We start from the raw sequence: 57,671 nt of genomic DNA on the forward strand, positions 1-57,671 counted from the left end.
ACTCTTCATACTTCTTCTGAAGCTCATCCTCGGACAAAGCAAGCTTCTCCTTCTTCGCAATAAGCTCAATCACCTGCTCCTGCTGAATCTGGGATTTAGCGGCTTTGGAGAGCTGGGTATTATAAGTATCCTCATCCATGTTCAGATAAGTTTCCAAGAAATCCGTGAACTCAACACCATACATCTCAGCGTACTGCTTATACTGTGAGTCTATCATATCTATCATTTCCTGAAGTTCTTCTGTCGGATACTTTTTCACCTCAACATTTTCCATCAATGCGCTCCAAGCATTGGAAACCAATGTCTCCTCTGCGCTTGCTTGGTTATTATCCGCCAAGAGTTTCTTCACTTCTTTTTTGTAATCTTCCACTGTCTTTGATTCTTTAGACACTTTGGCAACAAAATCGTCATTCAATTCAGGAACATTACTCTTGGAGATAGATTTCACAGTTATGGTAAATACTGCCGCTTTTCCAGCCATCTCCGCATTACCGTAATCTTCCGGGAATGTTACGTCAATGTCAAAGGTCTCCCCTGCATTGTGTCCGATAATTCCGTCTTCAAATCCGGGAATGAAAGTACCGCTTCCTATCTCTAAATCGGAATCCGTTGCACTTCCGCCGTCGAACGCCACACCGTCGACTTTGCCCTCATAATCAATTTTCACCGTGTCCCCGCTTTCCACCGGGCGGTCTGTAACCTCCACAACATCCGCATTCTGCTCGAGCTGGGCTTGGATGTAACTTTCCACTTCTTCGTCCGTTACCTTTGCTGTATCGGCTTTTTCTACTTCTATACCCTTATACTGCTTCACCTTCACATAGTCGTTGGATATTTCTTTGGAACAGCCCGTAACAAGAACTGCTAACGCGCAGACACCTGCCGCGAGCACTGCCATCTTCTTTTTCATTACTACACCTCTTAATACTTAAATTTAACGCTATTACGTTTATAACACATTCAAGGCAAAATGAAAAGGGATTTTCTTGAGTTCACAGTTATTTCAGAATTACAAAAGCGGGGAGAACAATCTTGAGAACTGCTCCTTTATGCGAATCCACAGTGTTCTTTCCTCATACATTTTCCTTGTGACCAGCGTACTTTTTCTGATATCGTTCAAAAATGCCTCTTCCATGATTCTGGTAGTCCGTTCGCTGTAAATAGTGGCGTTTACTTCAAAATTGAGCTGGAAGCTCCGGATATCCATGTTGGCTGTCCCCATGCAGGTAACCTGTCCGTCCACCGTCAATGTTTTGGCATGGAGGAATCCATTATCATAAGTGTAACATCTGGCCCCCTCCGCGATCATCTCCCCGATATGGGAGTAAGTGGCCCAATAGACAAGGGGATGATCCGGCTTACAGGGTACCATGATCCGCACATCAATCCCCGAACGGGCCGCCACCTTGAGAGCCGCAAGAATCGGGTCATCCGGTATGAAGTACGGTGTCTGCAGATAAATGTGATGCCTTGCCTTGTGGATAAGTTTAAGATAGTTGTCCCGAATCGCAGGATTCTGAGAGTCCGGGCCGCTTGAAATAATCTGTACAGGATCTCTGCCGTTCCTTACATAGACCGGTATCTCAAACAAATGGTCCTCCAGAAACAGATTTTCCTTTGCCGCATAGTTCCAGTCCAGCACGAAGCGGACAGCAAGCGATGTCACCGCCGAACCTTCTATACATATGTGCGTATCTCTCCAGTACCCGAACTTTTTCGAGAGACCGATATATTCTCTGCCGATATTGAATCCTCCCACAAAACCGATTCTTCCGTCAATCACGGCAATCTTCCTGTGGTTGCGGTAATTCAGGCGAAGCTGTAGATTCCCGAATAATGCGGGGAAAAATTCTGCCACCTGAATCCCGGCATTCTCCAGCCTGACCCAAGTCTTATTGCGGGTGCTCCGGCATCCCATGGCATCGAAAAGCACACGTATCTCCACGCCCTGACGGGCCTTACGCACCAGAACGTCCTCCAATTCCTGCCAGAGTTCATCATCACGGATAATGTAATACTGCAAATGTATATAACGCTGGGCCTGCTCCATCTCCGCAAGCAGCGCCTCGAATTTTTCCTTCCCGTCTGTATAGACTCTCACATCATTGTTGTCGGTAAGTACCGCCTCCGCACTGTTGAGATTATACAATATCAGGCTCTGGAACCGCTCCATTTCCGGGTTTCTGAGCCTTAGCTTTTTCCGGTAAATGGATTCCTCCTGCCTTCTGATCGCATATTTTACCTCTCCCTCTATCTCCTTCACCCGGAACATTTTACTCTTTCTATAGTCCTGCCCCAGAAGAAGATAAAGAAAAAAGCCGGCTATCGGCACAAAATACAAGACCAGCAGCCAGGTCCAGACCGTCTGCGGACTCCTGCGCTGAAAAAATATAATCACGATAGATAACAAAATATTAATAAACACGAGATTGTCCATGCACCACCAAAATGCATTCCCGGCAACGCTCCAGATAGTATCACCCATTCTCTCACCCGTCCTCCCATACAAAGAGTATTACCCTTTGCTGATATTATACCCGTTTCCTTCTGGAAAAGTAACCCCAAACCATGTAAAACCACTGAGAAAAACGGACAGAATACGCCAGAATCTCTTGCACTTGCCTGCAAACAATGTTACAATGTCAAATGTGAATATACGAAACGTATGAGGAGGAATACCCGTGAGTACAGTAACAATTGTTTTACTGGTTATATTAGCTGTTCTGGTCATTGCACTGATTGTTTTATATTTCCTCGGGAAAAAAGCAGAAAAGAAACAGGCTGAACAAGAAAAGATGCTGGAGTCCGCAGCCCAGCAGGTAACGATGCTGATTATCGACAAAGGAAAGATGCGTTTGAAAGACGCCGGCTTTCCGGCCATCGTAATGGAAAGCACGCCAAAGTATCTGCGCCGCTCTAAAGTACCTGTGGTAAAAGCCAAGGTCGGGCCGAAGATTATGACTCTGATGTGTGACGCGAAAGTATTTCCGCTGATTCCTATCAAGAAGGAAGTAAAGGCTACTATAAGCGGTATCTACATCACCAATGTCAAAGGACTCAGAGGACCGCTGGAAGCGCCGAAGAAGAAGAAAAAAGGTCTTATGGCGAAGCTTCGCGGTGAAGCATAAAGAATTTTATTCCATGCAATTATAGAAAAACGATGCTGATAACAGCATCGTTTTTTTGTCTATTTATACATCGGCCCATAAGCCGCACACGCCCGGTAGTCCTGCGCCTCCTTGTCCATCCCGAAGGCATTCCAACTGGCCGGACGGAAGATGGACTCCTCCGGTACATTGTGCATGCACACCGGTATCCGCAGCATCGAGCACAGCGTGATCATATCCGCGCCCACATGACCGTAGCTGATGGCCCCATGGTTCGCCCCCCAGTTGTTCATCACATCGTAGGCGCTCTTGAACGCCCCCTCGCCCGTGACTCTTGGCGCGAACCACGTGCACGGCCATGTATAATCCGTACGCTTCCACAGGCTGTCCGACACCTCCTCCGGAAGCTCCACGCTCCAACCTTCCGCCAGCTGCACCACAGGGCCCACTCCCTTCACCAGATTCACGCGCACCATGGTCATGGGCATTCTGGCCCGCGTCTCGAACCGGGAGGAATACCCGCCTCCCCGGAAGTAGCCCAGATCCGCCTCGCACCATGTGGTGGCCTTCAGGCAGGCGTCGATGTCCGTTTCCGTCATCTCCCAGAAGGGCTTCATGCTCCCCCTGCCCCCGGCGTCCCTGGCCGCACCGCTGGCATCCAGGCAGCAGGCCCCGGAGTTGATCAGATGCAGGAAACCGCCCGCTTCTTTCGCCTCCCCTTCCAGTTCATACCCAGTCACTCTCTTCACCGCCTCCCCGGACCAGCAGGTGCGCACATCCGCGAACATCTGGGCCCGGTTCGTCAACAGCTTCAAGAGCAGCATGCCCACCCCGTTCAGGGTGTCGTTCTCCGTGGCAAGGATGTAGGGCTCCCTCGCCCCGTTCCAGTCGAAGGAGCTGTTCAGGATGGCCTCCGGGAAATCCGTGTTGGGCAGGTGGTCCGTCCACTGCCGCTGGCCTTGGAAGCCCGCCGCTATGGCGTTATGCCCCAGCTTCTCCTCCCCCCATTCTTCCGGGAGCCTCGGGTTCCCGTTCATCAGGTCCTTGATGATGAGGGCACATTTGATGGTGAATTCCCAGTTGTAGTCCTTGGCTTCTCGGTCGTGCTGTACTTCCAGAGGATTCTTGTCCCATCCCTCCGGGCAGCGCTCCTTCACCCACGCCCGCGCCTTCTCATATTCCTTCTCGTCGTAGATGCCCCGCTCTATCCTCCGCAGCACTTCCACCTCGTCCACGGACTCCACCCGCATGCCCAGATATTCCTCGAAGAAATCCGGATCGATGCCGGAGCCGGAGATGCCCATGCAGGCAGCGCCTATCTGCAGATAGGACTTCCCGCGCATGGAGGCTGCGGCCACCGCGGCCCTCGCGAACCGGAGCAGCTTTTCCTGCACATCCGCGGGGATCTCTTCATCATCCGCCTCCTGCACATGCCTTCCATAGATGCCGAAGGCGGGGAGCCCCTTCCTTGCGTGGGCGGCCAGCACTGAGGCCAGATAGACCGCGCCGGGGCGTTCCGTAGCGTTGAGCCCCCAGACCCCCTTGATGGTCATGGGGTCCATGTCCATGGTCTCCGAGCCGTAGCACCAGCAGGGCGTCACGGAGAGGGTAATGTCTACGCCCGCGGTCCTGAACTTCTGGGCACAGGCGGCGGCCTCCGCCACACGGCCGATGGTGGTGTCCGCCACGACGACTTCCACCGTTTCTCCGTCTGTATAGCGGATATGCTCCTCAAAGAGCCTCTTCGCCGCCTTTGCCATGGACATGGTCTGTTCTTCCAGTCCGCCCCGCACGTCCAGCAGTCCCTGTCTGGCGTCAATGACCGGGCGGATTCCAATTACGGGATGCCTTCCTATCACTCTCTTCTCTGCCATTTTTCTTCCTCCTTACCGCAGCTTTACTGCTATCCATCCACAATCCTATACTTCTGTGAAGTGCCGTTCATCAAGCTTCTTAATCAAGGCCGCCTCTCGCTTCTCATCCAGCGGTATAAGCGGCGCCCGCATCCCGCTGCCCGCTATAATTCCCCTGTGTTTCAGCGCAGTCTTATAACAGGCAATATTCTGTTTTTCACTTAAGATATTATTTAAAATATTTGTTTTTTTCTGCAGCCTCATTGCCTGCTCCGTATCTCCTGCCTGAACAGCGGCCCATACCGCCTCATAATGCTCAGGAATTACATTGGCGTTTCCCGATACCGTCCCGTCCCCGCCCGCAAAACACGTAACGGCAAATAACTCATCTGGCCCGCATAATACGGAAAACTCTCCATTTTTTAAGGTCATGAATTCTTGGATTCTGGACATATTATTTACACTATACTTAATTCCCACCACATTAGGACATCTGTCGGCCAGCTTCCCCGCTAACTCGGGTGTGATATCGTTGACTGCACACTGCGGTATTCCGTACAAGTATATCGGGAAATCCACCCCCACGCTTTTGGATACCGACTCATAAAATCCTGTGAGTTCTTCGTCGGTGAGTTTAAAAAACGCCGGTGTCACAACTCCGATTCCGTCGGCCCCCGTCCGCTCTGCATGCCGGGCCAGTTCTTTGGTATCTTCAAGATTCCATGCCCCCGCCTGTACATAGACAACCGCTCTCCCAGCGGCCTGCTGGATAACAGTCTCCGCCACCACCTTCCTTTCCTCCACGCTTAAATACATCATTTCCCCCGTCGTTCCCGCCGGATAGAGACATTGAATCCCCTTATCGATCAAATATTCCGTCAGTTTTTCCAGACTCTTAACATCAACTCTGCCCTCTTCATCAAATGGTGTCACCATCGGCACCGTCACCCCATATAATTTCCTCATGGCGAATCCCTCCTCATACTAATTTATTCTTCGGCTCTTTTCCCGCAAACACATCCAGCAATGCCTGAGCGGTCGCCATACCTGTTTGGGCATAGTTCTCATAAGATTCTGCCGCCGTATGAGGCGTACACACATAATTGTCAAACTCAAACAGCGGATACTTTGCCGTCACAGGCTCTGTCTCAAAAACATCCGAGCCATAACCCGCAATTTTTCCGGCACGCATCCCTTCATACACAACCCTCTCGTCCACAATAGTGCCTCTGGATGTGTTAACGATATAGACACCGTCCCTGCAGTGCTCCAGAGCCTTCTCATCCAGCAGGTGATAAGTATCCGGCAGCGCAGGAACATGAAGCGACAGCACATCGCTCTCCTCCAAGACCTTATCTAGTCCACACATCTCTACTCCAAGACGTTTTGCCGCCATCTCATCGGGGTATTTATCATAGGCAGTAATCCTGCACCCAAATGGCTGCAGCTTCTCCGCCAGATTCCGGGCCACTGCGCCGAACCCGATAAGCCCCACTATCTTTCCTCTTAGTTCTCTCACCATCACCCGGGGCCACCGTCCTTCTCTTGCCGCTTGATTAAGCACCGGGAAGTACCTCATAATGCTAAGTATCAGCATCAGTGCGTGCTCCGCCACCGATTCTGTATTGATTCCCGGGCAGTTGCACACCTGAATTCCCCTTTTTTTTGCCGCCTCAAGGTCAATATTGTCCACCCCTACCCCGAATCTGGCAATCCCTTTGAGCTTCGGCGCTAATTCCATCAACCGCTCATCCCACACATCCACTCCGGCTATCACACCGTCCACATCTCCCACGAGCCCACTTAACTGCCCGAATGTGAGCGGCCCTTTTGTTTCATTTTCTATTACCTCACACCCCTGCTCCTGCAGATAGCGTTTCGCCTCGGCACAATACAGCGAATAATTTGGCAATGCCGCTAATATTTTCATATTTTAGTCCTTTCTTCGTTGGACAGCTTCAGCTTGAAAACAGTCTCAGCCGTCTTATACATAATCTGCTCCATTCCTTCCTCATCCAATATCCCCCTGCGGTGTAAGTCCCGGTATTTTGAAAGCTCTGTCTGCATCTGCAGAGTCACATCGGAAGAAAACATCACCCGTGCTGGCCCGAGGCTCTCAATAATCTCACAGGTAGCCTCAATCCCCGCACCGCTTGGCTCAATAAATACATTCTCATAAGTCTTTGCCACATAGATTGCCTGTTGTGTATAGAAATTTGCCCCCGCATGAGCCATGACAATCGGAACATCCGGAAATGCCTCCGCACAGGGCTGTATCTTAATCGGATCGGCAAACGGAATTCCCATTCCCGTATGTATCATGACCGGTACCTTGAGCTCCCGGGCTACCTGAAAGACATGCATCCCATCCTTGGAACAGGGAGATATTGCATGTCCGGCCGGTGTTATCTTAATTCCCACAAATCCAAGCTCCTGCACACAGCGCTTTGTCTCCCGCTCATAATCCTCGGCTCTAAAATGTGGGTTCACAGATGCCATTCCAAAAATCCTCCCCGGACTTTTCTTGGTCATTCTATAGATTCTATCATGTATATTTTGAAACTCTTCAATATATGGACGCGGTATATATGGCTGGACAATCCCCCCGTCCACACCGTAACTGCGGAAGTTGTCAAGAAGCTCTTCCTCTGTAGTCTGCTGGTCGAACGTGACATCCGTCCCTATGTGGCAATGTGCATCGATAATCATAATTTCCCGCCTTTCTTTCTGCCTAACTGAAGTTTATTTGCCTCCAATACAAGCGCCAAAAGTAGTACCACTCCATACAGAAGCTGCTGAACTCCGGGCGATGCCTTGAGCACCGTCAGAACACTCAACACGATCGTAATAATCAAAGCCCCGCTTGTACTGCCTACTGTGTGTCCCTTTCCTCCGTTCATGGAAATCCCCCCGATGGCAACCGCCGCCAGTGTGATGAACATATAAGAATCCCCCATGCCCAGATAAGATTGTCCCACTCTGCCGCTCATGATCAGGCCTCCCACCGCGGCGCACAGCGCACTTATCATGTAAGTAATCATCACCGTCTGTCTCACATTTACCCCCGAAAAGTACGCAGCTCTTCTGCAGTTCCCTACCGCGTAGAGACGTTTACCGTACGCACTTCTCTTCAGTACCAGCATCAGCACCACCATAATGGCACCAAAGAAAATGGTGACCACCGGGATAAACCCTATCTTTGCTTTGGCAAATCCCACAAGTCCCTGCGGTGTAAAACCTCCTGCAGTCCCCTTTGTCCAGAAGAGCAGCGCTCCCATCAAAATAGAATTCATGCCATAGGTCATTATCATCGGATGCACCTTTAGATAGGCAATTCCAAATCCACTGACGGCCCCAGCCAGCAGCGCCCCCGCAAGAACCGCCACAAATGCCGTACCTGACCCCCAGCCTTTTGTATTAATGCCATAATTCAAAATGACTGCCGCCGAATTCATCATATAAGGAACAGACATATCAATACCGCCTGTCAGTACGGGGAATGTCTGCCCCAGTACTAAAAAACCAAGTATCGCCAAATCGGAAAGCAGCACACTGATATGGCTCAGGCTCCCGAATCCGCTGTAGAATAAGCTGATTACAACGACCAAAGCCACAGCAATTAGATAATTTCCTAGAATTTCCGTATTGTTCCTCACTGCACCTTTTATTTTCTCCATCACATATCCACCTCCATCTTTTTACGGTTATGGAAGATTGCCGTAAAGGAACTGATGCAGACAGAGACGATAAGAATCACGCCCTGAAGCAGCGATGTCATGTAGGAAGATACGCCGACCGCAACCATAAGACTTGTCAACAGCCGCATGATAACCGCCCCCATAACAGCCCCGGCAAAACTATAATATCCGGTCACGATACTGCAGCCCCCGATGACTGCAGCGGCACAGGATAGCAAAATAAAGCTGTCCCCCGCGGTAGGCGACCCGGAAGATACCTGTGCTGTTCTAAAAAGCCCGGAACACGCCGCCAAAAAACCGGATATGGTATATACCAAAATTTTCGTTCTCGTCACATTTATCCCGCCGAAATAAGCCCCCTTTTCGTTGCTTCCAACTGCCAGCACCGCAATCCCCAGTCTGGACACTTTAAAAAAGACGCCAATGATAATCAATGCGGCTAAAATAAGAAGGGACACTTTTACACTTCCAAATTTGTACAGAAGCGCTTTTGTAAATGCCCTTGGCACCTTCCCTCCGTCTACCGACAGAATGCAGAGCGCGGCGCCGCTCCATATAGCCCATGTCGTCAGGGTGGCAATAAACGGCTGAAGGCGGAACTTCACAATGATAAACCCGTTGAACATGCCTGCCGCCGCCCCCGCCAGCAGAATCCCAAAGGAAAACAATACGATTCCGCCCACAGAGTCCGGCATATACGCGGCCGCAAGGCAATTTGTAAAAGATATCAGGCCGCCCACAGATAAATCTGTACCGCCAATCATAAACACCAGTGTCTGCCCGATTCCAACCAGCGCCAGTGTCACCCACGCGTCAGCCTGACGGTTGAGCCAGTTAAAATTGATGACCCCCGGCTGGTAGATTCCCATAATGACTAGAATCACGGCTAGAATAATGTATGGAATAAACACATTTAGCTTTTTTTGAATCTCCATTTTCCTCTCCTTCTAAGCAACTCCGTCTCCTATAGACGCCCGCAGAATGTTCTCCTCCGTCAGCTTTTCCCCCGATAGGTCCGCCTTCACTGCCCCGTGATCCATTACAAGTACGCGGTCACAGACATTTACCAGCTCCTCCATATCTGTAGAGTAGAATAAAATACAGTTTCCTTCCGCAGCAAGCTTTCTCAGTAAAGCAAACATTGTATTTTTTGTCCCCACATCTACTCCCCGGGTAAAATCATAGAGAAGCAGTACCTTTGGATGAGTCATCATGAGTTTAGCCAGAACTACCTTCTGCTGATTGCCACCGCTCAGGCTGTTGACCGGATTCTCTATATCACCGGCTTTTATGGCAAGGCTCTCGACCGCCTGTGTGAGAAGCTGCTTTTCTTTCTTCCTGCTGATAAGTCCGAGTCTGGTAATCTTAGAGACGACAGGCAAGAGCAGATTGTCCGCAATGGACAAATCCAGAATAAGTCCTTCTGTCGCCCGCTCCTCCGGCACAAGGGAAATCCCTTCTGCCATCGCCTTTCCCGGAGTCTTCAGCCGAGTTTCCTTGCCTCCCAGGACAATCTTTCCCTTCTGGGCCTGCACGGCCCCTGAAAGCGCCAGTAAAAGCGCGTTTTGTCCTTGCCCTGCCAGCCCTCCGATTCCTACCACTTCTCCCATCCGCAGTGTAAGATCCACATGCTCCAGATAATGCTCAAAATGCAGTCCCTTTGTCTCCAGCACCACCACATCCCTGACGGTACTGATTTTTTCCGGATAATATCCGCTCATCTTCCTGCCCAGCATCATATGGACTAACCGATCATTGTCTACCTCATCAAGCCTGTGAGTCCCTACATTTTCTCCATTGCGGAATACAGTAACTATATTACAGAATCTACGGATTTCCCCCATTCTGTGGGAGATAAAAATAATAATTTTTTTCTTCTCCTGCAAACGTTTCACCAGATGATACAGCCACTCTACCCGGTCCGACGAAAGCGCTGATGTTGCCTCATCAAAAACAACCACCTGTGTGTCCCGGCTGAGTACCTTGACGATTTCGAGTGTCTGTTTTTCCGACAGGGACAACGCCTCTACTTTTGTCTCAGGCTCAATCCCCTCTACCTCAAATTCCTTAAATATCTGCCGCGCTTTGCTGCAGGCTGTTTTCCTTCTTGTCACCGATAATTTGTTGCCCAGATTCATGCCCAAAAACAAGTTATCTGCCACACTTAGATTGGGAATCAGGCTCAGCTCTTGAAAAACAATGCCGATTCCAGCTTCGATTGCCTGTTTGGGATGCACCGCAGTCATTTTCTTCTTCTCCAGATATATCGCTCCGCTGTCATAGCTCTGACAAGCGCCAAGACATTTAATCAATGTACTTTTTCCGGCCCCGTTTTCTCCCAGAAGTGCATGGACTTCTCCCTTCGCGGCCTGAAAGTCTACTCCCTTTAATGCCTGAACGCCTCCGAACGCTTTTGACAATCCTTTGATTTCCAAATCCGCCATCGCTCTTTTTCCTTTCCTGTGTTTCGGTCTATGCCCCTGCCAACCCGGCAGGGGTCTGTTATTCTGTCTCCTATTTGAAAATATCCGAAATCTCAGGCTGCAGCGCGAAATCTGTGGGAACTACCGGCCATCCAAACGACGCATCCTGATTCTTCCAGCAGTTTTCCCCCTCCTGAAGCTTATTGACCGTAACCCCCTCAAGCTCATGGATGGTATCTGCATTGTTGCTTGCCAGATAGAGGTCGTTGATGGTATTATCTTTTACCACATCTTCCTCTCCCGAGAGTACCTTGTATGCTGTCTCAATAGCAAGAGCGGACATTCCCGGCATTCCTGAAAGCCATACAAGCCCGTCATATCCGCCGTCCAGCATGGTCAGCGCATCGCCATTGTACACACCATATCCGCCGCCTACAATTACCGGAGGCTCCTTGCCCGCATCCTGAAAAGCTTGGACAACACCGGTCATAGGGCCCTGCGTCCACACTGCATGAATAGTGTCCGCAGCGGTGAGCGCCGAGGAAACACCCGTATATGTGGAGCCTTGCTCATAACTGCTCTCATACGTCCCTACAATCTTGATTCCTGCCTCAGCTTCCAGAACCTCCTTCGCCGCGTTATATTCCTGCTCCGCCATAGATGCGCCGGACAGTCCTAAATCCATGATGACATTCCCGCTGGCCTTACCTTTTCCGCCAAGCATCTCCACGATATATCCCGCGCCAATCTGTGCACGTTTTACACAGTCTGTCTGAATTTTATAAGGCGCGTCGGTCTCCACGCTCTGGTCGAACACGACTACGACGATTCCTGCGTCGATGGCCTCTTCAATCACAGAGTCCAGCGCTGTTGTAGATGATGGATCAATAAGAATCGCGTCATATCCACCGTCAATCATCGTCTGTATAGACGCAAGCTGTGCCTCCGGACTGTTGTCAGACTGTACGATGTCAAAATCAATTTTAGATGCATAAGGCTCCTGCTTGGCCGTCCACTCTGCCACAGAGCACATAATCTGCCGCCAGTCGTTCCCCATATAAGCGTTGCTCAATCCAATCTTAAATTTTTCGGAACTCTCTTTTTTCTCAGATTTCCCTTCCCCATCGTTAGAGCTGCCACAGGCAGCCAGTGAAAATGCCAATATCCCGGCTAAAACAATTGCTGTAACTCTTTTTAAATACCTTTTAAACATATTCTCTTTTCCTCCTTTGAAATGTATATACATAACACATCAGAATACAGGCCTTTGCGCGCCATTCAACCCTTTCCCGACATGTTTGCGTCCTTCGTTCTATAATAAAGAACATTGTTCTAATACTGTAGGTAAAAAAAATGAAGATTTATTCCATTCTTATATGTCACCGTGCCCGTGGAGTGGATACCTTCTATCTTCAGCTCCACGGGCCACACAGCGTATATAAGTAATATCTATAATCTCTTCTCAATTTCAAGAATATCCTCTTTTAAAATCAAAGCATATTCTTCTATCTTCTCTTCTGTAAAATATCTTGAGGAACCACTGATACTCAAGGCCGCCGACACCTTGCCGTCTGTCCCTCTGATTGGCAGGGATACGCATTTGATGCCGAACTCATGCTCCATGTTATCTACGGCATAGCCCCTCTGCCTTGTAATGTCCAGCTCTTTTTTTAGCTCCTCTGTACTCGTTATCGTATTGTCCGTATATTTGTGCAGCCTCCCACTCAGTATGCCAGAGATAAAGTCCGGAGGCATATATGCCAGCATCGCTTTCCCAAGACCCGTACAATGATAATCTGCCTTCATCCCGAACACGGACCGCATCAATGTCACCGTCTCTATGGGATAGGTCGCCTCCAAATAATATATCTCCCGCTCGTAAGGTATGGCTAGATACACCCGCTGCTTAGAGCGGTTCGCCATATCCTGCATGAACGGAAGGCAGATTTTTATAATCGAAAAGGTATCTTTCAGCGCATATCCGAGATTAAAAGCCTGTACTCCAAGCTTATATTTTCCGGATGCTTCGTCTTGCTCCAGATATCCCATCGCCTTAAATGTTGACAAGATATTGTGTACGTTGCTTTTATATAGTCCAAATTTATCGCTGATTTCTGTCACGCCCAGCATTGGCTCCTCTATAAAGCAATTTAAAATCTCCAAAGCCTTCTGCAGGCTTTTCACTTTTGCTTCAGCCATATAGTCACTCTCCGTCATTCTCCAATAGAGAACTCTATTATTTATTACAGAATACCATAATTCTATTTTTAAAACAATGTGCTATTCTTATAATTCCATTCTCGTTTTTTTGTGCATTATGTCTAATCGTGTCGAATATGCTAGAAATTTTCCAGCTTGACACACTTTTCAAATAAAATAAAGGCTCCATACCATAACATTTGCCACAGTACAGAACCTTTTATATTGTTAAAAATTTATAATTACAATCATCTACGGCATCCCTGACAGCACGCTCTCCGCCGCCTGCTTCGGCCGTATATTCATAGATATCCGGCAGTCGGCCATCGCCTCATGGTTGATATCCAGCCCATACTCAACCTCTACATTGATGGCGTCCTCCGCCACATCCACCTCAATATCCCGCGTATGAATCCCAACGTGTATCTGACCGTACGGCGTATCATAATAGGTGATATTCATCTTATTCTTTTCAAATACCATATGGGCATTGGTGACTCCGCTCTTCATAATCTCCATGGACTCATCGCCGATAATCTTAATCTTATTCTTCGTCACCCCCGGAATCCCCTCTACCAGTTCATCAAAGAGAATGTAGTGCTTCCCATTCTTCCAATAGTAGCTGGCAGGTGTGATGACTTCAATCGGCTCATTTTCGTCTGTGCTCTCCAGCTCATCAATACTGTGAAGTCCCGAGATGGTCAATAATACGTCCTGTGTCATACTCGTTTTCCAATCATTTTTTATAAGGCAAGCTCTTTTGCAATATCATACTGATACTGCGGGATACCTTTCTGCATTGCCAAAGCCTCGTTGATATCGAAGTCGATATATTCCCCGTGTTTGTATCCGACTACACGGTTCGTCTTTCCTTCTAACAACAGTTCCACTGCCTTCGCGCCCATTATGGAAGCATATACTCTGTCCTTGCATGTAGGACTTCCGCCACGCTGCATGTGTCCCAGAATAGTCGCTCTTGTCTCCATACCGGTCTCTTCCTCGATTCTTTTTGCCATATTGATAGAATCTCCGATTCCTTCTGCGTTGATAATAATATAATGCTTCTTGCCGCGCAGTCTGTTCGCTTTAATATCTTCTACAATCTTAGTCTCATCGTAATCATGCTCTTCAGGAAGGAGAATTCTCTCCGCACCGTTCGCGATCCCGCACCAGAGCGCCAGATATCCCGCGTCACGTCCCATAACTTCTATAATACTGCAGCGCTCGTGGGAAGTCGAGGTATCCCTCACCTTATCGATGGCTTCCATAGCGGTATTGACCGCTGTGTCAAAGCCGATAGTGTACTCTGTGCACGCGATATCCAAATCAATTGTGCCCGGAAGCCCGATTGTATTGACCCCTAAATCGGATAACTTCTGTGCCCCTTTAAAAGAACCGTCACCGCCGATAACTACCAGACCGTCAATGCCATATTTTTTACAGATCGCCGCCGCCATCTGCTGTCCTTCCTCTGTACGCATCTCATCACAGCGAGCTGTCTGCAGGATTGTTCCGCCCCGCTGGATAGTATCAGATACATCCCTCGCACTTAAGTCTATAATTTCTTCATTGAGAAGACCAGAATATCCTCTGCGGATTCCCCGTACTTTCAGTCCCTTGCCCAAAGCTGTCCTCACAACTGCACGGATTGCGGCATTCATCCCAGGTGCATCTCCACCACTGGTTAGTACCCCGATAGTTCTGATAATTTTTTCTGCCATGATTGATTCCTCCGTCTGCTCATTTTTGTCGAATCTCTAGTTTGCCTAATTTTTCACATATTCAGCTACATTTTATACTATTTGCTAGTGCTTTTCAATGGGTTTTTCAACAACTTTTGCACAATCTTCTCCGAGATAATTCGTCAACCTGCTCAATAAGCCCGGCTCGATTTTAATGTTACGGTTTCTGGGCAGACGCTTCATTGCCCGCTCCGCCTTGCAGAATACTACCACCGCGTCGTCTCCCTCACTGTCCTCCAGCATCTGGTACAGAGTGGACTCATCCCGGAGAAAGGCCGCCTTATCCTCATACTGTATCCACAGCTCACGCTTCGTTTTCTCAAAAGGTATGACTTCCTCACAGATAAGCTTGCTGGGGCTTTCGTCCTCCTCCGATACACGTCCTCTCACAAAGACTTTATTGTCTTCCTGCAGATACTGCTGGTTTTTCTCATAGTCGCGTGGGAAAATCACAACCTCTACCGTGCCCATCAAGTCCTCCAAAGTAATAAACGCCATCGTCTTATTATTTTTCGTATACTTAATGGTCTTGGAGGTAATCATGCCGCCCACAATTTCTTTGCTGCCGTCCCGTACCTTTGTGCGTCCGGTCTCTTCCTCAATCTGGAAATCCCGGGTGGTGGCGGAGATACTCTTCCTCCATTTTTCCTCGTACTCCTGCAGCGGATGCCCACTGATATAGATACCCAGCACCTCTTTTTCAAACGCAAGGAGCGTCTCCTTCTGATACTCCCCTACATTAGGCAGAGTAATCTCAAACTCCTTCTTCTGCTCGTCATCCACAATATCAAAAAGCGACATCTGTCCCGTCATGGCATATTTACGCTCTTGATTGACTTGATCCATAATCTGCACGTAAATCATCATATGCTGTTTCCGTGTCCCCTTCAGACTGTCGAAGGCCCCGGATTTGATAAAGTTCTCCACCGTCCTTTTATTGACTTCCTTCCCGCTCAAGCGCTCCATAAAGTCCTTCAGATTCTTGAATTCGCCACGCTCTTTGCGCTCCTCTATGATTGTTTCGATTACATTCTTCCCAATACTCTTTATAGCCGCAAGCCCATAACGGATATTCCCTCCGTCCACGGAGAAGCTTGCCACCCCCTTGTTGATATCCGGCGGCAGAATATCAATCCCCATCTGCCGGCAGGTATAAATATATTCTGCCACCTTCCCCGGATTTTCAATCACGGAAGTCATAAGCGCCGCCATAAATTCCACCGGATAATAATACTTTAAGTATGCCGTCTGGTAAGCGACCACCGCGTAGGCCGCCGCATGAGATTTATTGAAGGCGTATTTTGCAAAATCCGTCATCTCATTATATATTTTGTTCGCTATATTTTCAGGAATTCCGTTGGCCACACAGCCGGGTACCCCTTCCTCCGGATTTCCGTGGATAAAGTACTCCCGCTCCTTCTCCATCACGTCCGCTTTTTTCTTACTCATGGCGCGGCGCAGCAAATCGCTCCGCCCCAGCGTATATCCCGCCAAATCACGCACGATCTGCATAACCTGTTCCTGATAGACAATGCAGCCGTAAGTAGGCTCCAAGATAGGTTCCAGCTGGGGGCAGTCGTAGGTGATGACTCCCTGACTGTTCTTCCCCTTGATATACTGGGGGATGAAATCCATGGGTCCCGGCCGGTACAGGGAGATTCCCGCGATGATATCCTCCAGACTCTGCGGTTTCAGCTCCTTCATAAAGCTCTTCATCCCCGCACTTTCCACCTGAAATATACCGTCCGTCTTTCCGGTTCCGATATAGTCCAGCACCTGCTTGTCATCGTAATCTATTTCCTCAGGTACAAGCGCTTCCCCTGTCTTTTCCTCAATCAGCCGGCAGGCGTCCTGAATCACCGTCAGAGTACGCAGCCCAAGAAAATCCATCTTTAATAGTCCCAGCTCTTCCAGTGTGGTCATCGTGAACTGCGTGACTACCGTATTGTCGGCTCCAAGCGCCAGCGGAACATATTCGTCCACTTCCTTCTGGCTGATCACGACTCCCGCCGCGTGCATGGAAGTATGCCGTGGAAGCCCTTCCAAGCGTCTGGACATGTCAATCAATTCCTTCACCTGTGGGTCTTCCTGATAGAGGTTCTTAAGCTCCTGATTCACTTGCAGCGCCCGCTCCAGCGTAATATTTAATTCCTGCGGCACCATCTTGGCGATAGAATCCACAAAATTGTATGGCAGATCCATGACCCTGCCAACATCCCGAAGCACACCGCGGGCCGCCAGCGTACCGAACGTCACAATCTGCACGACCCGGTCCTTGCCGTACTTTTGCACTACATAGTCTATGACCTCCTGCCGCCGCTCATAACAAAAGTCGATATCGATATCGGGCATGGATACACGCTCCGGATTGAGGAAACGCTCGAACAGCAGCTGATACCGGATGGGGTCAATATTGGTAATGCCGAGCGTGTAGGCAACGATGCTTCCCGCCGCGGACCCTCGTCCAGGCCCTACCATAATCCCATTCTTTCTGGCGAAATCGATAAAGTCCCATACAATCAGGAAGTAGTCCACATACCCCATATTTTTGATGACGTTCAACTCATAGTTGAGCCGTTCCTTCAGCTCTTCGCCCGGATTGGGGTATCGCCTCTCCAGACCGTCAAAACACAGCTTGTTGAGATATTCCCATGAGGTGTAACCCTCCGGCACGTCAAACTTTGGCAGCTTTGTCACGCCGAACTCTATCTCCACATGACAGCGGTCAGCGATTTTCTGTGTATTCTCAAGCGCCTCCAGCGCATAGGGAAATAAAGCGGCCATCTCCTCCTGTGATTTCACATAGTACTGTCCACCCTCATAGCGCATACGCTCCTCATCGGCCAGCTTTTTTCCAGTCTGAAGGCAGAGTAGAATATCGTGAGGCTTCTCATCCTCCGCATAGGTGTAATGTACATCGTTGGTGGCCACCAGCTCGAGCCCCGTCTCCTGTGAGAGTCTGAGCAGCTGTTGGTTCACCGTGGTCTGTTCCGGAATTCCATGGTCCTGCAGCTCTAAAAAGAAGTTCCCCTTACCGAAAATATTCTCATAATGGAGCGCCGCCTTTTTGCCTTCCTCATACATGTTCCGCGCCAGATTGCGCTGTACCTCTCCGGCCAGACAGGCGCTCAGGGCGATCAGTCCCTCATGGTACTCCTCCAAAAGCTCATAATCCACCCTCGGTTTATAATAATATCCCTCCGTAAACCCACGGGATACAATTTTCATCAGGTTCGCATAACCTGTATTATTCTCTGCCAGGAGGACCAGATGATAGTACCGGTCCTCGTCCTTGCCGTAAGCCTCTTTATCAAACCGTGACCCCGGCGCCACATAGACCTCACAGCCCAGCACCGGGTTGATGCCTGTCGCCTTGGCCGCCCGGTAGAAATCAATCACGCCGAACATCACTCCATGGTCCGTGATAGCCGCCGCCGTCATGCCAAGCTCTTTTACACGGGCTACATATTCTTTGATTTTATTAGAACCGTCCAACAGACTGTACTCTGTATGGACATGTAAATGCGCAAAATTTATACGATCCACTCTCGCTTTATCCTCCGTCTCTACCCTTTCTTTTTCTTGCTTTCAAAATAGATAAATCTGTCGATTGCATCCAGTATATCACAAAAATCCTCTCTTGGCGCTATTTCTATATATCGTTTCAGAAGCGCTGATTCCTGCTCCTTGAATTTGCCATAAAATATATCATATAAGTTATGACCTCTAAGATATATTTTTATTTCTTCCATATGGTTTTCTATATCTTGAACGGTTTCAAAATCTCTTCCCACCACCTCACGCAGGTGGACTCCGCTCCTGAGCCTGTGAAGATACTCCTTCCATTTTTCCAGAAGAATCCTGTAAAATTCCTCTTCGGATTCCACGACTCCAAGCCTTGCCATGACCGCCGGATTCAAGAAATAATTTTCAAAAGAATAGTACTTTAGTACAAGGACATTCTTCTCCGCCACTCTCGGCAGCTTATCCACATCCTCCAGATTCCGCTCTTCGTAGTACTTGCAAAGTGTACGCTTCAATGTCTCATGATTTTCTCCGTCCCCGTCACGTATCATCAGGAACTGATCTTTTAGATATATCTGGTTCATATATTTGAGGTTGGCGTAAGTCTTGATATTGGTACAGCTGTTCGTGGTAATAATCGAGACTCTTGACAGTCTTCCCTCCTCATCATAAAGCTCCTCGTAATACTTTTCCAGAAGAAGCGGCAGACGGTTTTTATCCTGTTTTCCCTCCACGATAAAAACAAAGTTCACATTCATCAAATCATTGGCCGTATACCCGAGGTCATCCAGAATCGCGCTGATATCCGTCTTCTCCCTGACCACAGAGAATCCATTGTCGTCCGTCAAGACCTGACGGATCTGCCTGCTGCTGAAATTCGGAAGCAGGTTCGGCGAGTGGGTAGAAAATATAATCTGATTCTTCTTAGAAAGCCGGTAGAGAATCTCCCCCGACACCTTCTGCAGTTTGGGGTGGAGGAAGATTTCCGGCTCCTCCACCATGATAATGCCCGGGTTCTGCCCCTCGCTCTCAGCGTAAGTCTCTAAGAGCGAGAGCATATAGATGCTCCGCATCCCCTTGCCCATATGGACGATCGGGTGCACGGTGCCCTGCCTCGGATTGTATATCTCGGCCGTGACGGAGAGCATCCTCTCCACGTCCCGGTTCATGGAATAAAATATCTCCTCGTTGCCTCCGTTTCGCCGGAAGTTCTCATTGACCCTTCTTGAAAATTCGTCCAGATTCAGCTGATAGAGCTTATAATCCAAAAGCTTTGCCGCCTCAAACGCATTCAGCTCCTGCGGTGTCTTCTTATCTATCAACCCGATACAGGAAAAGCAATGGGTACACTGCTTTCCCTGATCGAACATGCAGCAGCCCGAACGCATCTGTTTGAGGAGCTCATCCTCCTGAAGCATCAGGATATCTTCCTGAAGCTGCCCCATCTGCCGCCCAATATCCAGATAATACATCTGCGGGAGAATCTCAACGATATATGGGTTCTGCTTTTTCACCCCATCCCCGTAACGAATTCTCCCGTCCCGGTTTGCCACGAACTCGAAGCTTAGGACTCCGTTCTTAAAGGAGGGGAACTTTTTCATAAAATCTTTCTCCCAAAGCTCATACCTCCTATAACGGCTGACCATCCCCTGCCTTTGCATCGATTTCAGGTCTTCCAAAGTCACCGTAAGAAATACAAGAATTTCAATATTGGAGCCGTCCTCCTGAAAATCCTCCCCGCGAATCTCATAACTTCCAAAAACAGCCCGCACTGCGTCAAGGACAGCCGTTTTCCCCGTACTGTTCTTTCCTACCAGAATCAACGCATTCTCAATATGGTCGATCCACATATCTTTGATTGATTTAAAGTTCCGAATCCGTAAGCCGCTGATATACATAAACACCCGCTCCTCTGACTTTTTATTATACCACAAACGCAGAAAAGGAAGCGGCGCACTGCGACATTTCCTTTTCAAGTGGTGGCTCGCCGGTATAATATGCCGCTCAGACGGCATAAAGACAATGTAATCATTATACCATATTTTCTTCACTTGAGCCTTTCCGCAATGAAAACTTTATTTTTATTCTATGGCAAACTGCCCCATATATCTCCTGCACAATTTGAGGCTCCTCTTAATATCCTCCTCATTCTTCTCGAAGCTTCTGTCCTCCACCTCGACACACGCATATCCCTCATACCCGATATCCGTAAGCGCGCTCACAAAACGCCCCCAGTCTACATCACCCAGCCCCGGAAGCTTGGGCGCCATATACTCCAGTGGATACGCCGTGATTCCCACATCATCCATCCGTTCCTGATACAGCTTGATATCTTTGAAGTGCACATGGAATATTCTATCTTTAAACTCATAGACGGGCTTAATATAATCCATCATCTGCCACACAAAATGGCTGGGGTCATAGTTCAGCCCGAAGTACTCTGTAGGAAAGATTTCAAACAGCCTTCTCCATATTTTAGGTGACACTGCCAGATTTTCCCCTCCCGGCCACTGCTCTTTTCCAAACAGCATGGGGCAGTTTTCAATCGCAATTTTCACCTTGTTCTCCTCGGCGAATTGAAGAATTCCAGCCCAGATTTCCTCGAACAGCTCCAGATTTTCTTCCACCGTTTTCGTCTTGTCCCGCCCGATAAAGGTGGTTACCATGCCAATATCAAGAAACCGGGCCGCCCATATGACTTTTTTCAAATGCTCTATGTTAGCCTTCCTCTTCTCCATTGCAGAATCCATCACATTAGGGTAATATGCAAGAGCGGAAATCTCCACATTTTTTTCTCTGCAATATTGAAGAATATGTGCTTTCTTTGCCTCGTCCAGCTCATCAACATTGATATGGCAGACTCCCGCGTATCTGCGCTCTGCCTTGCCCGACGGCCAGCACGCCGCCTCCACGCAACTATAGCCCATACGAGAGACGGTAGAAATCATTTCTTCAAAAGATTGCTCTGCCAAAATGGCGCTTACCAAACCTATTTTCATCTCAATTCCCTCCTCTTGCCTGCCAGCCCCATAGTATCTGCATTTTCTATCGCAGAGAACACGGCTTCCATTGACGCCAGTGCTTCCCTCCCACTGATGATCGACTCCCTGTCTTCACTGATGCATTCAATAAACTCATCTATCACACCGGATTTTGACTGTCCTGCGTTCGTCTGAATCCGGTCAATTTCGTGGCTTACGCGTGTACCGTCTTTCTTCTCAATAATCAAAGAGTACTTCTCGTCGCAGTACAGCTTCATCACACCCTCCTGCCCATACAATATGGTAGAATTGTCCTCCCTTCCGTAGTTGCTCCACCCTACAGTCATAGTTCCCGCCGCTCCTTGCTCCAGCCGGTAATAGCAGACCGCATAATCATCCACTGCAATGGGAGTGCCGTCGCCGCCCTTTTTATCTAAAGTCTCTAAAAAGGCATGGGATAAAACAATCTCTTGTCCTGTCAAATACCTTATCAAGTCTGTTTTATGAACGCCCAGATCGGCCATGGCGCCGAATACCGCCTTGTCTTTGTCAAAAAACCAGACATTTTTTCCGGCGTCAATGCTCCAAGTCTCCGGGCCCGCATGGGTGAAATGTGTCTCAAACGAAATCAGCTTCCCGACTGCCCCCTCCTGTAAAAGCCTGCGGGCCTCTTGGTGGGTCTTTAAAAAACGCTGATTGTGTCCCACCAGTAAATGTCTGCCGTTACGCTCTGCGGCACGAACCATCTCCCGGCATTCCTCCCGCGTAAGGGCCATGGGCTTTTCACAGAGCACATGCTTCCCTGCCTGTAAGGCTTTCATGGATATTTCAGCATGCGAATTGTTGGCTGTACAGACACTGACTGCCACGATTTCTGGATTTGCCAGCAGCTCTTCATATGTGTGGTAACTCTTAGCCCCATAATTTTTAGCGACTGCCTCTCCACGCTCTTGATTCCTATCATATACTCCTGCAATCCTAACATCGCCACGTGCGGCATACTCCGGCAAATGACGCAGCTGGGCAATTTTCCCACAGCCTATGATTCCTATATTATACATATCGATTCCTCCATTTAACAAAGGGACTGAAGTCTCCTATGTTTAGAACAAAGTGGACAAGTCCATTTCAACTCCCTATATCCCTCACTCATGAGGGACTTATACGCTTTGCGCGCCAATGTGCGGCTGCGAAGCAGCTTTCCTCTGCACATTGTGTGCATCCCCCCGGAGGGTTTTTATCATATAGGAAAGTTCAAAGAACTTTCCTATATGATAAAAAAGCCGTGGATGCAGTCCTCCTACATCCATGGCTTCCATTATCTACACCGAATCTCTTCGTACAAGTTCCGGCTCAAAAACAATATTTCTCATATCGGATGTATCTTCCCCTTCAATTTTCTTAATCAGCATGCTGGCTGTCTCATGTCCCATCCGTCTCGCCGGCTGTCCAATGGACGTAAGAGAAGGTACTGTAAAATCACAAATTTCCAGATTGTCATATCCTATGACCGAGATGTCTCCGGGCAGCGAAGCGCCCAGCTCATTCAGACGGTTGATCGCCCCTATGGCCTGCATATCCGACACAAAAAAGCATCCGTCGATCTGTCTCTCAATAAGGCTTTCCGCCATGCTGCTCCCTCCCGCAAAGCTGAGTTCAGCATTAGTCACATAAATATCCTCCGGCATGATGCCGGCTTTTTCCGCGGCCTCAAGAAAGCCCGTACGCCGCTCTTTATTATATCTGGATTTGTCATTCGTCCCGATAAAAGCAAGCTTTTTCCTTCCTGCCCTCACCAGTTCAGTCCCCGCAATATATCCGCCTCTCCTGTTATCCGCGATAACATAAGGCAGAGAAATCGCATCATTATAAGTGCAGCACTGGATGACCGGATATTCTCTTTCCAACGCGAACAAAACTTCATCCTTAATCGTTGACTCCAGAAATACCGCCCCGTCCGCAAGCCGGTTCTTTACCTTCTGCAGACAGTCGATCTGCTTTTCCAGCTCCCCGTTAGTCTCGCTGAGCAGGATATCATATCCCTTCCCATTGGCGTACTCGCTGATTCCATGTACGATTTCCATATAAAATAAATTAGATATGTTGGTGAGAATGACCAATATCGTCTTACTCTTTGACGTTCTAAAGTTCCGCGCCAGCATATTGGGCACATAATTCAATTCAGCAATTGCTTCCTCTACCCGTTTGCGGGTCTTTTCCGTTACTTTTCCAGAGTTATTTATCACTCTTGAGACTGTTGCTACCGATACATTGGCCAACTCTGCCACTTTCTGAATATTTGTCATAAGTCTACCTGCTTGCCTTTATTTTAATTTCTAGATTTATTACTATTCCCATATTATACCATTTCTTCGCCGAACTTTACATGTCAAATCTGTTCTTCAAGTGACTTGATAAACGCAAAACCTTTCTTTTGACGCATGTCTACGTCTTCTACAGTTGGTTTCTTATGCCCTTTGACGAAAAATGGCGCACATTGTTCGTATGCAAAATATCCTTCATACCCAATCTCTTTGCATGCCTTAAAGAACGGCACCCAATTTTCAATCCCATCTCCCGGCACTACCTCTTCCGTGGCATAAACGCTGTCACTTGGGCCGTATTTTATTGCCACGCCTAATGTATGCGAGTGCGCCATATTCTTTCCCGCACGTCTCACGGTCTTATAGATGAACTCTTCTGTCTGATGATCGAAAAGAGGTAAATCAAGGCCGATTTTTACATTCTCCATTCCCACCTCTTCAACCATTTCAAACAAATCATCCACGCAGTTCACAACAGGGGGATGCCCCTGGAGCGCCAGCACTACTTTGTAATTCTTCGCCATTTCAGCGGCTTCTCGAATCCCCTCCCGAACATGATTCCACTCTCTATAGTAATCTTCCTGCTTAGACACTTCCATAGAGCGGGCCGTAAGTGCGGTCTGGCAGTAGCCGAGATTTGAATATTCACTCCAGAAATATCCGATGAACGCCGGCATAATCCTTACAGTGGGGCACTCCATGTCTTCCGCCAGCTCACAGCACTCCTTCAAATATGCAAGTTCCTTTTCCACATCCGGGACTAACGCGTGGTCTGACCGCATAAAGTTCGTACACGCATCCACCGCGGCAAATTTAATGCCCCTGTCTTTTGCGTATCTAAGCAGCTCTGACCGCTCTTCTTTGCTCCAATCCCCCGGATACATGAGCGGCTTGTGCGGCCAGATATCTACTGCCTCATAGCCGAATTCTGCGGCTTTGTCGATGATTTCCTTCATCGTCAGCGGTCCGCCTTCATGAAAATAGCCTCCGTAGTTTACTGCGTCCATACTTTGTTTTATCTTAAACATTTCTCCGTTTCTCCTTTTTGCATTATTGTCTTATTTTCGGGTGTCTTGTATAGATTACAAGAAGCACCAGCAATATAATTCCATTCATCATGAATTTGCCTGCCTCATTCATATCCATCATGACAAGCAGGCTGCTTACAATTGTAAGAATTATCGTGCCGGCAACCGTGCCTGTATAGTCGCCCTTTCCTCCGGCTACTGATGTACCCCCTATGACTACTGCCGCCACGGAAGGCATTACATAAGAAGCCCCCGCATTTACATAGATGACGCCGTTGTAGGCACATAGCCAGAAGCCTGCAAACGCGCTCAATACACCGCATATAACATAGGTGCAGATTCGTATCTTCCTGACCTGCACGCCGGACAGCGCCGCGGCCGTATCATTGCTCCCAACCGCGTATAGCTGTTTGCCATATGCACTCCGGGACAGCAGCAGGTACATGCCCGCCATTAGTACAATCCAAATCACGGCAAGCCAGGGAAGGAACGCCGCGGCTCTTGACGTGGCTATCCTGCTTGCAAGCGGTGCGGGAGCCCCCTTGGGATTTCCGCCAGTCAAGAGCTGCTGCACGCTTGTCAACGCGTTAGACACCGCAAGTGTCATGACCAGAGCCGGTATCTTTGCTATAACGATTCCCGCCGCATTACACAGTCCCACGACTCCGCCCAAGATAAGTGTGACGATAAATGCCACGAAAAAATTGGCATTTTTTCCATTCATCAAAATGTAAGAGACCACTGCCCCCAGCGACATTACACCGCCCACAGAGAGGTCAAGTCCATCATTGCCCGACAGCACCACAAGTGTCTGTCCACTCGCCACAAAGCCTAGAAGGGACGCCATGATCAGAATATTGGCAATGTTGGAAGGCTTCAAGAACTGACGGTTGAGCATGCATCCGGCCAGCAGCAGCAATATCGTAATCACGCCCAGAACCACGCCCTGATTCCATATTTTATTTTTCACCTTAGACATCCGCAGCCCTCCTCTTCTTTTTTGCGCCAGACAGCACCGCGCTCATCAGTCCGAAGATAATGATAAAGTTAGACAACAGCTGCTGATAATAGGTTGATATCTGGATTCCGGGAAAATTCACGGCTATGCAGCTGAATGCATAGAACACGATGTTGTTCACCACCGCTAGGAACAATGCCCCGCTAAGCGCGCCAAGAATATAGTTCTTCCATTTCCCGCTTCCCAGCATCCCGCCGATGATAACCGCCGCGATGGACTGAAGGGCGAAGGCTTCTCCGTTTCTGACATCCCCCGTAGCAGTCAAGGCCGTGAGACATATTCCCGCAAATGCCGCAATCATTCCGCCTGCGCCGTACACGATAATTTTGACACGTTCAACTCCAACGCCCGAAGCATACGCGTTCCGCTCACTGGAGCCTACGGCGGTCAAATGGCTGACGGATTTTTGCCTTCCCGCCAGTATCAGCAAAACTACAGCGGCACCTATGATCAGAAGCGGAACCGGAATATGAAGAAAGGTTCCTCCATAAGTCTGATATACTGCCTCCGGCACCTCTCCTCCAGGTTTGGGGAGCACGGTCAGTGATAATCCTCTGATGAAGGTAGACATAGCGAAAGTCACAAGCAGCGGCGGCACGCGAAAGCATGCAATTATCACCCCGTTGACAAGGCCTACTGCCGCTCCGGACAGAACCGCAATCAAGACACTTCCCGCAAAGGATATTCCATACAGGTTATAGCATACAATCACGACTCCATTGGACAACGCCATCGTATTTCCTATAGAGATGTCAATTCCCCCTGCCGCCATGATAACTGCCTGCGCCAGCGCCGCCATCAAAAGTGGAAGATTGGTGGCCAGCAGCGCTCCAATACTGTTCACTGAGAAAAAGTTCATTCCCTGCAGACATATATTGATAACAATTGCTCCTGCAAGCAGGAGATAGCCTGTTTTTCCTTTTAGTCTACTCATCGCCCGGCACCTCCTCCGTTACTCCCAGCATCGCCCTCGCCAGCGACTCTCCGTTTAATTCCTGCCCTGTCAGTTCTTTTACGATTTCACCTTCATAAAATACATATATTTTTTGTGCGATTTCCAGCAGTTCATCGTTGTCACTGGACGAATAGATAATGGCCGTGCCGCTGCTGGTCATCTCCTGAAATAGTCTGTTGATTTCACCGCGCGCCGCCACGTCCACCCCCTTTGTCGGGTCATCCAAAAGCAGTAGTCTGGGACTGCGGCTGAGCCACCTTCCCACCACCAGTTTCTGCTGATTGCCACCCGAGAGACTGTCAGCCTGCGCCTGTGTTCCGGATGCTACGATTTGCAGCCTGTCCATGATATCCAGAGCCGCCTTTCTACACTTGGAAGCCGGGTGATAAGAGAACAGTGACTTCATGGCATGTTCTACGATCAATAAGTTTTCCGCCACATTCCTAACGGGAAATATCTCTTCTTTTTCTCTGTCGCCGGAAATAAATCCTATGCCTCTTTTCACCGCATCCTTGGGTGACCGGATTTTCATTTCTTCCCCCGCCAACAGAATTCTTCCCCCTTGATAGGCGCATACTCCATATAATGCCCTCAGGAACTCGCTCTGGCCCTGTCCCTGAAGCCCTGCTATGCCTATGATTTCGCCCTCTCTCAGCCTGAGAGATACTTTCTTCACCTGCCTGCCGACCGTAAGATTCTCCACCTGCAGCAACAGTTTTCTCTCCTCGTCCGCACATAGAGGCGTATCCGGGGATTCTCGCTTTGTCTCTTCACCAGTCATATAGTACACCAGTCTGTCGGGGGCAGTCTCCTTCAGACAAACTTCCTTGACACTGATTCCTCCACGCAGAATCGTAGCCGTTTCGCAGAATGCATAGACCTCCTCAAAACGATGTGAGACATATAAAATCGACATCCCTTTTTCTCTTTCCCGCTTCAAATAAGTAAAAAGACGCTCTACTTGATCGTGGTGCATGGAGGCTGTAATCTCATCCAATATAAGAATTTGCGGCTTTGTGTACATTGCCTTTGCCACTTCGGCCAAGCCCTGATTCGACAAATCCATCTCCTTTACCTGTGTGTCAGGGGCCGCCTGTATTCCCAGAACTTCAATCATTTTCTCTGCATATTCTCGAATCTGGTTTTTCCGTAAACTGCCCCAGCTTGTCCCCGGCTCGCTTCCAAGAACAAGATTTTCCTCAAGGCTTAATTCCGGTATCAGACTTAAATCCTGATATGCCATTGCAATCCCATATTTCTTACTGACGGCCGGAGAGCTGATCTGAATATCCGTTTCATTCAAAAATATTCTTCCGCCGTCTTTTCTGTTCAATCCGGACAGCACTTTCACCAGCGTACTTTTTCCTGAACCGTTGGCGCCGAGCAGCGCCCGGATCTCTCCTTTTTCTAGCTTAAGGGAGGCGTCCCGCAATGCCTTTACGGCGCCAAAGTTTTTTTGTAAATTTTCAATACGAAGCACAGTCCATTCCTCCCGGCATTTATTATTTGAACATGGCGTCAATCTTTTCGTCCGTAAGAACTGAAGAAAATGTATAGGACTCGTCCAATGCCTTTGTCTTCTCTACCCATTCTTCCCGATTCTCATTGGTAATGACCGGATCCGGCTCCAGAAGAATCGCCTTGCCTCCATCAGCCTCGGTGAGTACGTCTTCTTTGAACTCCCCGCCCTGCACAAGTTTAATGGCAATTTTAATGGCATCCACTCCCATTCCCGGTGGATTTGCTACAATGATACTCTCAAACGCTTTATCTGGATTGTCCAGATTATAATCATTCCACATATTCAGATAAGTGATGGAGCCGTCACTGGTAAGTACTTTAGGCATATCCTTTCCTGACTCCTGAAATCCCTGCATAATTCCCGGTGAACAGTCTTGGTTGAGAATCCCATCTATATTGGGGTAAGTAGATATCATGGTGGTGGTCAATTGTTTTGCTTCTCCCTCATCCCATCCATGATAGACTTTCTTTAACACATTGATATCCGGATATTTAGCGATCACATCGTCAAACGCTTTTTCCCTCGTATCGCTGGCCGGAACACCTGCCATCGCATTAAAAATGATGATGTCCCCCTTGCCTCCCAGCTTCTCTGCCAGAAATTCTGCCTGTATTTCCGCCCACTTATACTGATCTGTCGCAATCGTCACTACCTCTTTGTGGGCAATCACCGAATCTACCCCGATTACCTTAATTCCTGCCTGTGTCGCCTTATCAATAGCCGGATTCAATGAGGTGGCAGACACAGGATTGATGATTACAACATCGGTCTTTCCCGCCGTCACTATCTGATTCAGCTGGGAAGACTGGACTGTCGCGTCATCATTGGCAGAATATACCGTATAATCCTTTATAATGCCGTCTTTCTTATACTGTTCTGCCGCTTCCTGCATCTCAGCCTCCATCTGTGCACGCCATGCATTTCCATTGGACGCATCGAGAAGAGCGATGCTGATGCCCTCCTGCTTCTTCTCCGAACTATCCGAATCAGTCTTCGAACTCTGTCCACATGCAGTCAACAGACACACCGCCGCCAGCCCGGCCGCCAATAAGGCCCGCTTTCTTTTCATTTTGTTTTCCTCCTTTTCTTGTGGTTTATTCCGGAATGTAATTGATTACATTTTAAATATATCAATTCATGACTATAAAGTCAATATTCTTACCTGTTTTAATTGTTTTTTAGTAATTTATACTATATAAAGATATTTTTTAATTTCTTATTCGCATTTGTATTTTATGTAACCGTTTACTTTTTGTGCAATTTATATACTTTGAATAACAGCTGAATTTTCACACAAAAAAGAACGGTCCGAAAACCGTTCTTTTTTCTAAATCTTTTATGATTACCATTGGTGACTTAATTAATGGGTAGTCCCCATCACTTCTTTGATATCCTCTTCATGATTGACGGCAGCTTCAATGCAGTACTCCAGACTCTTTGCGATTGTCTCAAGAGACATGGACGCCATACCGTTGGGCTTATCAACTACCTGCTCGCTGGCATATGGCACATGAATAAAGCCGGCGCGGATATTCGGGTATCTTTTCTGTACCATATAGAGCACATTATACATGACAGCGTTGCACACGTAAGTACCCGCAGAATAAGAAATGTGGCATGGAATTCCATGTTCACGCACATTCTGTACCATGGCCTTTACGGGAACCGTCGCAAAATATCCTGTGTCCCCGTCCGCCTGCAGCGGCTCGTCCATCGGCTGTTCTCCATCATTGTCCGGAATCCTCGCTTCCGCAAGGTTTACTGCTACCTTTTCAACAGTCACACAGGAACGTCCTCCTGCCTGTCCTACATTGATTACGACATCCGGGTTATGCTCCTTGATGCCTGCCTCAACAGCAGGGCCGCTCTTAGAAAATACAGTAGGAATCTCCAATTTTACAATCTCTGCTCCAGCGATTGTATCCGGCAGCAATTTTACTGCTTCATAAGCCGGATTTACCTTTTCACCCCCAAATGGGTCAAATCCTGTCACTAAAATCTTCATAATGCAAATTCTCCTTTTTCTTTTAATATACCTCAGGTTCCGGAATAATAATCTTACCTCTCTGCATAATCTGTCTGTTATCTGTAAAAATATCCGGCTCCAGACAAACCAAATCAAAATGGCCGTTGGCATTCTGCTTGCCGCCAAGCGCCAGATTACGACCCACACCGATATGGAATGTCCCGTAAGCAGACTCATCCTCTATATAACAATTCCCCAGACACTTAGAATAGGAATTCAAGCCGATGCCCAATTCCCCTCCGATGTAAATCCTCGGGTCTCTGTATTCTTCCATATAAGCCTTCAGCTTCTGTCCTGTGGGCGTCTCCTCAATCTCTGTGATACGCCCGTTCTTAAATATAATCCTAGTCGGTTCTTCGGCCCGCCCAATGTAGCCCAGCGAACCGTCCACCACCATAACGCCTTCTGTCTTTGTCTCTTCTATGGGAACGTACACCTCGATACTGGCCGAGGAGTACCCTTTCCCATCCTTTAACACCCCGTTGAAAAATCCCGGGTTCCTGCCCTCTTTATAGAGTTTCAAATCCGTCCCCGCGGGTGTCGTCACACGGATTCTGGTAGATTGACGCAGATATTTCATGACCACCTTGGCCATAAGCCGGCTCTTTTTCGTATCCATTGTCAGAAAATCATATTCCAGCATAGACCTTCCGTCGTTGGTAGACAGGGGAAGGGAGAGGAATTTCTTATTCTTTTTAATCGCACGTTTCGCCGCCTTTGTCGTCACAAGGGAATAATCTGTCGCCGCGATGACGGCCGTGTAAGGGTCGAACACTTCTTCGTTCGCGTCAAAAAAGACCCCTACATGTTTGCCCTTATTCTCCACAATCAGAGAATTGACAGAGCGCGCCCGGCGCACCGCGTATTTTCTCAGCAGCCGCGCCTCCGGCAGATGCTCCTTCGACGTAACAATTAACAGTCTATCCCAAGGTTTTACATTCACCCAGTCCTGAATAATAATTCTGGCACCGCGCTCCATATTCTGCGTCATCTATCTATCGTCCTTTTATTTCAGATTTGATTATTTGAAAGCAATCATGTAGCAAATCTGAACTACAAGCATAATACCTGCGATAATGATCTGGTTCTTAATAACGCCCATCCTATCCTTCATGTCGAGGATAGCTACAGGAACGATATTGAAGTTAGCTGCCATAGGTGTCAGCAGTGTACCGCAGTATCCACAAGTCAAAGCTATCATACCGATTACCACCGGATTAGCGCCATAAGCCAAAATGAAAGGCCCGCCGATACCTACAGTCATAACAGTAATAGCCGCGAAAGCATTTCCCATAATCATAGTAAATAATACCATACCTATGGCAAATACAACAATACCAAGATTTACATTTCCCTTTGGAACAATCTTTTCTACAAGACTGGCAACTACTTCACCTACGCCTGCCTGTGTAAAGATACCGCCCAGACATCCAAGCAGCTGCGGCAGCATACAGAGAGGCCCCATCATGGAGAGAAATCTCTCTGAGTCGTTCAAGAATACCATCGGTTTATTGTCCTTGTTGTAGACCATCAAGATAATTACACCGGCAAGTACACCTATCGTAATACCCACCATTGTGTTGATATTGGTAAACAGTGAGAATAAGATAGAACAAATAGCCACACCGAAAGCCGGGATGAAAATCTTCATTCCTATTTTCCCAAACGATGTTTTTGTATATTCCTTTGTAGGAGCATTGACCTTACCTACCTTAACACGTCTGAAAATCGCCGGAATACACATAATGATAACCAACGCCCCAGAAACCTTTGCAGGAAGCCATGTACCAAACGCACAAGCGATACCAAAGGAACACCAGAATACTGCCGTGCCAATTCTTGACGGATTTTCTTTATCCATTAAGTTCTTAATACCTGCGTAAATCGTGATAAATCCAACAATAAGCCACACGATTGGCAGTAATATGTTTGCATTAATATCAGGATTAATATTGATAATTCTTATAGCATCCATTTATGTTCCCTCCTTTATTTCTTACTCTCTGTGGTTTTCTTGGTTCCGGAGCCTGCGCCATAATATTTATTGCACAGTTTTTTATCCCTTAAGATAAATACAACTGACGCTACAACAATCGCGATGATAGCAATCGGAATCTCTACCTTCGCCAAATCGATAAGCTCTACATCATATCCAAGAGACGCAAGCGTTGTCTGAACAAGAATACCGCCTGAACCACCTACAAAAAGTACTTGGCAGAAAAACCATGAAACATTCTCCTTCGCGGAAGACATACCCTTGATATCTTCCATATGGTCTTCGTTTGGTTCATGTCCTTCATTCTTTACCGCACCTTCTGCCATAGGAAGAAGTACTGGACGTACGAATCCGGCAACACCGCCGAACCCAACGTTGAATGCTCCGAAGATACCTCTAAGTACACCGTAAGCCGCTACCAGCTTGCCGGCCGTAGCACTCTTGACTTTCTTCATCAGCTCTGCCGCTGCTTCCTTCAGTCCGTTTCTCTCCAACGTACCTGTGATGACCAGAATCATAATGAAAATCGCCATACTTCTGTTCGCCACGAAGTTCGTGCCCAGAGCCTCCAAAAGTCCATCGACTCCAAGTCCCCCTACAAATGCAGTCGTAACCGCTGCAAGGAAAATGATCAGAATGGAATCCAGCTTGAGCGCAAACCCAACAATTACAATTAAGATACCAACTAATTTGATAAGTTCCATAAAATGCCCTCCTTTTTAGGTTAAATAGTATTTATCTTTCTGCCAGACCTGTGACCAGCATTGGCCGCAGTCTCTCATATCTGGCAAAAATTCGTCCTTCACGGCACTCGCATCCACAGTCATAGAAATGCTCTGCCTGCATCAGCATCTGAAGCGTCGCTTCATCGTGTGCCACATGTGCCCTCGCACACAGGTTCAAGTATTCACCCTGTGCAGTTTCATCCGCCACCTCGCTTGTGTAAGCAACCGTCGTAATCCATGGGAAACGGATAGACGGATAGCGGTGTCCCGGATCCGACTCAAAAGGAATCCAGTAGTTAATCATATTTTTATAGTAATTGGCCGGGAAGAGCCTCGGCATCCATGAATGGGCGTATTTCTCAAACTGTGCGCTCCACTCCTTGTTCCACCTTGTCATCTCCGCATCCTCAGCCATCTTGTCAGCAATAACATCCTCCATCTGCTTGTTCACCGGATAATTCTCTTTATACTCTGGATTGGTCACGTACCAGAAATATCCGTAAAGCAGTGACCTTGGAAGCCAGAATCCTTTGAACGACGGTGATGTATAACCGGAGAACTGCTGCTCCCACTCATGGCTTGGCACGCCGTGGTTGTCAACAATCATGTCCGGCACATATTTTTCAAACAGTCTTGTCAGTCCCATAGCCTCTGAATGTATCGTATCCTGCTGGAAATGCTCATGATAGAACTCCTTGCCCAGCGCATTGAACCGGGCCACGTGGAACTTCCAGTACGGATGCTCCTTCTGAAGTTCATAGTGAATCGCCGCACCGTCCACATTTTCCATCGGGACAAGCACCAGATTCAGTTTCTCAGGCAGCTCTTTATAGGTTTCTTCCGTCAGAAGCTTTTTCAGCAAAATGAAGGAAGCATTGGTAGATGACACTTCATTGGCGTGATGTCTTGCATTGATTACTTCACTTGGGCATCTGGTCAGCCGCTTTGTCATAGACAGATAGCCTTCCCGCTCCGGCTTGAGCCAGATTGCGTACAGTTCTCTTCCTGTATAAGAAACCGCTGTACGGAACACCTCAATACCGGGCACTTCCTTCAGCTCTTCTATAATATCCAGATAGGTCTCATATCCAATCAACTCATGCTCGTGCAGATCAATCTCTTCAATACGCTTGCAGCCGGCTGCAGGTGCGCACTCGCTGACTGCCGCCTCATAGCTTCTGCCGTCCTCGGTACACGCGAACCGAAGGATACTGACTCCCGCAAGTTCCTTGCTCCGCCTTAGAAGGCCCTTCTCCCAAAGCGCTGCATACGCTTCAACTACATCTCCCGCAACGCCGCCGGCCTGCACTGTCACGGCCAGCTTCTCCTGCTCATAAGACACTCTGTTAACCTTAAGTCCCACCTCGCTGCGGTCTCTCTGCTCACACACCACGGCGCCGTCCCGCAGGATGCACGCTTTTTCTTTCAGCTGCTCGGTCAGCGTAACTTTAAATAGCGGACGCCCCTCCTTGTTATGGATAACCGGAAGTATCAGCCCCGGCGCATCCAGCATCACATCGGCCGTATGGACTCCGTAGTTCTTAAAATAATCACTTCCGACAAAGTACATATCTTCATGCAGGGCATCAAGAGCAGATATCAAATCTTCTCTACAGCCCACCCGGTAATCCGGCTCACTTGCCGTAACATCCAAACGCAGCTCATGGAAGAACGGCTGCATCTCCTTGCTTATCTGTCCGCCCGTCTTCTCTTCAATATACCTTCTGCAGTCAGGAAGCACTTCTGCCTGATACACATCCCAGATTCTCTCCAGATCTGTAGGTATATTTTCAAACAGAACCTCTTCCCCGTCAATCCATACCTGTATATATCCAGTCGCCGGGTGGACTTTTCCCATCTGCGGATACTCATCCATATACGGCCGCTCACTGTACTGCGCGCGGTAGGCTGCCTCATAGCAGCTTTCTCCCTGCGCGGTCACTTTGCACAAATATGTGATATCCTCCTTGCCGTCATACGGAAGGAATACTACCGCGTCACGGTCAATCCCCAGCTCCCTTACCAATACATCCTCAATCGGATAAAGCTCCTGCAGATAGCGAATCGGCAGGTCGTACCACTTGTCAGGATTGCTGGCGCTGAGGTTGTGATAGGACGGTGTAGCTCCATCCTCGTCCAGCCACTCGGTCTGTCCCTCCGGCAGAAACGGTTTGAAGTAAATCTCTACTTTGTCGGGTTTTGCCTGCTTTACGGCAGGGATAACAACCTCGTCTATCCAAGAAAATCCTTGTTTGTAGGCGCAGATTACTTCCGTCTGTACCAAGTCTGCCCCTTTTCCTTCTATTACATTCTGAATCTTTGCGGTAAGCTTGTCACGCACGCTCTTGTCTTCGCTCAAAGCTCCCGCCACTCTTACATGGCTTCCCACCGTAATTTTCGGGCAGACGTCCTTCTCAAATATCTCCTCGAATACATCTACTTCCCACGGGAACTCATACACCTTCTCATATACTTGCCGTCCGGATTTATAGTTATAAAGCTCCGTGCCGGAAATATACTCCTTCTGCTTTCCGCTCCATTCCGGTGAGCCGTACACCTCATAACTTCCCGGCTGTGCTTTCTGTCCGGCCTCAAGATAAGCCAGCTGTCCGTCCGCACCACGTAACACAAAATCATCCGTCATATCCATCAAAAGATCACGCCATGTACGCTGTCCTTTAATCTGTGGAAAGTTCTGGCACAGCTGTGCTGTAAATTCTTCGAGCGCTTCTCCACGGCCGCTTATATGTACACGCATCGCCTCTGTGCCTTCTTCTAATACCATCTCGGCGGTGTCCCCATATTCAAAAACGATTGCATTCCCGGAATAGTCAGCCTCTGCCACAAGACTGCCCTCATATCCTGTCGTCTCCATGCCTAGACGAAAAGCGACATTGCAGACCGCAGTCAACATGGAATCATCGACATGCTCAGGCAGGACAAACTTCACATTCAGCGCATCGGGGAGCAGGTCATGGTTCTCATCTCTTAAAAATTCCCCTGTAGTAAATACCGTCTCGAGCCCCCGTTCACTTCGAAAATCCAAATCGAACACAGGGCCCTGATGGACCGAAGCCGGTTCATATCCTTCTGACGCAGGTTTCCCAACAGTCTCCCATAAGTCCAACAGCTCTTTTTCCGTCTTCGGCAGGGGAATTGTTCCGTCCACCCCAATCACCGGAAAAACTGCCGCCTCTGACTGAAAGCCCAATAAAAGTGCCGCGTCGACGGCACGTTTTTGGTCTTCCCATCCCAGATTCGTTTCCAATTTTAGTCGTTTCATGTTCATCCCTCCAATATAACACTGTGTTCCGTACTGCGTTCTTTATTTAGACACATTTTACCAAAGCGCCATATCAAAGTCAATGTTTTTGTATATATTGACAATATTTTTCAGCCAACTGATTGACTAAATTTATTGAAGTCTCCATATTCATGTGTTAGAATGGAGTCAAATATATACAAAGAGGGAGTTTATTAATGAGCACACTTCACAGACAAAAGGCCAAAGACCAGATTATGGCCGCCGCCTGGAAGCTTTTTCAGACACAAGGGTATGATGAGACGACTATCTCTCAGATTATCGAAGAGTCGGGTACTTCCCGGAGCACATTTTACCACCATTTTCACGGAAAGGATGAGCTGCTTTTCAGCATTGCCTATACATACGACGCAGATTACGATACTTGGCTGGAACAATGCGATTCCTCATTGCCTGCCGTAGACCAGTTGATTGCTTTTAACACTTTCGTGATGAAGAATCTGGAAGAGTCACCTTACCTCGACCTCTATCCCTCGCTGTATGGGCTGCAGGTCACTACCGGAGGAATCCGGCACATATTGAATCCCGACAGACGTTATTACCAGATACTACGTGAGATTTTAAAACGAGGGCTGAAAAATGGCGAGATTTCTTCGCCATATTCTTATGCACAGCTTTGCGAGATGATTACCAATATGCAGATTGGACTCACCTATGCATGGTGTCTGAACCAGCGCAGGCACTCTCTTCTTCAGTACGGTGAGACGCTGATTTCACCGTTTCTTGAATCTTTGAGAGCAGATCACTTGGAAAAATAAATAAGCCGGAGAGGTCGCTGCACGCAGCAAAACTTCTCCGGCTTATATTATGGGTCTCTCCTATTTCCCTGAAACCCTCACATTCACTACTATAGCTCATCCATCTTCTTTAAAATGTCCTGATAAAATGTCTCCTGACTCTCTCCCCGTTCCAGTTCCTCAAGCACCACGCCATCCTTCAAAAGAATAAGCCTGCTGCAATGACTTGCCATTTTGGGGTCATGAGTCACCATAACAATGGTCTTGCCCAGTTCCTGATTAATCTTCTCCATCGTATCGACCACGATCTTTCCGGATTTGGAATCTAGATTTCCAGTAGGTTCATCCGCCAGAATTAAATCCGGATCATTAATCAGCGCACGGCAGATGGCCGCTCTCTGTTTCTCGCCTCCGGACAACTCATAGGGATTCTTCTCAAGTAAATCATCTATCCCGAATAGATCAGCGTATTCCTTTGCTTTCTCCTTCATGACAGCCGGCTCTGATTTATCAAGGATCATAGGCAGCATAATATTCTCCATTACGGATAGACTGTCCATCAGATAAAAATCCTGAAAAATGAAGCCAATCTCCGTTCTTCGAATATCCGCCAGCTCATCCCCATACACCTCCTGTACATTCTTTTCCTTGAAGTATACATTTCCATCCGTTGCCTTATCAATCATGCCAAGCACCTTGAGAAGAGTAGTCTTGCCGCATCCTGATTTTCCCATGATTCCAACAAACTCTTTTTCTTTAATGCTAAAATTAACATCCTTGAGGACTTTCACTTCTTCCCCATTGCCCTTGTTATAATTTCTTACTAAATTTTCTGTTTTTAAGATTTCCATTTTTTCTCCCCCCTATTTATGCTCTACTAAAATTCTTCTCTGCATCCACATGCGCACCACAGACAAAAATACTACTTCCAAAACTATATATACAAAAAGCAGCAACAATAAGATTGAATAATAAGCCCTGCCACTGTAAATCCCGTTGTACGCCTTAAAGATAAACGCCGCGCAGAATAAGCCTGCCGTCACTGCGGCCACGAGCGTGGGAATCCATATTGTCAGGCCGCTCTCTTTTTTAAGAGTCCGTCTCTTTTCCTTTTCCCTCATACCCTCAATACTTAGGAATTCGTATTTATCTTCCAGCTGGCCGGTTTCCGCAAAAATCTTAAGCCAAGCCACGAACATACCAAAGAACAGAACCGCCACACCTACAATTCCCATGATGACAACGCTGAAAAAGTTCTGCCTATATTCCATCTCTTCCATGGTCTTTCTGCAGATAGCCTCATCGAGAATCCCTTCTGCCTTCTTTGCTTCTACAAACTCTGTGGCCTCACTTAAGAATGAATTTTCCACATTTAGTATAAGGAAATCTTGATAGAACTGGTCTTTCTCTGCCGCTTCCGCAAACACAGCATCGGGCAGTACAGCCAGCCCGCCAATCTGGAAGCCAAGAAGATTTTCCACTTTTTCTTCCTTCAGCTTATAGCTCTTTCCCTCCAGCTCTTCCAGCCTGTTATATCCTACGTCCTGCCCCAAGAACAGCTTGTCGGACATCTGCCCGCCGATAGACGTATTAACCAGAGAACCGATATCCTCACCCGATTTCAAACTGATTATCTCATCTTCTCCCAGCGTCTCCTGCCGTTCAAATACCCGGTTGAAATCACTCAGAGAAATTCCAATCCTCACCTCGGAGCCTTCTTCATTATTTACATAAACAAAGGGGAAAGATTTCTGGGTTCCTTCATATTTGTCCTGAAACTCCTGCAAAAATCCTTGTCCCGACTCCACAGTACATACAAAATCATTGGGTTCCTTTGAAGAAGGAATCAACGAAGAACTTATAGAAAATGAAAAATAAATCAAAACGATGCCAATAACAGCCTGAATCACAATTAAGTATTTGTTCTTGCCAAAGTAATGATAAAAGTCATTCCATACAAATATCTTTTTATAATAACGCTCCGACCTTCTATAACTTTCGAGCACACATCCGGCTCCCCAGACAGTAGATACAATCACCCCAATGCACAAAAGCAGAAGTGCAACCTTAATCACAAACGGATTCCCCGTCTTAGCCGCAATGATTAAACTGCCGATAACCAGTCCAAGTCCGATAATCAGACAGAACAACGACCATTTCGGCGCCAAACGTTTATCCTTTATACGTTCGCTCTGCAGCGAGTCGGAGACGCCTTTCTCGTTCAACATAATACTGATTGCCAAAAGTGCCCCTGCAATCATCACAACACACATTAACGCAGTCAGCCCATAAACCTTTGACATGTCAATGGCCTCTACGAAACTTGCACCAACGTACTTGCGGAATGATTTTCCAATAAAGTAAGCAGTCACCCGGCCAATCAGCAGGCCGGCCGCACAGGATACAATACAGCTCAAAGAATATTCCATTACTATCAGTTTCTTCATGTCCTTTTCACGAATCCCCAAAACAGTAAGTATCCCATAATCTTTCATTCTTGACCGTATGTAAAAACGTACAGAATATACAATCACTACGATAGAGACAACTAAGACTTCCGGTATCAAAGACCAGAATAGCCGGGGCAAATCTCCCCCTATTGAAAACAGAAGTTTCGAGCTGTCCATAACCTGTATTGCCGCCACCGACTGTTGTACGTACATAAACAGAAACAAAACATTTACCGTCATAATCACACTAGCGAAAAATGCCAAAAAGTTCTTGATATTCGCCCGAAAACTTTTCCACACAATTTTTGCCATAACCGTTCCTCTCTTTCCATCCCTTACCTCGCAAACGGGAGATATTCACTATATCTCAGCATACCACACTTGTACATTTTTGTATATATATCACTACTTTTTCATTTGTTTTGACCGACTCTTATACACTTTAGATAATTTTTTGATAATCCTAAAACGATTTTGACCAGAATCATTTTCCTCTTTCAGCAACTCATATTATCTTTTCACATCTACAATCTGGCAATATTGACAAGAATCTCCTTATAGAAGTCATCCCGTTTCCCCTCTCGCGCCACCGTGTTGACGATATTACCGTCCTTGAGGAAAAGAACCTTTTTACAGTGACTTGCGACAATGGGGTCATGGGTAACCAGAAGAATTGTCTTGCCGAACTTCTCGTTGATCTCTTCCAACACCTGAATCACTATCTCGCTGGACTTAGAGTCCAGATTCCCGGTCGGCTCATCCGCCAGAAGAAGTCCCGGTGAATTCACAAGCGCACGGCAAATCGCAGTCCTCTGCTTCTCCCCGCCGGATATGGCGTGAGTTTTCTTAAAATAGTACTTTTCATTTTTTCGCACACGCTCTAATAGCAGGCTTCCTCCAAACATCATGAGAATGCCTCCGCTGATGACACAGCCTGCCAGAGAATATGTCCCGTTCTCATTGAAATAATTCCATCCCAGCTGGTTCATGAAAACATATGACACACATAAAACTAGAGTTCCCAGCAGCACTACAATAAGCCAGTGTCGATTTACCGGGCGCCGCTCTTTTTTTACCTCTGCAGTTATGAGATTGGACATCCCGCGCTCTTCCAGAAGAACCGCAATCACGGCCAGCACAACCAGAATCATAATTACACTGATGATAAATGTATATTTATACACTTCCAATGGCACAGAAATCGTAACTGCCTGTCCTCCATAATATTTCCTCACGGCAAACTTAAATAAAATCTGGACACCATTTCCAAGCAAAATACCTGTTCCAAGCGAAACAATCCATCCCAAAAGATATTCCATTCCTATAAATTGCCTTAGCATCCTCTTTTTCATCCCAAGAATTAGAAAAAGACTGTAATCTCGAAGCCTCACCTTTATGTAGTATTTCATAGAAAAGACAACGACGAATATCCCCGCGGCAATCACCGCATATCCCGTTATCCTAACGGCCAGATACATGTAGACATCCGTTAGGCCTTGATTTGCCCATTCCGTCACAGTGCTTTTCATAGCGTAGAAAGAAAATACCAATGCTACGGATAACATTTCGCTAAAGAAGAACAAAAGTCTTATACCCTGTTTATTTTTCCTATTTTCTTCATCTTACCACAGCCTCTCATTTTTGTATATATAGTATCTATTTTCCGTATTATCGGAATCAGTTTTAGTCATTTTTCACAATAACATATCGGTCTGTATTTATTTACAGAACAAAGTGGACAAGTCCACTTCAACTCCCTATATCCCTCACTCATGAGGGACTTGTACACTTTGTGCGCCAATGTGCGGCTGCGAAGCAGCTTTCCTCTGCACATTGTGTGCATCCCCCGGAGGGTTTTATTATATAGGAAAGTTCGAAGGACTTTCCTATATAATAAAAAAAGATTGTTCTTACATAATATTCTCATGCAAGAACAATCTCTCAGTTACATATTCACAATCTAATTTTTATCTATTAGCCATTAATCATAAATGCAACCAATTTATCAATATCTTCCTTCTCATAAGCAATGATTTCCAACTCCGGAATCTCTCCGTTAGAGAAAATATTAGCCATAGAAACATACTGTGATAACTTGGATTTCAGATTTAATCTGTCGCCTTCTCCTGTTACTAACTCAACTTTTCCTGTACAACTGTCTACTACTTCAAAAAACTTCTCGATATTTGTGATATTCTGCACTTTCATTATTGTACATCTCCTTTTCTTTTCTACTCATCTTTTCTTTTACACCCCCAATATATACGATAATTTACCGAAAATCAAGGGAATTGTAAAAATTCGGCACTTTTGTAATTGTGCACAAATTACGCAATCTATTTTTGTAAATAATTACCAATGAGCATTATTTCAATGTAATTCCATCCTCGCGGATTAAAATCTTTCTTTCCTTATATAAATGTCCTACTGCTCGTTTAAATGCATTTTTACTCATTCCGAATTCTTTTTTAATCAACTCGGCATCCGCTTTGTCATTGAAGGGAATGCTTCCGCCGTTCTCCTCCAGCTTTTTCAGCACGGTTACCGCATCCTTATCCATCTGTATAAACGCTTTTTCCCGCACACTCAAACTAAGTTTACCGTCCGGCTTCACCTCGGTAACCCGCGCCTCGATTTCATCGCCTACCGACAGACCAGCCGGGACTTCCCGCTTCGGAATCAATCCAGAGAACTTCTCATCCACGGCTACAAAGAGACCAAAGTTATCACTGGTATCGTAGATGATTCCCTTCACCCGGTCATCCTTTTTATAAGGGGAATCCTTGCGCAGCGATTCGTACACCTTCATTGTAGCGCACAGTCTCTGGCTCTTGTCAATGTAAAGTGTCACCAGACATCTGTCCCCCGGCTTCACCTTGGCAGTCTGCTCCTTAAACGGAAGGAACAAGTCTTTTTCAAGTCCCCAGTCCAAGAAAGCTCCTACTTTTCCCACCTGCAGCACTTCCAGCACCGCAAGCTCTCCCAGCGTAAGCTTCGGTTCGTTGGTGGTGGCAATCAGTCTGTCCGAGGAATCCTTGTATAGAAACACCTCGATCGGATCTCCCGGCTCTATATCTTTGGGCACCTGCTTCTTTGGAAGAAGCACCTTATCATTCTCAGTCCCCAGATACACACCGAATTCTACGGTCTTCACTACTGTCAGTACTTGTTTTTCTCCTAATTTCATCCTAATTCTCCTTAAACTCTACTATAGCAAATCGTTTCCCATCCAAACCGCAAAGCTCCACCACTTTTCGCTCCGGAAGAACTGCTGTATACGGTACAATAATGTCCCCAAGCACCGCAGACTTTTTATATTCTACACGGATACTTCCCGCCCGGGAACATTCCGGCATAATCTCTAACGCCATCTGTATGTACTGGCAGTTATTTACATGTTCATTTGTGTCGATCTGGCTTCGCAGCACCGGGAACTCTTCCCCCCGCTCCGCCTTCTCCGGCAGCGCGATCTTCCTTGGAGCATACTCCATATCAATCGGCTCTTCCACACCATAAGCCTCCACATCCTCATCCTGAGGACGTATAGGACGGTTCTTTTTCGTGTCCATGAATACCCAGATAGAGTTCGCATAAGCGGCCACGTTTCCCGCTTCATCCTTCATCCGGAAATTCCTTGTGCCATAAAGCCCGTCGAACCCGGTGGCCCAAGTCTCAACAGTAATGCGCTCTCCCATCTTCGGATATCGCGCCACTTCAATCTGCCACGATGAAAGCACCCAGACTTTTCCTCTTTCCTTCAGCACCTCGATACCAAGGCCGATATCTTCCGACTGGAACGTACTGCAGTCTTGAAAATAATTTATCAATGCCGGCAGTGTCATGAGTTCTGTATGGTCTACTTCACTATAACGTACACGGCTATTAAATGCATACATATGTCTTCCCTCTCTTACTTTTCTGCTACATAGCTCTTTTCTACCGTTATGACGCACTGGTAGCGCGCGTCCATCTCCTGAAGTCTTTCCAGAATCGACATCATGAGCGCATTCTCCTGACTTTCAGAATATTCCCTTGGAACAACCAAATCAAAGATCAGATTAATTTGTTCCTCACCGTCCACCATACGGAAGTCATGGATACTGCTTCTTGTGTCCAGACTGGAAACAACTTCCTCCGCCTGCCGTTTCACCTTCAGCACCAGTTCATTTTTCGTCTCAATGGGATCCATATGGATGACTAAAAATATCCCCAGTTCACGGCTGGCGTCACGCTCTATGCGGTCAATCACCTCGTGGGAACGTTCAATGGGCACATCATTGGGCACCTCCGCATGGATGCTTGCCATACTTCTTCCCGGTCCATAATTATGTACGATTAAATCATGGCTTCCCACAATTCCGTCATACTTCTCTACAAAATGTTTTACATTGCGATACTCCTCCGCACTGACAGCCTCCCCCAGCAGGGGCTCAAGCGTATCTTTGGCTATACCGATACCCGCCCACATAACGACCAGAGAGACCCCCAGTCCGACAAATCCATCAATATTGATGCCTGTGATTTTCCAAAATACAATGGAGACAATCGTCGCTGTAGTTGTAATCACGTCCCCAAGAGAGTCCGCGGCCGTCGCCAGCATCACCTGCGAGTCAATGCGCCTGCCAAGCTTCCGGTTAAACATCCCCATCCACAGCTTCACTCCTACGGATAATATGAGTATAACCACCGATACGGCCTGAAACTTCAGCATTTCCGGATGGCGTATTTTTCCGATTGAATCTTTAAAAAAAGTAAACCCTACTTCGATTACTAAAAATGCCACCACCAACGCTGCTATGTATTCCATTCTCCCGTGTCCGAACGGATGCTCTTCATCTGCCGGCTTTTCCGCCATCTTGACGCCCACAAGCCCGATGACTGACGAACCTGCGTCGGATAAGTTGTTAAATGCATCCGCAGTAACCGAGACACTGTGGAGAACAAGTCCGATTGCCAGCTTAGCCAGAAATAGAAATACATTACAAAAGATGCCCACCCCGCTGGCCAACACTCCGTAGGCCGTGCGCACAGACACCTTTTCTACATCTTTATTATCTTTTACAAATAACTTCACTAAAAAATCCGTCATATCTTTTGTCCCCTTGGTTTGTATTCTACACATTTCCCTGTGCAATTGCAAGGAAAACACGTCAAAGTATTTGACGTGTCCTGCACATTACTCAAAAAAGAACCATTTGACCTTAAAATATGTCGTAGCAGTCACCATCTCATATTCCTCGTCGGTCAGCACTTGCCGGAGCTCTTCTTTTCCTTCCTCCGGGACTACCGCGTGTACGGAATCCAGAAAACATAAATTAGGGTAAAGAACGCACCACCAGTTATGTCCCTCGGCCCTGCCGATTTCTATCCGCAGTGCCTCATAACGCCCTGCCGGAAATGTAACATCCCCATAAGTCTTGTCCGGGAAATCGCAGAAAGTCACTTCTGCATTTACTTGATAGGTATATCCGTTTTCTTTTACAATCTTTTCTGCAATCCCTTCGATTTGCTCCAAATGGCCTCTCGCCCACTCCTTCGTCTCCTCGGCGCTGTCAGACTCCGGAATCTGTTCTTTCATATAATCCAAAACCGACTCCTTCACTTCCATTTTAAGTGCCTGATCCTCCTCGCTGTCACTGTTGGCCAGCACGTGAAAACGAAACACCTCTTTCGCAAGATCCTGCTGCGTTTTTTCTACCTTCGCCTCCACCTGCTGCCCTCTGACAATGCTGCCGGTCAATAAAACTGCCATTAAAAATGTCACGACAATACAAATTCTATTCTTAAGCCGCCCTCTTTTTCCAGCGTTTCCATGTCTTCTATGTTCATCCGGTAAATAAAGCTCTCTGTCCATCTATGTACCTCCCATATCTTTTAATGGGAGTATGCACATAAACGGCAGGCTTTATTCAGCCCGCCGCACGTTTTTATTTTTCACTTTCTACTTCTACTTTTTCTCACGGATGACATCGGAAACGGTAATGACCTGATTGTCAATATGTTTACCTATAATCTCGCAGGCTTCCTTTTTCCGGCGCTTTTCAATCATCTCGATAATCAGTTCATGCTCTTCCATCAGCTTGGGATAACATTCCTTTTTTTTCAAATGTTCTACACGGAAACGGTACATCTGCTCTCTCAAATTATTCAGCAGAGAGATAAGCCGCTGATTGTCTGTGGCAGAAAATATAATATCATGGAACTTCACATCCGCCTCCGCGATCTTAGTCACATCTCCACTTTTCAGTACCTGCTGGAACTCCTTGGCCGCAACTTTCATCTCCTCGATCTGTCCTTGTGAGATTCTGTCACAAGCAAGCTCTACCGCAAGCTCCTCCAGCGCTTTCCGCACCTCGAGTACATCCATCAGGTTCTTTTCCGTAATCTCTGCCACTTCCGCGCCTTTTCTTGGAACCATGAGCACAAGGCCTTCCAGCTCCAGTTTACGGATAGCTTCCCGAATCGGGGTACGGCTTACTCCCAGCTTATTCGCCAGCTGAATTTCCATGAGCCTCTCTCCCGGTTTTAACTCTCCTCTTAAGATTGCCTGACGGAGTGTGTTGAACACTACATCTCTGAGCGGCAGATATTCATTCATATTTACTTCAAAATTAGGCTCCATCCTTTATCTCCTTCTGGCATTGTGCACATTCGCAATATATACCTGACGTGCCAATCCTTGTTCTTTCACAAGCTCACTGGCCTGCTTTACTGTTCTCCTGTCCTTAAAAATCCCAAATACGGTGGGACCGCTGCCGCTCATCATCGCGCCCAGCGCTCCTCCCCTCAACATGCACTCCTTAATCTGCGCAATCACAGGATATTCTTCAACTGTCACCTTTTCCAGCACATTCCCCATGGAAGACGCTACCGCGCTCAAATCACCGGCTTCCAGCCCCGCAATGATACCGTCTATGTCCGGGTGCTGTTCAATCTCCTTGGAATCAAGCTTTTCATAGACAAGTTTAGTCGAAACGCTGATCGGAGGCTTTGCGATGAGTATCTGGCATTTCGGCATAGGCGCCAGAGGCGTCAGCACTTCTCCGATTCCCTCCGCCAGAACGGTTCCCCGCATAATACAATAGGGGACATCCGCCCCAAGTACAACGCCCCGCTCCATAAGTTCCTCCTGACTGAGCCCCAGCCCGAACATCCGGTTCATTCCGTACAGCACCGCGGCGGCATTGGAGCTTCCGCCCGCCATGCCGGCCGCCACAGGTATATGCTTATCCAGAGTAATTTTAATACCGCCCTGTATTTGAAATTCATCTATCAATAGCTTTGCCGCCTTGTAAGCTATATTATTATCGTCTTTTGGAAGAAAGAATAGATTGGATTCGATTTCTATCCCCGGCTCGGTTTTTTTCTCGAGAACCACATTGTCGTAGAGATATAGAGTCTGCATCACCATTCTCACATCGTGGTATCCATTGTCCCGTCGTCCAATCACATCCAGTCCCAGATTAATCTTACCCAGTGCTTTCAGCTCCAGTTTCTCCATATGTGTTCACCTCTTTTATCTGGATTGTATTTTTTTCACCATTTTTTGTATCTTGTATACATTGTACTTTTTCTTATAGTATACTCATATTTTCTTTAAAAATCAATATTTTATCACCTTCTTTTAAATCTTCTGAGGTTAATCCATTGATTTCCATTATTCCGTCCATTGTTGTATAATATTTTTTTGCCAGGCTCCATAGATCATCTCCGTCCTTCACAATATATCCTACGATTCCCGGCCTCTGGCTCATTTCATTTTCATCAAAAGGATGGAATTCTAAATCGGTGATGACCTGCGTATTGACCGGGCTTCGCAGAAAGCTTTTGAATGTAAGCACTGCCTTAATTTCCACCTCGTCGCTCCCTGACAGTCCCACGCTCAGCTGTTCTACGGCATAGGTGATATCATACCGCATGTCGTCACAAGTCTTTCCACTCTCCAGCAAATACGAAAAGGGTATCATACCAGACCACATGTCGAAGGGAACCGCGTCATTGGCCTTTACATAAAGAAAGTTCACATGCAGTACGCCATCTATCTGAATCCCCTCCGGCACCACCTCCATATGTTCTACCTGCAGGCTTCCACCGGTATGGCATATCTGCAGAATCTCCTCCTTTAGTTCCGGAAGGTTCAGCTGCTCTGTCACCTTACATTTAGAATGGTTCTGCATGATCAACTCTTCATACACCGTGGGACGCTTTTGAGGCATACATTCCTCGTCCAGCGCATAGACGTCTTCCAGAATTTCTATATTTTCTTCTTCGTAAATGAGTATCCTTAAATCAAGGGTGGCCTCCACGCCGAGCGCGCGCATCTCCCCGTCTTCATCCATGCGGACTTCCACATTGATATCACCAAGCTGGTCATAGACATGGTGATACAGACTCTCATCTGCTCCCATACACTCCACACGCCCCTCATAGGGAACGACCTGCTCCACCCAGTCCGTCTTTCCATCCTGTGACTCATAAAAACAGAACACCAGCAGTTCCCCGCGGATAAAGAGCGCGTCCTGTCCCAGCTTTGTGTCCATTTTTCTGGAGCTCACATCCGTCCAGAGCAGGGTTCCTATATTTTCCTTTGTGCCCGGAATCGTGATTTCTTCTTTGATCCGGTAAATGTCCCTCTTATTTGTATGTAATTGTAATAATTCCAAAGGACGCTGTTTTTTATACAAGGTTTTTCCGGAGTCCACATCCACTGTCGTCTCCTCGTCGGCGCCTCGCTCCGTGTGCACCGTAAGTTCCACCACGGCTTTCAGGCTGAGTTTCCGGGAATGTATCACGGATGCCGTAAATTCCACCCGGCCTACTTGGACAACATATTCCCCTTCGGTCTCCTCCTCCATATAAATCATTTCTTCAAAGGGCATTTTTCCATCAAGCGACGACAGTCTGGGCTCACCCTCGTCCGTCACATACAGCGCTTTAAAATACAGCTTTCCCGTGACTCTTAAATAGTTTTCCACCCGCTTTATTTCCTCGATTTTAATCGTCCCCTCGCCGGACACTACCCGGCCCACATCATTCTTAGAGTCCGGCACATTATAATCATCGTCAATCATAAACTGATCGACAACCGTTTTTCCCAACATGTTCGTTCTGATTTTCTTTTTTACTAACTCCATACTTTCTTTTCCCTCCTGAAATTTCTTTATTTATATAGGACTGTTTTTTCACTCCACGGCATCTTCACCACAACATACGGATAGGTCGCCTTCTCACTGATTTCTTCATCATTGCCTGGTCCAATCAGATTGGTATGTATAAAAATAGAATTGGATGTCTCATAACACGCCTTTATTTCCACGCTGTATCCACTGGTCTCCCTTTTTCCGTAACCCTGTCCGATGTAAAGAGATGCTCCGTCGCCATACGTGATTTTGAATGGCTCTGCCTTTCGTTTCTCTATCTCCGCCTTCATCTCATCCGGAATTTCATCCTTCTCCACAATGGTATATTCCAGATCCTTCAGTTTGGTTTTATCTGTCTTCTCCACAGAACAACCGGCCAGCAGCAGAGCCGGAAGCAAACAGACAAGCACACACAGCATTCGCCTCATAGAATTCCTTTTTTGCATATTCTCCTTAATATCATATTATGTTTTTCGGAATTTATTACTGTAGATTGACGTGCAGATATGTGATAAAGTAGAAATGAACAACAAATTAGGAGAACCTTATGAACGAAAATAAATTTAACGAAAAGGGTAAATTATATGCACAATACCGTCCCTGTTACCCAGAAGACTTTATCAAATATCTTTATACTGAAGCCGGAATGACCGAAGAAAGCATTTTGGCCGACATCGGCGCAGGCACGGGAATCCTTACGAAACATCTGCTAGAACAAGGAAATACTGTTTATGCGGTCGAGCCGAACACCGATATGCTGGAAAACGCCAAATGCTATTTAAACGGATTTACTAATGTAATCTACGTAAACAGCGCTGCAGAACATACTACTCTTCCCCGCCACAGCATTGATTTCATCACCGTAGCACAGGCTTTTCACTGGTTTGATTCAAGAACCTTCAAGCAAGAATGCCAACGCATTTTGAAGACGGATGGCAAGGTCGTTTTAGTATGGAACAGTCGGGACGAGACGAACGCTTTTTCCAAAGAAAACAGAGCGATACTCGAAAAATACTGCCCTGACTTTGGCGGATTCTCAGGCGGGACAAATGCGAAAGGAGCGGAACAGTTTTCTAACTTTTTTGCAAACGGCTGCGAAGAACGAAGATATCAAAATCCCGTAAAATTTGATGAACAGCGTTTCATCGGCTACGAATTATCAACCTCTTACGCCCCCAGATTTAATGATAAAAATTATGATGACTTTATCCACAGTTTGAAAGATATTTTTGCAAAATACAGCGAACATGATATTCTAGAGATTCCATTTATAACCAAAAGTTATATAGGAACCGTATAGCTCCAAAACACAATATCATTATAGTACATAAGAACATCTGACATCTCTATTGTAAAGCAAAACAACCAACCCCAAAACCATATAAACTCAAACATTCTCCACCTTGTATTTTTACCATGACGATAGTATAATCGTATAAAGATGTGTGTGTTTCACACACATCTAGCCACAACAAATGTTGTGGCTAGCAGCCTAGCTGCTTATACGATTACTCACAGGCAGCAGCGCTACTTATACGATTACTCAGAGAGAGAGGGCCTACAAATGATACGTTTTATATTCGTAGTTATTTTTCTGATACTTTTCCTCATTTTAACGATTCCTGTATTTTTTATAGAATGGATAATCGGCAAATTCAACCGTCAGGCCAGAGACATGAGCTCCCTTCGGATTGTGCAGTGGGCATTTAAAGTAATTCTGAAGATGACCGGTGTATCTGCCACCGTGATCGGAGAAGAGAACATACCGGATGAGCCCGTGCTTTTTATCGGTAACCACAGAAGTTTTTTTGACATTCTGCTCACCTATTCTCGATGCAGACGTCTGACCGGTTATGTGGCCAAAAAGGAAATGGAACATATCCCGCTCCTTTCCACATGGATGAAGTATCTGTACTGCCTGTTTCTTGACAGAGAGAATATGAAAGAAGGCTTGAAGACGATTCTCCAAGCTATCGAATATGTTAAAAAGGGAATTTCCATCTGCATTTTCCCTGAAGGGACGCGTAACAAAGGTGAAGAGCTCAGTATGCTTCCCTTTAAAGACGGCGCCCTAAAAATAGCAGAGAAAAGCGGCTGTGCCATTATCCCGATGAGCCTGAATAATACAGCGGCTATTTTTGAAAATCAGTTTCCCCGTATAAAAAAAGTGCATGTCGTGATTGAATATGGGAAACCTATCTATCCAAAGGAACTCGACAAAGAAACCAGAAAGCATCTGGGCCGGCATTGTCAGGAGCTTATCCAAGAGACAATAAACCGCAATGCCTCACTGGTTTGATGTAATAATACGGCGGATTCTCGTGACCGGCCGATTCTAATGAAAAGAGGTAGACTCATGAACACTAGAAACCTGACATTGATGACAGATTTATATGAACTGACTATGATGCAGGGGTATTTTGAACAACAGGAAAATGAAGTTGTTATTTTTGATGTTTTTTTCCGCAGTAATCCTTGCAGCTCTGGCTATTCTATATGCGCCGGGCTGGAACAAGTCATTGAATATATCAAAAATCTAAATTTTTCTTATGAAGATGTTGATTATCTAAGAGGACTCCATATGTTTTCCGAAGATTTTCTCCAATATTTGAGCGGATATCACTTTACAGGAAGCATCTATGCCATTCCTGAGGGAAGTGTCATCTTTCCTAAAGAGCCGCTTTTGAAGGTAATCGCTCCCATTATGGAGGCCCAGCTGGTAGAGACCGCTATTTTGAACATACTCAATCATCAATGCCTGATTGCCACCAAAGCTTCCCGTGTTGTATTTGCCGCCGGAGAAGGAGGCGTGATGGAATTCGGTCTACGCCGGGCACAGGGTCCCGATGCAGGTCTTTTCGGCGCACGGGCCGCTATGATAGCCGGCTGTGTGGGAACCTCCAACGTTCTTGCGGGGCAGATGTTCGACGTGCCGGTAATGGGTACTCACGCCCACAGCTGGATTATGAGCTTTCCGGATGAGTATACCGCGTTCAAGGCTTATGCCGAATTGTATCCGGCCGCCTGTACTTTGCTGGTGGACACCTATGACACGTTGAAATCCGGTGTTCCCAATGCTATCCGTGTCTTTCAGGAGATGAAGGAAAAGGGCGCCGATCCCAAACGTTTCGGAATACGTCTGGACAGCGGCGATTTGGCATATTTGTCTAAGAAGGCCCGTAAAATGTTAGATGAAGCCGGTTTTCCGGAAGCCAGCATCTGTGCGTCCAACGATTTGGATGAGTATCTGATTCATGATTTAAAAATGCAGGGGGCGGCAATCAACTCTTGGGGCGTCGGCACACATCTGATTACGTCCAAAGACTGCCCGGCCTTCGGGGGCGTCTATAAGCTGGCCGCAATACAAAATGAGAACGGTGAGTTCGTCCCGAAGATTAAGCTTTCCGAAAACACGGAAAAAATAACAAATCCCGGCAACAAAACTATTTTCAGAATCTACGAAAAAGACAGCGGAAAAATTAAGGCTGATTTAATTTGCTTTGAAGACGAAGTGATTGATTCTTCAGAGGATCTCCTTCTCTTCGACCCTCTTGAGACCTGGAAGAAGACCAAGTTAAAAGGTGGTACTTACACCGTCCGGGAAATGATGGAGCCAGTCTTTGTCAAAGGGGAATGTGTATATCAGTCTCCAAGCGTTATGGAGATTGCATCTTATTGTAAGCAGGAAAAAGAGACTCTGTGGGATGAGACAAAGCGTCTCTTCAATCCTCATCAAGTGTATGTGGATTTATCCGAGCAGCTCTATCAAGTGAAGAAGGAATTGCTGGACCAGATGAGTGTGACAGATTAATAAGGAGGACATCGACATGAAAATTATAGTACTAACGGGGGGGTTAAGCGGCGAGCGTGACGTCTCCCTCACCTCGGGGGCAGAAATCTGCCGTGCGTTAAGAGGGCGTGGACATCAGGCAATTCTTCTTGATGTATTTCTGGGACTTCCGAACGCCCCGGAGAATCTGGAAGAGGTATTCGATCTTCCGGGTGCCAACCTCGAGATTGCAGATGGAATCAAATCAACCGAGCCGGACATTGAAGCCGTCAAAGCTTCCCGTGAAGATAAATCTGATTGTTTCTTCGGCCCAAATGTTATTGAACTATGCCGTATGGCCGATATCGCCTTTTTAGGCCTGCACGGTGGTTATGGTGAAGACGGCCGCCTGCAGGCGGCATTCGACCTTTTAGGAATTCGGTATACAGGGCCGGACTCTCTGGGCAACGTACTTGCCATGGATAAAAGTGTCACGAAGCAGATTTTTAACATGAATAACATACCGACACCGGAAGGAACATGGCTTTATAAAAAGTCAAAGGATAAACCCCTGTCAGAATTTGGGCTTTCTCTGCCCGTTGTCGTAAAGCCCTGCTCAGGTGGTTCAAGCATCGGCGTTTATATTTGCCATACAGAAGAGGAATATAGAAAGGCAGTCGAAGAATCTTTTGTTCATGAGGACTGCGTTATCATTGAATCGTACATCAAAGGGCGTGAATTTGCCTGCGGAATTATCGACGGTAAGGCGCTTCCGGTCATAGAGATTATTCCCAAATCTGGATTTTTTGATTACGCCAACAAATATCAGGCCGGTTGTACGGAAGAAATCTGCCCCGCCAATATACCGGATGAGATTGCCCGACAGATGCAGAAATCCACGGAACATGCTTACCGTGCCCTAAAACTCAATGTCTATTCCAGAGCAGACTTCCTGCTTGATGACAATGGCAATATATACTGCTTAGAGGTCAATACCCTTCCGGGCATGACCGCAGCCAGCCTTCTTCCAAAGGAAGCTGCTGCGGCGGGAATCGAATTTGGCAGCTTATGCGAATTAATTGTTGAAAAATCTTTAGATGCGAGATATCGTTAAATATCAGCGGCGATATCATGAACCCTTCAGAACAGAAAAAGGAAATACGCCATGAAACATATGACTTTACATAACATTACAACTGCCTGCCACGGGGTCTACTGTGGCAGTGATGATTTATTACAGCGTGAAATAGCCGGTGTCGCGATCGACAGCCGCAAGATTGAAAAGGACTTCCTCTTTGTCCCTATCAAGGGCGCTAAAGTAGACGGCCATAGCTTTATTCCACAAGTCATGGAGGCCGGAGCTCTCTGCACGTTATCTGAGCAGGACATCCCGGAAGCCGGTTATCCCTATATTAAGGTAGATTCCTCAGAGCAGGCTTTGATGGCTCTAGCCGTATACTACCGAAATTCTCTGGACATCAAAGTAGTCGGTGTCACCGGAAGCGTAGGAAAGACAAGTACAAAGGAGACCGTTGCCTCCGTTCTTTCCCAAAAATACAATGTACTCAAGACGGAAGGGAACTATAACAACGAAATAGGACTTCCTCTGACCATATTCAACATCACCGAGGAGCACGAAATTGCAGTTCTGGAGATGGGAATCGATCATTTTGGAGAAATGCACCGTCTGGCCACAGTCAGTCAGCCCGACATCTGTATTATCACGAATATCGGTCTGGCACATTTAGAGAATCTTGGAAGCCGTGACGGTATCCTTCAGGCAAAGACCGAGGTGTTCGACCATTTAAAGCCCAATGCCACTGTGCTATTAAATGGAGATGATGATAAACTTCAGACAATCTCATCCGTTCAGGGCAGGCCGCCTGTTTTCTTTGGATTGGCGGAAAATCTGGACGCCTACGCAGATGATATAGAAAATCTGGGCCTAAAAGGAACTATGTGTACCCTTCACCTTCCAACCGGAAAAGTACGCGTACATATCCCTGTTCCCGGAAAACATATGCTCTACAACGCGCTTGCCGGCGCGTGCACGGGAATCGCCCTCGGCCTTACACTGCAGGAAATAAAAGCCGGCATCGAAAGTCTGCGGACGATAGCGGGAAGAACCAATCTAATCGAAACATCTTCCCTCATGATTATCGATGACTGTTACAATGCCAGTCCGGCTTCCATGCAGGGCGCCTTGGATGTTCTTTCCTATGCGCTGGGACGTACCGTCGCCGTCATGGGTGACATGTTCGAACTTGGCGCCAACGAAAAAGAGCTCCACTACAACACCGGCGTATACGCGTCCCGGAAGGGAATCGACGTCATCTGCTGCATCGGAAAGCTCTCCCGCAACACTTGGGAGGGGGCATCCGCCCAGAGACGTATTCAAGGTAATAAAAACGCAGCCTACTACTTCGAAACAAAAGAGGAATTTATGTCTAAGATAGACACGATTATTCAGAAAGGCGACACTGTCATGGTCAAGGCTTCCCACAGTATGAACTTTCCTGAGATTGTAGAAAAACTGAAGACATTTTAGCAGGGGGAACCATCATGAAATATCAGATACTTGTGCTTGACTTGGATGGCACGCTGACCAACTCCAACAAGCAGATAACAGAGCCGACTCGCGCGGCTCTTCTTGAGATACAAGAGCAGGGGAAAAAGGTGGTACTCGCGTCAGGGCGACCCACACAGGGTGTTGTCCCTCTGGCAGAAAGCCTGCGGCTCTCCGCTTATGGAAGTTACATCCTCTCCTTCAATGGCGCGCGCATTATCGACTGCCGCTCCGGGGCCCTTATCTACAACAAAACCTTGCCGTTGGAAATCACTGCGCCTCTCTACGATATCTGCCGGAATTACACCGTAGATATGGTATCCTATGACACGGCGGAGCTGATTTCCGCCTTTACCCCCAACCGCTATACCGAGTCTGAGTCCCGTATCAATCACATGCCAATCCGGCGGACAGAAAATTTCTGTGAGTACGTCTCCGGCTACCCAAACAATAAATTTCTAGTGACCGGGGAACCAGATGAAATTGCCAGAGTGCAGAAGGAGCTCACCAACAAGTTCCGGGGGCTTCTCAACATCTATTGCTCAGAGCCTTACTTTTTAGAGATTATGCCTCAGAAAATTGACAAGGCTTTCTCTCTTCAACGCCTTTTGAACAGTATCGGACTGACATCTGACGAGATGATCTGCTGTGGAGACGGCTACAATGATGTAACCATGATCGAGAGTGCGGGATTGGGAGTGGCGATGCAGAACGCCCAGCCCCTCGTGCTTGAAAAAGCCGACTTCATCACCAAGTCGAATGATGAAGACGGCGTCCTTCACGTAATCAATGAGTTCATGCGAGACTAGGCTTACTGATAATCCAGCATATATCTCTGAAAATACAGTGCTTTTTTGGCCGACTCATCCAATGCTTTTTCACTGATGTCGGGAATCATATTGCGCCAAACTTTAATATCCTGCCCAATCTGTCCCCCCGGCATGACAAAGGGCTCCATAACAATGGGGCCATCGTACTGTATGGCCCGCAGCGCATCGTGTATTTCTCTCCACGGAATCCGTCCCTCTCCGGGTACCATTCTGTTACATTCCCCCGTATGAAAATGGCCAAGAAGAGGGCCCGCCGTCCGAATGGCTTCACCGATGCTCTGCTCCTCGATATTCATATGGAACGTGTCCAGCATGACCTTAACATTTTTCGCTTCCCCTTCTAATTGGTGGACTGCCTTTACAAAGTCCACGCCTTCCTTTGCCGTATTAAGTACATGGTTCTCAAACCGGTTCAGGCACTCCATTCCCAGAGTATTAATTCCACACTGCGCAGCTATCTTTCCAAGCTTTGCCATGCCTTCAATCCCTCTTTCCACATCTCCCTTTTTGTCCACCGTCTTCGTATAGTCAACAGGCCAGCAAGAATAGAGCGCACCGCCAATCAATGTGGCGTGAAGCTTTTCCATCCGTTTAAATAAATCCGTGTAGAACTTTAACGCATTTTCGCGCACCCCCGCATCCGAAGATGCAATATTATTTTCCGGAGCCGGCCCGTACCCTACCGTAATACGCACCCCATATTCCTTCGCGCACTCCCGCAATTCCAAAAGCTGGGCGTCCGAATATAAGGGAAGAGGCCCCGCCGCAATCTCCAAAATATCAAATCCCAGACTGGCGGCCTTTTTTATGTATTGTATATAATCCCCCGTCCATTCATGCTCCCAATACGCATAATAAATCCCATGTTCCATACCCTGATACCTCCTCCATCTCATTTTCTCCTACTCTTTTAAAACGTCTCTCTGATTAATGGCGCCTCCAGCAAAATATTCTGTGTTTCTCTTTCCGGAAAAGCGATTCTGCCAACTAGCAGTTCTGCCGCTCTTCTTCCCAATTCAAAGGAATCGCGCTCAATATAGTTATGAGAAATCCCCAAAATATCAAGCATCTCTATTCTGTCCAGACTCACATGTGTATAGGTATTTTGCCGCCCCATTTCGTAAACGGCCTGCAGGTACCCCCTCCCCAGACTGTTGTTGCAGGTAATGACCGCGTCAGGCTGCTCTTTTCTTTTCAACAGCTGTTTGGTTGTCTCATAAGCATATCCCCTATGATATTCACCGTGAAATACAAGACTGGTATCCAATGGCAGCCCCGCTTCCTTTAGTCCCTCCAAATATCCCTCATATCGCTCAGAGGCCAGTACATTACTCCTGTTATTGCCGTTAATAATCGCTATGCGGCTGCATCCCTTCTCTGCCAATGTCACTACCGTCTGCCTCAGCGCCGATTTGTCATCAAAATGTACCGTGTCAAACGGCAGCCCGATGTCACGGTCTATGCATATTACAGGGCATTTCAGCGCTGCCAGCATCCGCTCAATCTCTTTTCGCTTTCCCACTGCTTCATAATTGACCGCCGGAACATAGAGCACGCCCCTGACTCTCTGGGTATCCATCAACGCCAATGCCGTCATGTCCTTTTCCTCATCATCGTCATTGCTGCAGTAAAGAAGTGATAAATCATTTTTATTCACAATCTCCTCGATTCCTGAAAATAATTCACCAAAAAAGCTATTGCTGATTTCAGGGACTATCACTCCGACTGTCGATGA

Annotated in this window: 50 protein-coding genes (2 of these 50 running past the window's edge); 8 read left to right on the forward strand and 42 right to left on the reverse strand. The window is 47.1% G+C overall.

What is annotated here, in order from left to right; translation table 11 throughout:
* Positions 1–910, reverse strand: partial view of a trigger factor gene (gene tig / locus BN6465_RS18920; RefSeq protein ID WP_066738123.1) — the 5' portion only. The gene continues 200 nt to the left of window position 1, outside the view; only the first 910 of its 1,110 coding nucleotides appear in the window; the start codon lies at positions 908–910; the stop codon falls past the left edge of the window.
* A 99-nt stretch (positions 911–1,009) separates the two neighbouring features.
* A complete protein-coding gene (gene cls / locus BN6465_RS18925) occupies positions 1,010–2,485 on the reverse strand; it encodes a cardiolipin synthase (RefSeq protein WP_066738125.1) in 1,476 nt (491 codons plus the stop codon).
* 196 nt (positions 2,486–2,681) lie between these two features.
* Between cls and BN6465_RS18930 the strand changes: the two genes are divergently transcribed.
* On the forward strand, positions 2,682–3,128 hold the full coding sequence (locus tag BN6465_RS18930) for a hypothetical protein (protein ID WP_066738127.1): 447 nt from the start codon (positions 2,682–2,684) through the stop codon (positions 3,126–3,128).
* A 59-nt stretch (positions 3,129–3,187) separates the two neighbouring features.
* Here the strand turns inward: BN6465_RS18930 and BN6465_RS18935 are convergent, their stop codons facing one another.
* The 26 genes from BN6465_RS18935 to BN6465_RS19060 all read right to left on the reverse strand — a co-directional run bounded on the left by BN6465_RS18935 (position 3,188) and on the right by BN6465_RS19060 (position 36,405).
* Positions 3,188–4,981, reverse strand: coding sequence for an L-fucose isomerase (locus BN6465_RS18935; RefSeq protein WP_066738129.1), 1,794 nt, complete (start codon positions 4,979–4,981; stop codon positions 3,188–3,190).
* Positions 4,982–5,026: 45 nt separating this feature from the next.
* On the reverse strand, positions 5,027–5,926 hold the full coding sequence (locus tag BN6465_RS18940) for a dihydrodipicolinate synthase family protein (RefSeq protein ID WP_066738131.1): 900 nt from the start codon (positions 5,924–5,926) through the stop codon (positions 5,027–5,029).
* Positions 5,927–5,939: 13 nt separating this feature from the next.
* The gene (locus tag BN6465_RS18945; protein ID WP_066738133.1) at positions 5,940–6,890 is read right to left on the reverse strand and encodes a phosphoglycerate dehydrogenase; all 951 of its coding nucleotides are present in this window, start codon (positions 6,888–6,890) and stop codon (positions 5,940–5,942) included.
* Positions 6,887–7,669, reverse strand: coding sequence for an amidohydrolase family protein (locus tag BN6465_RS18950; RefSeq protein ID WP_066738135.1), 783 nt, complete (start codon positions 7,667–7,669; stop codon positions 6,887–6,889). Before BN6465_RS18950 ends, BN6465_RS18945 begins: the two co-directional genes overlap by 4 nt.
* Positions 7,666–8,637, reverse strand: coding sequence for an ABC transporter permease (locus tag BN6465_RS18955; protein WP_066738137.1), 972 nt, complete (start codon positions 8,635–8,637; stop codon positions 7,666–7,668). The genes BN6465_RS18950 and BN6465_RS18955 overlap by 4 nt, the downstream gene beginning before the upstream one ends.
* Positions 8,637–9,593 carry an ABC transporter permease gene (locus tag BN6465_RS18960; protein ID WP_066738139.1) on the reverse strand — a complete coding sequence of 319 codons (957 nt, stop codon included), beginning with the start codon at positions 9,591–9,593 and terminating at the stop codon, positions 8,637–8,639. Before BN6465_RS18960 ends, BN6465_RS18955 begins: the two co-directional genes overlap by 1 nt.
* 12 nt (positions 9,594–9,605) lie before the next feature.
* A complete protein-coding gene (locus tag BN6465_RS18965) occupies positions 9,606–11,102 on the reverse strand; it encodes a sugar ABC transporter ATP-binding protein (RefSeq protein WP_066738141.1) in 1,497 nt (498 codons plus the stop codon).
* A gap of 70 nt (positions 11,103–11,172) precedes the next feature.
* Positions 11,173–12,294, reverse strand: a complete 1,122-nt coding sequence (locus BN6465_RS18970; protein ID WP_066738143.1) for a substrate-binding domain-containing protein — start codon at positions 12,292–12,294, stop codon at positions 11,173–11,175.
* Positions 12,295–12,530: 236 nt separating this feature from the next.
* Positions 12,531–13,280, reverse strand: a complete 750-nt coding sequence (locus BN6465_RS18975) for an IclR family transcriptional regulator (protein ID WP_227183750.1) — start codon at positions 13,278–13,280, stop codon at positions 12,531–12,533.
* Positions 13,281–13,532: 252 nt separating this feature from the next.
* Positions 13,533–14,003, reverse strand: coding sequence for a DUF1934 domain-containing protein (locus BN6465_RS18980; RefSeq protein ID WP_066738147.1), 471 nt, complete (start codon positions 14,001–14,003; stop codon positions 13,533–13,535).
* 20 nt (positions 14,004–14,023) lie between these two features.
* Positions 14,024–15,001 (reverse strand): 6-phosphofructokinase, encoded by a 978-nt coding sequence (gene pfkA / locus BN6465_RS18985; RefSeq protein WP_066738149.1) that lies wholly within the window; start codon positions 14,999–15,001, stop codon positions 14,024–14,026.
* An 84-nt stretch (positions 15,002–15,085) separates the two neighbouring features.
* Positions 15,086–18,559 carry a DNA polymerase III subunit alpha gene (locus BN6465_RS18990; protein ID WP_066738801.1) on the reverse strand — a complete coding sequence of 1,158 codons (3,474 nt, stop codon included), beginning with the start codon at positions 18,557–18,559 and terminating at the stop codon, positions 15,086–15,088.
* A gap of 29 nt (positions 18,560–18,588) precedes the next feature.
* Complete coding sequence (locus tag BN6465_RS18995) at positions 18,589–20,445, reverse strand: ATP-dependent nuclease (RefSeq protein ID WP_066738151.1); 1,857 nt, start codon at positions 20,443–20,445, stop codon at positions 18,589–18,591.
* A gap of 183 nt (positions 20,446–20,628) precedes the next feature.
* Entirely contained in the window at positions 20,629–21,546 is a 918-nt protein-coding gene (locus BN6465_RS19000; RefSeq protein WP_066738153.1) for a sugar phosphate isomerase/epimerase family protein, read from the reverse strand.
* Positions 21,543–22,589, reverse strand: a complete 1,047-nt coding sequence (locus tag BN6465_RS19005; RefSeq protein ID WP_066738155.1) for a Gfo/Idh/MocA family protein — start codon at positions 22,587–22,589, stop codon at positions 21,543–21,545. The genes BN6465_RS19000 and BN6465_RS19005 overlap by 4 nt, the downstream gene beginning before the upstream one ends.
* Before the next feature lie 261 nt (positions 22,590–22,850).
* Entirely contained in the window at positions 22,851–23,834 is a 984-nt protein-coding gene (locus BN6465_RS19010) for a LacI family DNA-binding transcriptional regulator (RefSeq protein WP_066738156.1), read from the reverse strand.
* 83 nt (positions 23,835–23,917) lie between these two features.
* The gene (locus tag BN6465_RS19015; protein ID WP_066738157.1) at positions 23,918–24,880 is read right to left on the reverse strand and encodes a sugar phosphate isomerase/epimerase family protein; all 963 of its coding nucleotides are present in this window, start codon (positions 24,878–24,880) and stop codon (positions 23,918–23,920) included.
* A gap of 22 nt (positions 24,881–24,902) precedes the next feature.
* On the reverse strand, positions 24,903–25,859 hold the full coding sequence (locus BN6465_RS19020; protein WP_066738158.1) for an ABC transporter permease: 957 nt from the start codon (positions 25,857–25,859) through the stop codon (positions 24,903–24,905).
* The gene (locus tag BN6465_RS19025) at positions 25,852–26,832 is read right to left on the reverse strand and encodes an ABC transporter permease (RefSeq protein ID WP_066738160.1); all 981 of its coding nucleotides are present in this window, start codon (positions 26,830–26,832) and stop codon (positions 25,852–25,854) included. Before BN6465_RS19025 ends, BN6465_RS19020 begins: the two co-directional genes overlap by 8 nt.
* Positions 26,825–28,333 (reverse strand): sugar ABC transporter ATP-binding protein, encoded by a 1,509-nt coding sequence (locus tag BN6465_RS19030; RefSeq protein ID WP_066738162.1) that lies wholly within the window; start codon positions 28,331–28,333, stop codon positions 26,825–26,827. Before BN6465_RS19030 ends, BN6465_RS19025 begins: the two co-directional genes overlap by 8 nt.
* Before the next feature lie 22 nt (positions 28,334–28,355).
* Positions 28,356–29,444 carry an ABC transporter substrate-binding protein gene (locus tag BN6465_RS19035; RefSeq protein WP_066738164.1) on the reverse strand — a complete coding sequence of 363 codons (1,089 nt, stop codon included), beginning with the start codon at positions 29,442–29,444 and terminating at the stop codon, positions 28,356–28,358.
* A gap of 291 nt (positions 29,445–29,735) precedes the next feature.
* Positions 29,736–30,380, reverse strand: a complete 645-nt coding sequence (gene pcp / locus BN6465_RS19040; RefSeq protein ID WP_066738165.1) for a pyroglutamyl-peptidase I — start codon at positions 30,378–30,380, stop codon at positions 29,736–29,738.
* 22 nt (positions 30,381–30,402) lie between these two features.
* The gene (locus BN6465_RS19045) at positions 30,403–31,392 is read right to left on the reverse strand and encodes an aminopeptidase (RefSeq protein WP_066738166.1); all 990 of its coding nucleotides are present in this window, start codon (positions 31,390–31,392) and stop codon (positions 30,403–30,405) included.
* Between the two features lie 30 nt (positions 31,393–31,422).
* Positions 31,423–32,376: a DUF979 domain-containing protein gene (locus BN6465_RS19050; RefSeq protein ID WP_066738167.1), complete on the reverse strand. Its 954-nt coding sequence runs from the start codon at positions 32,374–32,376 to the stop codon at positions 31,423–31,425.
* A gap of 14 nt (positions 32,377–32,390) precedes the next feature.
* Complete coding sequence (locus BN6465_RS19055) at positions 32,391–33,101, reverse strand: 5-oxoproline transporter, DUF969 family subunit (protein WP_066738169.1); 711 nt, start codon at positions 33,099–33,101, stop codon at positions 32,391–32,393.
* Between the two features lie 31 nt (positions 33,102–33,132).
* Positions 33,133–36,405: a M14 family metallopeptidase gene (locus BN6465_RS19060; RefSeq protein WP_082891796.1), complete on the reverse strand. Its 3,273-nt coding sequence runs from the start codon at positions 36,403–36,405 to the stop codon at positions 33,133–33,135.
* Between the two features lie 197 nt (positions 36,406–36,602).
* Between BN6465_RS19060 and BN6465_RS19065 the strand changes: the two genes are divergently transcribed.
* Positions 36,603–37,202, forward strand: coding sequence for a TetR/AcrR family transcriptional regulator (locus BN6465_RS19065; RefSeq protein WP_066738171.1), 600 nt, complete (start codon positions 36,603–36,605; stop codon positions 37,200–37,202).
* A gap of 89 nt (positions 37,203–37,291) precedes the next feature.
* Here the strand turns inward: BN6465_RS19065 and BN6465_RS19070 are convergent, their stop codons facing one another.
* The 12 genes from BN6465_RS19070 to BN6465_RS19125 all read right to left on the reverse strand — a co-directional run bounded on the left by BN6465_RS19070 (position 37,292) and on the right by BN6465_RS19125 (position 49,199).
* Positions 37,292–38,032, reverse strand: coding sequence for an ABC transporter ATP-binding protein (locus BN6465_RS19070; protein ID WP_066738173.1), 741 nt, complete (start codon positions 38,030–38,032; stop codon positions 37,292–37,294).
* 12 nt (positions 38,033–38,044) lie between these two features.
* Positions 38,045–39,943, reverse strand: a complete 1,899-nt coding sequence (locus tag BN6465_RS19075; protein ID WP_066738175.1) for an FtsX-like permease family protein — start codon at positions 39,941–39,943, stop codon at positions 38,045–38,047.
* A gap of 212 nt (positions 39,944–40,155) precedes the next feature.
* Positions 40,156–41,148, reverse strand: coding sequence for an FtsX-like permease family protein (locus BN6465_RS21090; RefSeq protein ID WP_199882863.1), 993 nt, complete (start codon positions 41,146–41,148; stop codon positions 40,156–40,158).
* Between the two features lie 457 nt (positions 41,149–41,605).
* Positions 41,606–41,839, reverse strand: a complete 234-nt coding sequence (locus tag BN6465_RS19085; protein WP_066738179.1) for a polya polymerase — start codon at positions 41,837–41,839, stop codon at positions 41,606–41,608.
* Between the two features lie 157 nt (positions 41,840–41,996).
* Positions 41,997–42,818, reverse strand: coding sequence for a CvfB family protein (locus tag BN6465_RS19090; RefSeq protein WP_066738180.1), 822 nt, complete (start codon positions 42,816–42,818; stop codon positions 41,997–41,999).
* A 1-nt stretch (position 42,819) separates the two neighbouring features.
* Positions 42,820–43,527: an acyl-[acyl-carrier-protein] thioesterase gene (locus BN6465_RS19095; protein WP_066738182.1), complete on the reverse strand. Its 708-nt coding sequence runs from the start codon at positions 43,525–43,527 to the stop codon at positions 42,820–42,822.
* Positions 43,528–43,541: 14 nt separating this feature from the next.
* A complete protein-coding gene (locus BN6465_RS19100) occupies positions 43,542–44,720 on the reverse strand; it encodes a cation diffusion facilitator family transporter (protein ID WP_066738184.1) in 1,179 nt (392 codons plus the stop codon).
* Positions 44,721–44,807: 87 nt separating this feature from the next.
* Positions 44,808–45,485, reverse strand: a complete 678-nt coding sequence (spoIIR, locus tag BN6465_RS19105; RefSeq protein WP_066738186.1) for a stage II sporulation protein R — start codon at positions 45,483–45,485, stop codon at positions 44,808–44,810.
* A 93-nt stretch (positions 45,486–45,578) separates the two neighbouring features.
* Complete coding sequence (locus BN6465_RS19110) at positions 45,579–46,253, reverse strand: GntR family transcriptional regulator (protein WP_066738187.1); 675 nt, start codon at positions 46,251–46,253, stop codon at positions 45,579–45,581.
* Between the two features lie 3 nt (positions 46,254–46,256).
* Entirely contained in the window at positions 46,257–47,132 is an 876-nt protein-coding gene (gene ispE / locus BN6465_RS19115) for a 4-(cytidine 5'-diphospho)-2-C-methyl-D-erythritol kinase (protein WP_066738188.1), read from the reverse strand.
* A 73-nt stretch (positions 47,133–47,205) separates the two neighbouring features.
* Positions 47,206–48,765 (reverse strand): DUF3794 and LysM peptidoglycan-binding domain-containing protein, encoded by a 1,560-nt coding sequence (locus tag BN6465_RS19120; protein ID WP_066738189.1) that lies wholly within the window; start codon positions 48,763–48,765, stop codon positions 47,206–47,208.
* A 26-nt stretch (positions 48,766–48,791) separates the two neighbouring features.
* Positions 48,792–49,199, reverse strand: a complete 408-nt coding sequence (locus tag BN6465_RS19125) for a protease complex subunit PrcB family protein (protein WP_227183747.1) — start codon at positions 49,197–49,199, stop codon at positions 48,792–48,794.
* Between the two features lie 119 nt (positions 49,200–49,318).
* Between BN6465_RS19125 and BN6465_RS19130 the strand changes: the two genes are divergently transcribed.
* From BN6465_RS19130 to BN6465_RS19155, 6 genes are all read left to right on the forward strand, one after another.
* A complete protein-coding gene (locus BN6465_RS19130) occupies positions 49,319–50,071 on the forward strand; it encodes a class I SAM-dependent methyltransferase (RefSeq protein WP_066738193.1) in 753 nt (250 codons plus the stop codon).
* 264 nt (positions 50,072–50,335) lie between these two features.
* Positions 50,336–51,070 carry a lysophospholipid acyltransferase family protein gene (locus BN6465_RS19135; protein ID WP_066738195.1) on the forward strand — a complete coding sequence of 245 codons (735 nt, stop codon included), beginning with the start codon at positions 50,336–50,338 and terminating at the stop codon, positions 51,068–51,070.
* A gap of 57 nt (positions 51,071–51,127) precedes the next feature.
* The gene (locus tag BN6465_RS19140) at positions 51,128–52,582 is read left to right on the forward strand and encodes a nicotinate phosphoribosyltransferase (protein ID WP_066738197.1); all 1,455 of its coding nucleotides are present in this window, start codon (positions 51,128–51,130) and stop codon (positions 52,580–52,582) included.
* 16 nt (positions 52,583–52,598) lie between these two features.
* A complete protein-coding gene (locus tag BN6465_RS19145) occupies positions 52,599–53,654 on the forward strand; it encodes a D-alanine--D-alanine ligase family protein (RefSeq protein WP_066738200.1) in 1,056 nt (351 codons plus the stop codon).
* Between the two features lie 51 nt (positions 53,655–53,705).
* A complete protein-coding gene (locus BN6465_RS19150) occupies positions 53,706–55,088 on the forward strand; it encodes a UDP-N-acetylmuramoyl-tripeptide--D-alanyl-D-alanine ligase (RefSeq protein WP_066738203.1) in 1,383 nt (460 codons plus the stop codon).
* Positions 55,089–55,102: 14 nt separating this feature from the next.
* Positions 55,103–55,915, forward strand: a complete 813-nt coding sequence (locus BN6465_RS19155; RefSeq protein ID WP_066738206.1) for a Cof-type HAD-IIB family hydrolase — start codon at positions 55,103–55,105, stop codon at positions 55,913–55,915.
* A 2-nt stretch (positions 55,916–55,917) separates the two neighbouring features.
* Here BN6465_RS19155 and BN6465_RS19160 read toward each other — a convergent pair whose 3' ends face one another.
* Together BN6465_RS19160 and BN6465_RS19165 are read right to left on the reverse strand one after the other, a co-directional pair.
* Entirely contained in the window at positions 55,918–56,808 is an 891-nt protein-coding gene (locus BN6465_RS19160; RefSeq protein ID WP_066738209.1) for a D-psicose 3-epimerase, read from the reverse strand.
* A gap of 38 nt (positions 56,809–56,846) precedes the next feature.
* Positions 56,847–57,671, reverse strand: the 3' portion of a protein-coding gene (locus BN6465_RS19165; protein WP_066738212.1) for a LacI family DNA-binding transcriptional regulator. The gene runs 180 nt beyond the window's last position; the window shows 825 of its 1,005 coding nt (coding positions 181–1,005); its start codon lies off the right edge, out of view — the gene reads right to left on this strand; the stop codon is at positions 56,847–56,849.

This window comes from Bariatricus massiliensis, from assembly GCF_900086725.1.
GTDB lineage: Bacteria > Bacillota > Clostridia > Lachnospirales > Lachnospiraceae > Allocoprococcus > Allocoprococcus massiliensis.

Coding starts and splice junctions, on each gene's coding strand:
- cls (WP_066738125.1), bottom strand. CDS start 2,485: ATGGGTGATACTATCTGGAGCGTTGCCGGGAATGCATTTTGGTGGTGC.
- BN6465_RS18935 (WP_066738129.1), bottom strand. CDS start 4,981: ATGGCAGAGAAGAGAGTGATAGGAAGGCATCCCGTAATTGGAATCCGC.
- BN6465_RS18940 (WP_066738131.1), bottom strand. CDS start 5,926: ATGAGGAAATTATATGGGGTGACGGTGCCGATGGTGACACCATTTGAT.
- BN6465_RS18945 (WP_066738133.1), bottom strand. CDS start 6,890: ATGAAAATATTAGCGGCATTGCCAAATTATTCGCTGTATTGTGCCGAG.
- BN6465_RS18950 (WP_066738135.1), bottom strand. CDS start 7,669: ATGATTATCGATGCACATTGCCACATAGGGACGGATGTCACGTTCGAC.
- BN6465_RS18955 (WP_066738137.1), bottom strand. CDS start 8,637: ATGGAGAAAATAAAAGGTGCAGTGAGGAACAATACGGAAATTCTAGGA.
- BN6465_RS18960 (WP_066738139.1), bottom strand. CDS start 9,593: ATGGAGATTCAAAAAAAGCTAAATGTGTTTATTCCATACATTATTCTA.
- BN6465_RS18965 (WP_066738141.1), bottom strand. CDS start 11,102: ATGGCGGATTTGGAAATCAAAGGATTGTCAAAAGCGTTCGGAGGCGTT.
- BN6465_RS18970 (WP_066738143.1), bottom strand. CDS start 12,294: ATGTTTAAAAGGTATTTAAAAAGAGTTACAGCAATTGTTTTAGCCGGG.
- BN6465_RS18975 (WP_227183750.1), bottom strand. CDS start 13,280: ATGGCTGAAGCAAAAGTGAAAAGCCTGCAGAAGGCTTTGGAGATTTTA.
- BN6465_RS18980 (WP_066738147.1), bottom strand. CDS start 14,003: ATGACACAGGACGTATTATTGACCATCTCGGGACTTCACAGTATTGAT.
- pfkA (WP_066738149.1), bottom strand. CDS start 15,001: ATGGCAGAAAAAATTATCAGAACTATCGGGGTACTAACCAGTGGTGGA.
- BN6465_RS18995 (WP_066738151.1), bottom strand. CDS start 20,445: ATGTATATCAGCGGCTTACGGATTCGGAACTTTAAATCAATCAAAGAT.
- BN6465_RS19000 (WP_066738153.1), bottom strand. CDS start 21,546: ATGAAAATAGGTTTGGTAAGCGCCATTTTGGCAGAGCAATCTTTTGAA.
- BN6465_RS19005 (WP_066738155.1), bottom strand. CDS start 22,589: ATGTATAATATAGGAATCATAGGCTGTGGGAAAATTGCCCAGCTGCGT.
- BN6465_RS19010 (WP_066738156.1), bottom strand. CDS start 23,834: ATGACAAATATTCAGAAAGTGGCAGAGTTGGCCAATGTATCGGTAGCA.
- BN6465_RS19015 (WP_066738157.1), bottom strand. CDS start 24,880: ATGTTTAAGATAAAACAAAGTATGGACGCAGTAAACTACGGAGGCTAT.
- BN6465_RS19020 (WP_066738158.1), bottom strand. CDS start 25,859: ATGTCTAAGGTGAAAAATAAAATATGGAATCAGGGCGTGGTTCTGGGC.
- BN6465_RS19025 (WP_066738160.1), bottom strand. CDS start 26,832: ATGAGTAGACTAAAAGGAAAAACAGGCTATCTCCTGCTTGCAGGAGCA.
- BN6465_RS19035 (WP_066738164.1), bottom strand. CDS start 29,444: ATGAAAAGAAAGCGGGCCTTATTGGCGGCCGGGCTGGCGGCGGTGTGT.
- pcp (WP_066738165.1), bottom strand. CDS start 30,380: ATGAAGATTTTAGTGACAGGATTTGACCCATTTGGGGGTGAAAAGGTA.
- BN6465_RS19045 (WP_066738166.1), bottom strand. CDS start 31,392: ATGACGCAGAATATGGAGCGCGGTGCCAGAATTATTATTCAGGACTGG.
- BN6465_RS19050 (WP_066738167.1), bottom strand. CDS start 32,376: ATGGATGCTATAAGAATTATCAATATTAATCCTGATATTAATGCAAAC.
- BN6465_RS19055 (WP_066738169.1), bottom strand. CDS start 33,101: ATGGAACTTATCAAATTAGTTGGTATCTTAATTGTAATTGTTGGGTTT.
- BN6465_RS19060 (WP_082891796.1), bottom strand. CDS start 36,405: ATGAAACGACTAAAATTGGAAACGAATCTGGGATGGGAAGACCAAAAA.
- BN6465_RS19065 (WP_066738171.1), top strand. CDS start 36,603: ATGAGCACACTTCACAGACAAAAGGCCAAAGACCAGATTATGGCCGCC.
- BN6465_RS19070 (WP_066738173.1), bottom strand. CDS start 38,032: ATGGAAATCTTAAAAACAGAAAATTTAGTAAGAAATTATAACAAGGGC.
- BN6465_RS19075 (WP_066738175.1), bottom strand. CDS start 39,943: ATGGCAAAAATTGTGTGGAAAAGTTTTCGGGCGAATATCAAGAACTTT.
- BN6465_RS19085 (WP_066738179.1), bottom strand. CDS start 41,839: ATGAAAGTGCAGAATATCACAAATATCGAGAAGTTTTTTGAAGTAGTA.
- BN6465_RS19090 (WP_066738180.1), bottom strand. CDS start 42,818: ATGAAATTAGGAGAAAAACAAGTACTGACAGTAGTGAAGACCGTAGAA.
- BN6465_RS19095 (WP_066738182.1), bottom strand. CDS start 43,527: ATGTATGCATTTAATAGCCGTGTACGTTATAGTGAAGTAGACCATACA.
- BN6465_RS19100 (WP_066738184.1), bottom strand. CDS start 44,720: ATGACGGATTTTTTAGTGAAGTTATTTGTAAAAGATAATAAAGATGTA.
- spoIIR (WP_066738186.1), bottom strand. CDS start 45,485: ATGGACAGAGAGCTTTATTTACCGGATGAACATAGAAGACATGGAAAC.
- BN6465_RS19110 (WP_066738187.1), bottom strand. CDS start 46,253: ATGGAGCCTAATTTTGAAGTAAATATGAATGAATATCTGCCGCTCAGA.
- ispE (WP_066738188.1), bottom strand. CDS start 47,132: ATGGAGAAACTGGAGCTGAAAGCACTGGGTAAGATTAATCTGGGACTG.
- BN6465_RS19120 (WP_066738189.1), bottom strand. CDS start 48,765: ATGGAGTTAGTAAAAAAGAAAATCAGAACGAACATGTTGGGAAAAACG.
- BN6465_RS19125 (WP_227183747.1), bottom strand. CDS start 49,199: ATGAGGCGAATGCTGTGTGTGCTTGTCTGTTTGCTTCCGGCTCTGCTG.
- BN6465_RS19130 (WP_066738193.1), top strand. CDS start 49,319: ATGAACGAAAATAAATTTAACGAAAAGGGTAAATTATATGCACAATAC.
- BN6465_RS19135 (WP_066738195.1), top strand. CDS start 50,336: ATGATACGTTTTATATTCGTAGTTATTTTTCTGATACTTTTCCTCATT.
- BN6465_RS19140 (WP_066738197.1), top strand. CDS start 51,128: ATGAACACTAGAAACCTGACATTGATGACAGATTTATATGAACTGACT.
- BN6465_RS19145 (WP_066738200.1), top strand. CDS start 52,599: ATGAAAATTATAGTACTAACGGGGGGGTTAAGCGGCGAGCGTGACGTC.
- BN6465_RS19150 (WP_066738203.1), top strand. CDS start 53,706: ATGAAACATATGACTTTACATAACATTACAACTGCCTGCCACGGGGTC.
- BN6465_RS19155 (WP_066738206.1), top strand. CDS start 55,103: ATGAAATATCAGATACTTGTGCTTGACTTGGATGGCACGCTGACCAAC.
- BN6465_RS19160 (WP_066738209.1), bottom strand. CDS start 56,808: ATGGAACATGGGATTTATTATGCGTATTGGGAGCATGAATGGACGGGG.